Source organism: Nonomuraea sp. NPDC003709 (assembly GCF_040610775.1).
In the GTDB taxonomy this organism is placed as follows: domain Bacteria; phylum Actinomycetota; class Actinomycetes; order Streptosporangiales; family Streptosporangiaceae; genus Nonomuraea; species Nonomuraea angiospora_A.
The window spans coordinates 1-55,051 of sequence record NZ_JBEXMW010000042.1 but is presented as its reverse complement, the minus strand read 5'-3'; the positions used below and the strand labels follow the sequence as shown (position 1 = coordinate 55,051).

Genomic DNA, 55,051 nt, shown 5'->3' with positions numbered 1-55,051 from the left:
CGCGACCACCGGCTTGGCCAGCGGCAGCGCCACCCGCAGGAACGTCGCGCTCTCCCCGCACCCGTCCAGCCGCGCCGCGTCGAGCAGCTCGCCGGGGACGCTGGTGGAGAAGTAGATGTACGTCAGGTAGACGCCGAACGGGAAGAACGACATCGGCAGCACGACCGAGGCCGCCTGGTTGACCAGGCCGACGTAGCTGAGCTCCAGGAAGATCGGCAGCACCAGCGCGGTCCCCGGCATGAGCATCACGACCAGCGTGACGATCAGCAGCAGCCGCCGGCCGGTGAAGCTCATGAGCGCCATCGCGTAGCCGGCGGGGATGCTGACCAGCAGGGTCAGCGCCACGGAGAACGCCGCGTACGTGACGGAGTTGCCCATCCAGGTCAGCACGGCGCCGTCCTGGAAGGACATGAGGTGCTGCCAGTTGGTGACGAGCGAGCCGAGCGAGCCCGGCGACAGCGGGTTCCCGTGGATCAGGTCGGCCGGGCTCTTGGTCGAGGCGAGCACCAGCCACAGCATGGGGAGGACGAAGAACACCGCGAAGACCAGCAGGAACGCGATGACGAGCACTTTCGCGACAGCCCGCGCGGGGTCAGTCCGTGTCAAAGAGACCTCCCCGCGCGACGAACAGCCCGGCGCAGCACAGCGCCACGATGAGCAGGTCGACGGCGATCGCCGCGGAGCCGTTGAAGTCGTTCTGGTTGAAGGCGTACAGGTACGCGAGCTGGTTGATCGAGTAGTCGTTGCCCACCACGCCGAAGCTGGCCTGGGAGATGAGCTGCGGCTCGACGAAGAGCTGCGTGCCCGCCGCCAGGGACAGGATCAGCATGTAGACGATCCACTTGCGCAGCATCGGCAGCTGCACCCGCAGCGCGATCTTCACCGGCCCGGCGCCGTCCACCCGGGCGGCCTCCATGATCTGGTGGGGGATCGTGTTCAGCGCGCCGTACATGACCACGATCCAGCCGCCCGCGCCGGTCCAGAACGCGATCAGGGTGAAGATCCACGGCAGGTGACCCGGCGAGATCACCTGCACGAAGGTCTCGCCCCAGAGCGCGCGGACGAGGTCGTCCACCGGGCTCACGGACGGGTCCAGCATGAACAGCCAGAGCAGCACGCTCGACGCGCCCGCCAGCGCGCCGGGGACGTAGTAGACGAACCGCAGCGCGGCCCGCGACCAGCCCGCGGTGAGCCGGTGGACCAGCAGCGCGAGCAGGAGGACCAGCACGGTCAGGGTGACCAGCCAGAGCACGAGGTAGGTGGCCACGTGCTCGACGGCGGCCAGGAACCGGAAGTCCTGCGCGGTCCTGACGAAGTTGGCGAAACCGGTGAAGACGCCGCGGGCATCGGTGAAGGCCAGATTGAGCGCGTACACCGTGGGCACGATGCCGAACGCGACCAGCAGCACCACGTACCCGGAGACGAAGACGTGCCCGGCGGAGAGCCGCAGTCTCGATCCGGTCACTTGGTGACCTGGTAGCCGAAGACCTGGGCCTGCTGCTCGATGGCCGTCTGCCACTCCGGCAGCAGCGACTCGACCGTCTTGCCCGCGGTCTGCCCGGGGATGACCGTCTTGGCCCAGACCGCCTCCTGGCTGAACTCGGGGGAGCCCCAGCCGGGCCACACCTGCCCGGCCGCGGCCGAGATCGGGCCGGCGAGGTCGCCGGCGTAGTAGCCGCTGTCCTGCTGCTTCTTGATCCACTTGGTCGCGGCGGGCGCGTACGCGGGATAGCCGGGGGAGAGCTCGACCTGGTACGCGTCGGCCGTCGCGACCCAGCCGATGAAGTCCTTGGCCGCGTCGAGGCGCGCGCTGTGCCGCGACAGCCACCAGGTGCCGCCGCCGACGTTGCCGGTCACCGGCGTGCTCTGGTCGGACCAGCGCAGGGCGTCACCCACGGCCAGCTCACCCTTCGGGGTCTTGAGCGTGCCCTGGAAGACCGCGCCGCCGTACCACGCCGGGCCGGGCAGCATGAGCACCTTGTCGCCCTGGCTCTTGGCGAACTCGGGGCCGAACAGGGACAGCATCGACATGGCCTTGTTCGCGACGAGCTTGTCCATCATCTTCGCGGTGCGCACGCACTTGGGGTCGGTCGCCTTGACGGTGATGGCCTTGGGCCCGGTGACCTGGTTGGCCGGGCACTCGCCGCCCCACATGTAGATCTCCGGCGCCCACGCGTCACCGGCCGTGCCGATGATGTAACCGGGGTGCTCGGCGGCCACCTTCTCGCCCAGCGCCTGGTACTCCTCCCAGGTGGTGGGCAACGTGTAGCCGAACTTGTCGAGCAGCTTCTTGTTGTACCAGAGCACCACCTGGGCCAGGTCGTTGCGCAGGCAGTAGACCGTGCCGTCCACGGTGCACACGTCGAGCGCGCCCTTGGCGAAGCCGCTCAGCGTGGCGTCGTCGAGCAGGCCCTTGTTGAGCGGGGCGACGAACGCGTTGTCGCCCTGCGAGGCCCAGGACGCGGTGTTGTTGTCCGTGGTGAACACGACGTCCGGCCAGCCCTCGCCGGCCCGGTCGAACAGCTGCACCTTGGTCTTGAGCGTGTTGGAGCCGTTGGCGTTGCCGTCGTAGGTGACGATGTCCAGCTGTACGTCGGGGTGTGCCTTCTGGTACGCCTTCGCGGCGTCGAGCCGGGTGGAGTCCACCCACACCAGGAGCTTGCCGGCCTTCTGCTCGGCGGGGGCGAAGCCGTACTGCGATCCGGCGGAGCCGGTCGGCTTCGCCTGGGTCGGGGCGTTGGGGGGAGCGCAGGCCGCGACGGCGAGCAGGGCCGCTGCCGCGGTGACCGCCAGGTGGGTGCGTCGTCTCATGGGGGCTTCCTTCGGACAAGGCGGCTTGAGGTACGTAAACGCCGTGTTTCGGGATATGACATCATACGTGTGACGTATTCACAATGCCCTACACTGAAGGGCGTTCAGGCGGACGGGAGGATGCGTTGACTCAGCACGCGACTACGGGGCCGTGGGATTCGACGCGGGATCCGCAGCCGCCCGAGCGGGCCGGCAAGCGGCCACCGCGCCGGGTCCGCGGGGCCAAGCTGGGCACCACCGTGGTCGAGCAGCTGGTCGACGACATCGTGCGCGGGGCGCTGCCGCCCGGCACGGCGCTCCCGCCGGAGGCCGACCTCTGCGAGGAGTTCGGGGTCAGCCGGACGGTGATCCGCGAGTCGGTCAAGGTGATCCAGGAGAAGGGCCTGGTCAGGATCGAGCACGGCCGCGGCACCCAGGTCACCGACCCCCGGCAGTGGAACCTGCTCGACGACGTCGTGCTCACCGCCGTCATCGCGCACGACGAGAACGTGACGTTCCTGGACGAGCTGGTGTCCGTGCGCACCGCGCTGGAGGCCGAGATGGCCGCGGCCGCCGCCCTGGCCCGCACCCCCGACGACGAGGAGCGCATCGGGGCCGAGCTGGCCGTCATGCGCGCCAACCTCGCCTCCACGCCCGACTTCGCCGCCGCCGACGTGCGCTTCCACGACATGATCATGGCCGCGTCACGCAACCGGCTGGGGCGGGCCATCGTCAACAGCATCCACGACAAGGCCCGTACGAGCATGCTCTACCACGGCGAGTACAACGAGGCCGTGATGCGCCAGACGCTGGCCGAGCACCAGGCCATCAAGGACGCGATCGCGGCCGGCGACCAGGAGGGGGCGGCGGCCGCGATGCGCAGGCACATCACCGATTCCTGGAACCGCCGCCGCCCGTAATAAGCCCCGTAATAAGCCCTGACGCCATAGATCCGCGGGTCCGGCTCCATCTGGACGGGTGAGACCAGAGGAGAGCCCTTTTGCACCCCGACCAGCAGCGAGATTTCACCGAGTTCGTCGCCACGCGCTCGGACAGCCTGATCAGGCTCGCGTACGTGCTGACCAACGACCAGCACGCGGCCGAGGACCTGCTGCAGACGGCCCTGGCGAAGACCGCCGGACACTGGCGGCGGATCCGGGACAACCCGGAGGCGTACGTGCGCCGCGTCATGTACCACGAACAGGTCGGGCGATGGCGAAGTCCGCGCTGGGGCCGCGAACGCGTGGTCGAGGCGCCTCCCGACCGGGCCACGGGCGACCGGACCGGCGAGGTCGACACCCGCCTCAGCCTGGATCAGGCGCTGCGCGCCCTGCCGCCGCGCAAGAGGGCCGTCCTGGTGCTGCGCTACTACGAGGACCTGCCGGAGTCCGAGGTCGCCAAGATCATGCGCTGCTCGGTGGGGACCGTGCGCAGCCAGACCCACCAAGCCGTCGCCCGGCTGCGCGAGCTGGTCGGCGAGAACGTCACCCTGGAGGCCTGAGATGACCATCGACGAACAGCGGATCGCCGCGGAGTTCCGGCGGATGGCCGCCGAGGCCAGGCCCGTCGACGCCCTCGCGCACGCCCGGCGGGCGCGGACCGGCGCGCTGCGGCGCCGGCGCGCGGCGTGGTCGCTCGCCGGGCTCGCGGCGGCCGCCTCCCTGGTCACGGCGGTGCTCGTCGTGCTTCCCTCCGGCGGCTCCGGCCCGGACACCGCGGCGGAGGTCGCCCGGCTGCCGGAGAACACCCCCGAGCAGTTGCAGGTCGTACGCGAGTGCATGCCCAACGGCGGCCCCGTCCACAACATGGACGGCAACCTGCGCCTCCCCGAGCAGGGCTCGGTGGAGGACTTCCGGGTGCTGGCCGAATACCGGGACAAGAAGGGCATGACCGCCCTGGTCGGCAGCATCGCCGGCTTCGTTCTGTGCACCCCGACCACCCAGAAGGACATGGCGGAGCGGGCGGTCTTCACGTACTGGGGGTTCAAGCCGCCCGGGGACCTGACCGGCTTCCAGGGGGATCTCCAGGTGGACGCGTACACCTCGCACACGCATTCGTACGCGACGGGGCCGCAGCGGGTCCAGCACGACGACATGTACCGGGTCGTCGTCGGCCGGGTCACCTCGGGCGTGCGCCGGGTGGAGATCGACTGGGCGGACGGGCGGCGCACCGACGCGCGGCTGGCCGGCGGCTTCTTCATCGCCCGGGTGCCGGGGAAGCCGGTGCCGGATCCCGAGGACAAGTCGGCCGAGATCCTGGACTCCCCGCCGGTCACGGTCACCGCGTACGGCTCGCAGGACCAGGTGCTGGGGCGGCAGAAGGACGTGGCGTTCGGCCCCCTGGGCTAGGGGAGCGGCTACTGAGATCGTCGGCGGTCGTCGGCAAAAAGTTCGTGCGGACGTCCGCGACACGCCGTAGCGAACCGCTCTTTGCTGGCATTAGTGGGCACTTTTCGACGTAACTCGACATAAGAGGTCCGTGTCGGGTTCGGGGGACAAGAAGGGCCGGGCCGGAGGATCACTCATGTACCGTCTGCTGGGTGCCGTCGTCATCACCGCACTGGCCGTCATGGCGAGGCCCGCCGCTGCCGCGCCGTGGGAGGTCGACAACATCGCGCATCGGGGCGGATCCGGGTACGCGCCCGAGAACACCATCGTGGCCTGCGAGGTGGCCCGGACCCAGCGGGCCACCATGTGCGAGTACGACGTCCAGCAGACGAAGGACCAGCGGCTCATCCTGATGCACGACGAGTCGCTGGCCCGCACCACCAACGTCGAGCAGGTCTTCCCCGGCCGCTCCCCGTGGAAGGTCGCCGACTTCACGCTCGCGGAGATCCAGCGCCTGGACGCCGGCTCGTGGTTCTCCTCCCAGTTCCAGGGCGAGAAGGTGCCCACCCTGGAGCAGGGACTGCGGGAGATGAGCAGGAGTGGGGTCGGGATGCTGCTGGAGATCAAGCACGATCCGGCCAGCACGGACATCGACGAACGGGTGGCCGCCGAGCTGAGGAAGTACCGATCCCTGTGGAAGGGCAGGCGGCTGGCCGTGCAGGCGTACAACTGGGAGTCGATGCGGAACCTGCACGACATGATGCCCGACCTCCCCGTCGCGCTGATGGGCAAGCCGGACGCCTCCCGGCTGGAGGACCTGGCCGGGTTCGCCGCCGCGGTCACGGTGCCGCACAGCGGCCTCACCGCGACCTACGTCAGGCAGGTCCACGAGCACGGCATGCGGGTCTACACGTGGACGACGGACCGGCGGGCCGTCATCCGCCGCCTCATGACGTACGGCGTGGACGGCATCATGACCGGGCGGCCCGACCAGATCGACGCCGTCAAGCGCCGGGCCATGCGCGTGGTCATGAGGGCTGGCGGAGGTCGGCTATGAGGTCGTCGCCGGACGCCGCGAGCCGGTGCTCGATGACGTCGGCGAGGTCGGTGTCCATGTCGGGCCCGTAGAAGTCCTCGGCGAGGTCGAGGTGGCGGCGCATCGCCTCGCGGGCCCCGTCGGGGTCGCGGTCGAGGATGGCCTCCAGGATCACGGTGTGCAGGGGCTCGCCGGCCTCCCGGACCTCGCGGTCGCTGAGGCTGCGCAGCATCAGCCCGTACGTGAGGTCCTGGATCGCGGTGAACATCATGTGGATGACCGGATTGCCCGAGGCCCTGGCGATGGTCTCGTGGAAGGCGAGATCGACCCGCGCCCTGGCGTGCACGTCGCCCGGCCGGGCGAAGAGCTGGTGGACCCGCAGCAGGTCGGTACGGTCGCGCTTGCTCGCGTTGGCCGCGGCCAGGCTCGCCGCCTCGGTCTCCAGCATCACCCGCGCCCGCATGAGCTGGCGGGCGGTCACCCCGGCGGCGCGGGCCGCGAGGTTCATCGGCCGCATCAGGTTCTCGGCCGTGTAGTGGCGGACGAAGCTGCCCCGCTGCGGTGAGACCTCGATCAGCCCGCGCTCCTGCAGGGCCTTGAGGACCTCCCGGATGACCGGGCGGCTGACCGCGAACTCGGTCGCCAGGTCCCGCTCGGAGGGCAGGCGCACGCCGGGGGCCCAGTGTCCGGTCAGGATCCGGTCTTCGAGAACGGCGATCAGCGCACCCGGACTGGTCGGCGGCTTTCCCCCGATGTTGGGTTCGGCGGGGCTCTCGAGTGACGGTTTCCTCCCGCGCTCAGCGGTCATGCCGACCACGGTAGCGGCTCGCCGCCGGTGCCGAGCCGCGCTCCGTGCCAGCACGCCCGCCCATCCGGGCCGAACAGGTGAAGATCGGTCAGCGGCACATAAAAGGTCGCGCGTTCCCCGTCGCGCGGCCCGGTGCGGGGCGGCACGCGGGCGACGATCGCCCGGCCCGTGTCGTCGCGCAGGTGCAGGATGCTCTCGTTGCCGAGGTTCTCCCGGTACGACAGCGTCGCCTCGATGGGCAGGGCGGCCCCGTCGTCGGCCCGTACGCGTACGGACTCGGGCCTGAACCCGACGCGCACCGACTCCGGCAGGTCGTCCGGCAACCGGGGCAGCCGCCAGCGCAGGTCACCGCTGATCAGCTCCACCCCGTCCGCGCCGGCCCGCGCGGTGGCCTCGATCAGGTTCATCTGCGGGCTGCCGAGGAACGTGGCGACGAACACGGTGGCCGGCTGCTCGTAGATCTCGGTCGGGGTGCCGATCTGCGCGAACTCGCCCTCGTTGAGCACCGCGACCCTGTCACCCATGGTCATGGCCTCGACCTGGTCGTGGGTCACGTACAGGACGGTCCCCTTGGTGCGGCGGTGGAACTCGATCAGCTCGGCCCGCATCTGCACGCGCAGCGCGGCGTCCAGGTTCGACAGCGGCTCGTCCATGAGGTATGCGGCCGGCTCCCGGATCATGGCGCGCCCCAGCGCGACCCGCTGCCGCTGGCCGCCGGAGAGCTGGCCCGGCTTCTTCCTGAGCTGGTCGGCGAGCCCGAGCACGCGGCTGGTGTCCTCGATCCGCTGCCGGATGACGTCCTTCGGCACGTGATGGGCGCGCAGCCCGAACGCCAGGTTGCCCTCGACGCTCAGATGCGGGTAGAGGGCGTAGTCCTGGAAGACCATGCCGATCCCGCGGTCGCCGGGGTGGGCGTGGGTGACGTCCTTGCCGCCGACCGTGACCCGGCCGGCGCTGACCGGCTCGATCCCGGCGACGATGCGCATCAGCGTGGACTTCCCGCACCCCGACGGGCCGACGATCACCAGGAACTCCCCGTCGCGGACGTGCAGGTCGACGTCGGCGAACAGCACCTGGCCGCCGTACCGCTTGGTGACCCGCTCGATGCGGATGCCGTCGGTCATCGCTTGACTCCTCCGAGGGTGAGGCCCGAGACGTAGTAGCGCTGCAGCAGGGCGAACAGGACGAGCGGCGGCAGGATGGACAGCAGCGCCGCCGCGGTCTGCAGGTGGTAGACGATCCCGTGCTCCCCCTCGAAGGACGACAGCGCGAGCGGCAGGGTCCACAGCTCCTGCTCGCTGGCCGCGATCAGCGGCCAGATGAGGTTGTCCCACTGGGCCAGGAACTGCAGCAGCAGCACCGTGAGCAGGGCCGGGCGCAGCAGCGGGACGGCGATGAGGAAGAAGATGCGCAGCTCGCCGGCGCCGTCCACCCGCGCGGCGTGCAGCATCTGCGCGGGGATGCCCAGCGCGAACTGCCGGACCAGGAAGACGCCGAGCGCGCTGGCCACGAACGGCGCGATCAGGCCCTGGTAGCTGTTGAGCCAGCCGATCTCGCTGAGCGCCACGAACACCGGGATCATGACGACCGCCGGGGTCAGCGACAGCGCGATGATCACGAGGTTGAGCAGCGCGGCCCGGCCCGGGAAGCGCAGCCGGGCCAGCGCGTACCCGGCCGCCGCCGAGATCGCCACGTCCAGCACGGAGACCGCCGAGGCGATGACGAGGCTGTTCAGCAGGTAGCGCGGGAAGCGGCCGTCGGTCATGATCTCGCCGAGGTTGTCGAACAGCGCGAACCCGTGGAAGCGCAGCCCGGACAGGTCGCTGTCGTCGGGCGCCGAGGCGAGCACGACCATGGAGTAGAGCGGCAGCAGCATCAGCGCCACGAAGCCGACGAGGGCCACGACGGTGAGCGAGCGGCGGATTCTCATTCCTCGTCACTCCTGATCAGCTTGAACTGGGTGAAGGCGAAGATCAGCAGCACCACGAGCAGCACGATCGCGATCGCCGACGCGTAGCCGAACCGGGAGAAGGAGAACGCGTTGTTGTACAGGTAGAGCGGCAGCACCTGGGTGGCGTTGACGGGCCCGCCCTTGGTGAGCAGGTAGGCCGGCACGAACGACTGCATGGCCCCGGTGACGGCCACCACGATCACGAAGGTGAAGGTGCGGCGCAGCAGCGGCACGGTGATCAGGAAGAACGTCCGCAGCGTGCGGGCGCCGTCGATGGCCGCGGCCTCGAAGACGTTGGCCGGCAGGGCCTGCAGCCCGGCCACGAAGATGATCACGTAGAGGCCGACGTACTTCCAGATGACCATCACGAGCAGCGCCCAGATGGCGTAGTCGGAGTCGGTGAGCCACGGGCGGGCGCCGACGAGGGTGTCGGCGAGCCCGCCGGTGGAGTAGATGACCTGCCACAGCACGGTGGCGCCGACCAGCGGCATCACCGCGGGGACGAAGATCAGGCCGCGCAGCCAGGCCCGCAGCCGGCCGGGCTTGGCCAGCGGCACGGCCACGACCAGCGCGATCACGATGGTCGGGCCCACCGCGAAGACCGTGTAGAGCACGGTCACCCACACGCTGCTCCAGAACTCCGCGCTGGTCGCCATCTCGCGGTAGTTGTCCAGGCCCACCCACTGCGGGGTGCCCGACAGGTCGTACGAGGTGAAGCTCAGGTAGAGGGCCGCGAGCGCGGGCAGCGCCCAGAACAGGACGAAGTACACGATCGCCGGGGCGGCGAGGCCCGCGCCCGCGCGGGCCTCGACCCCGGCCATGGTGGCCCGCCGCGCAGCGGTCATTTGAGAATCCGCCCCACCGCGGCGTCGAAGGCGGCCGCGGCCTCCTGAGCGGACCGCTGCTTGTGGATCACCGACTCCAGTGCGTCGAGCAGCGCCTTCATCGTCTCGGTCCACTGGGGCAGGACCGGGCCGAAGTCGGTGTACGGGAGCTGCTCCTCCAACTGCTGGCTGGCCTTGTCGCGGGCGCTCGGCAGCTTCTGCCAGCCGGCCGCCGGGGTGACCAGGCCGGTGGCGGCCAGCTGCTGGTCGACATGCTCGGACGTGGACAGCCAGTTAACGAAATGCCAAGCCGTATACGGATTTTTCGCCTTTTTGGCGACCATCCACCCCCATGAGTAGCCAGAGGCCACCTTCTCCTTGCCCGCCCAGTTCGGCACGACGGTGCTGTCGAAGGTCTTGCCCAGCTCGGCCTTGGCATTGAGCGCCGGGATGAGGCTGGAGGTGAACCGGCCGGACACCAGCATGGCCGCCGTGCCCTTGGCGAACAGGCCGAACGCGCCGACCGGGTCGTTCAGCTTGGGGTTGCCCTGGCGGCCGTAGTATTCGAGCGCCTGCAGGCCCGCCGGGGTGTTCAGCCCGCCGCGTCCCGTGTTCTCGTCCACGATCTTCCCGCCGAGGCCGTTGATCAGCGGGATGAAGTTCAGCATTGCCCAGATGTTGTCGGCGAGCTGCCACTGGAGCCCGACCTGGGAGCCCGTGGTGAGCTTGGCGTTGAACTCCTCGACCTCCTCCCAGGTCGTCGGAGGCTTGTCGGGGTCGAGCCCGGCCTGCTCGAAGCGGTCGCGGCGGTACCAGAGGTGGACCGAGTTGAAGTCGATCGGGACGCCGTAGACCTGGTCCTTGTAGGTGAGGGCGGCGAAGGCGTTCGTGTCGAACCTGGTCTTGAGCTCGTCGATGGAGCCGGCTCCGAACTCCGCCGGCGGCAGCGGCGCGACCTGCCCCTTGGACGCCCGCTCGGCGAGGGTCCAGGCGCCGACCTTGATCAGGTCCGGTGGCGAGCCCGTGGTGAACGCGGTGGAGAGCTTGGTGTCGAGGTTGGCGATGGGGATGTACAGCGGTTTGACGGTGACCTTCGGGAACTGGCGCTGATACTCAGTGATCTTGGCGTTGAAGTATTTGGTGTTCGCCTGCTCCTCGTGCATCCAGACGTTGACCGTGCCCTGGGGCCCGGACTCCTTGGAGCCGGCCGGGGCGCCGCTCGACCCGCAGGCGGCCAGCGGGGTCGCCAGGCTCAGCAGGGCGGCGCCGCGCAGGAGGTCTCGACGGGGGATATCACTCATGTGTCCGGTTCCTCTCAGGGGACGGTCGTGAATTCGGTGACCCCCGCGTGGATGGCGTCGGTCATGCGCCGGTGCCAGGCGATGTCGCGCCACATGCCGTCGAACTGGGGGCCGCAGAAGTTGCTGGTCGCCAGCGCCTCCCAGCGCCCGGTGGCCAGCGCGGCCCGTACCCCGATCTCGCACAGCTCCTTGACCCAGCCCCAGTCGCGGCCGGGGCCGTCCTTGTAGTTCACGATCCCCCAGCATTCGGTGGTCACCAGCGGCTTGCCGGCCGCCCGCGACCACGCCGCGACCTCCCCGATGTGCTCGGTCAGGCGGCCGGCCCACCGCCGCGGGTCGGACCGGTACAGGCGCTCGGCCGGGCCGGACAGCGGCTCGTAGGCCCGCGGGTCGAACTGGGAGTGGTGCAGGTCGTAGCCGATCTCCGCGTAGAAGTCGGTGGTGGCCTGCGGTGTCATCCACACGTGCGGTTCGAGCAGGTCCAGCTCGGACAGGTCCTCGCCCGGGGCGCCGGTGGTCTCGGTGCAGCCGGACAGCGTGTAGCGGTAGCGGGGGTGGGCGGCGCGCAGGGTGGAGATCGCCTCTTTGGCCCAGGTCTGTACGGCCGCGTCGCCCCGGGACAGGGTCTCGGCGCTCGCGTCGTTGCCGTACAGGAAGGGCGCCCACATCGCGAGCGGCCACTCGTTCACCAGGTCGACGAAGTAGACGGCGTCGGCGAGGCCGGCGTCCTCGATCGCCGAGAGGGTGACGTCCCAGATCCTGGCCAGGTCGGCCGGGGTCCTGATCCGCGAGCGGACGTCGTGCTCGTCCTTCCTGAACCACGAGGACAGCGCGACCCGCAGCCCGCGGTCCGCGCATGCCCGGATGAAGTCGAGCAGGCCGGGCAGCACGCGTACGGAGACCGGCTCGGTGGCGCCCCAGGACTCGAAGTGCCACACGGGGAGCAGGCGCCAGGTCCGCTCCGGATCGGCCGCCACCAGGTGGGGGAAGGCGTCGATGCGTACCGCGTCGTAGCCCCGTTCGGCCAGTTCGTCGAGTGCGCGGTCCCAGTCCTGGTAGCCGGCGCCGTCCCAGCGCCGTTCGAGCCAGGAGAAGTCCCACATGGTGATCGCTAGGGGACTGGTGGTCAACGTCATAGTCTCAACATCCGTTCGATGTTGGTCTTACCAGATTGGTAGATCGTGGCTGGCCGAAGCGTGACTGTCAAGGCTCCTCTTGGTCCTTGCGGGTTACTGGTCTAACCAGCTAGCGTTCTTGGACCATGAGCACCCGAGCCGTCGCCGGCCTGGAGACCATCCGATGCCCGATTCAGCCCAACGTGCTCCTGATGCGGCTGCACGCCGACGACGGCCTGACCGGCCTCGGCGAGTCGTTCTTCGGGGCGGAGGCGGTCGAGGCCTACCTGCACGAGACCGTCGCACCACTCCTCGTGGGAGCGCCGCTGCCCAGCCCCGAGCGGCTGCGCCGGCTGCTCACCGGCCATGTGGGCTTCCAGGGCAGCGGGGTCGAGACCCGGGGCAACGGGGCCGTCGACATCGCCGTGTGGGACCTGCTCGGCAAGGCCACCGGGCAGCCCGTCGCCACCCTGCTCGGCGGCCCCTACCAGGACAGCCTCCCCGTCTACAACACCTGCGCGGGCCCCTCCTACGTCAAGAACGAGCCGCGCCAGGCCGTCTCCAACTGGGGCCTGGCCGACACGTCGCGGTACGAGGACCTGCGCGGCTTCCTCGAACGGCCCGGCGAACTGGCCAAGGAGCTGTGGGACGAGGGACTGCGCGCCATGAAGGTGTGGCCGTTCGACCAGGCGGCCGAGCGCACCGGCGGCATGCGGCTGGAGCGGGCCGACCTGCTGGCCGGCCTGAAGGTGCTCGACGACATCAAGAACGCCGTCCCCGAGATGGACGTCATGGTCGAGCTGCACGGCCTGTGGAGCCTGCATGCCGCGCTCGGGCTGGTCAAGGAGCTCGAACGCGTCAGCCCGTACTGGGTCGAGGACCCGCTGCGGTCCGACAGCCAGGCCTCCTACGCCACGCTGCAGGCCGCGACGCCGGTGCCGCTGGCCACCGGCGAGACGCTGACCGGGCAGCGCGCGTTCCGGGGGCTGCTGGAACGCGCGGGGATCCGGGTGGCCATCGTGGACATCGGCTGGACGGGCGGGCTGACCGAGGCCCGCAAGATCGCCGCGCTCGCGGACTCGTATGACCTGCCGTTCGCGCCGCACGACTGCACCGGGCCGATCTCGTTCGCGGCGTGCGTACACCTGGCCCTGAGCCAGCCCAACGCGCTGGTGCAGGAGAGCGTGCGCGCCTTCCGCCACACCTGGTACGGGGAGCTGGCCACCGGCCTGCCGCTCGTGGAGGACGGCCGGGTGCGCCTGGAGGACCGGCCCGGCCTGGGTGTGGAGCTCACCGACGGCCTCACCAGCCGCCCGGGCGTCACCACCCGCCTGACCGGCACCCGCCCATGAGCCGCGCCCGGCGGAGCGGGGTGCGGAGATGACGCGGATGGCGGCGTTGCGCTGGTACGGGCGCGGCGACGTGCGACTGGTCGAGACCGAGATCCCCAGCCCCGGTCCCGGCGAGGTCCTGATCGCGGTGACGCTCTGCGGCATCTGCGGCAGCGACGTCGAGGAGTACCGGGCGGGACCGATCGTCGTGCCGGTCACGCCGCACCCGCTGACCGGCCGGACGGCCCCGCTCACCCTGGGGCACGAGGTCGTCGGCGTGGTCGCCCGCCCCGGCCCCGGCGTCGACCTGGCCCCGGGCACCCCGGTCGTCCCGGACGTCGTGCTGGGCTGCGGCCGGTGCTGGTGGTGCGCCCGCGGGGACTACCCGCTGTGCGAACGCGGAGCGGCGCTCGGACTGCAGGACGATGGAGGGCTGGCCGAGTACCTGGTGGCGCCGGCCGACCGTTGCGTCCCGCTGCCCGAGGGCATGCCCGCCGCGGTCGCCGTCTTCGCCGAGCCCGCGGCGGTCGCCGTACGGGCGCTCGACAAGGCCGGTGACGTGTCGGGGGCCGTGGTCGCGGTCGTCGGGTCCGGCGCCATCGGGCTGCTGGTCGCCCAGGTGGCCGCCTGTCGCGGGGCGGCGGCCGTCGTCGCGGTCGACCCGGACCCGGGCCGCCGCGCGCTGGCCGATTCGTGCGGCTTCACCGGCGCGGCGCCCGGCGAGGCGGCGGACGCCGTCCGCGAGCTGACCGGCGGCCGTGGGGCCGACGTGGCCGTGGAGAGCGCGGGAACGCCCGCCGCGGTGACGGACGCGCTGTCGCTGTGCCGCCGCGGCGGCACCACGGTCCTGCTCGGCGTCACCCCGGAGCCCGCCGTCCTGTCCACGCTGGACGTGGTGCTGGGGGAGAAGCGCATCGTGGGGTCGGCCTCGCACCGATGGGACACCGACGTACGCGCCGCCGTCGCCCTGCTGCACGCCGGTCACCTCCGGGTCGATCGGCTCCCCGTCCAGACCGTCCCGCTCCAGGACGCCGTACGACGCGGCCTGGCCGACCCGCCCCGCGACGTCCTGAAGACCATCGTCACCGTCACAAGCGCCTGAGCGGACGGCACTCCGCCCCGCGTGCCGCCGTCAGTGTTCGATGCTGGCGTTGAAGTGGGCCAGGCCCCGGGCGAACGCGGCCAGCTCCTCCGGGGTCCAGTCCTTCAGGACCGTGGCGAGCCCATGGATCCGGTACTCGCGCTCCCCAGCGACCCGCCGCAGCCCCTCCTCGGTGATGCGGAGCTTGCGGGCCATCCCGCCCTCGGGGTCGGGGATGCGCTCGGCGAGCCCGTCGCGGAGCAGGACGGCGGTCTGCCGGTTGACGGTGGAGGTGTCCAAGCTGAACGCCTGCGCGAGCTGGCCGATCGACATCGGCCCCTCGGCCTCCAGCCGGCTGAGCAGGATGTAGCTGCTGCCACGCTCCAGCCGTCGTTCCGAAGCAGGCGCGGCCGACGACGCCAGCTCCTTATATCGGCCGATGAGCATGAGCTCACGCTCGATGTCAACGATCTCCTCGCGCATGATTACCTCCCCACGGCGGTCAGAATATCCCTCTATATGGTGATGTGTAGGATACATACCATATGCATCGTGCATATAATTCTGCGAGATACGGGAGAACTCATGAGTTCAACGCGTGCCGCACCGTCCAGTGGAGCGATCATCAGCGTCCTGGCGGCGGCGGGCATCACGGTCTCGCTGATGCAGACCCTGATGGTGCCGCTGATCGCGACCCTGCCGACCCTCCTGCACACCACGGCCGCCAACGCCTTCTGGGCCATCACCGCGACCCTCCTGGCCGGCGCGGTCGCCATGCCCGTCTCGGGGCGGCTCGGCGACCTGTACGGCAAGCGCCGCGTCATGATCGTCAGCGCGGTCCTGCTGGCCGTCGGCTCCCTGGTGTGCGCCCCCGCCAACTCGCTGGCCCCCATGGTGATCGGCCGCGCGCTGCAGGGACTCGGGATGGGCGTGATCCCGCTGGGCATCGCCATCATGCGGGACGTGCTGCCGCCGCAGCGGCTCGGCTCGGCCATCGGCCTGATGAGCTCCTCGCTCGGCGTGGGCGGAGCGCTCGGCCTGCCCGCCGCCGCGTTCGTCGCCCAGTACGTGAGCTGGCACGCGCTGTTCTGGGGAGCCGCCGCGCTCGGCGTGCTGATGAGCGTGCTGATCTTCATGATCGTGCCGGAGTCGCCGGTCAAGTCGCCGGGACGCTTCGACTTCGTGGGGGCGGCGGGGCTGGCGGCCGGTCTGGCCCTGTTCCTGCTGCCGGTCTCCAAGGGCAGCGACTGGGGCTGGACGAGCGGCACCACGCTCGGCATGTTCGCCGCCTCGGCGGTGATCCTGCTGCTGTGGGGCTGGTGGGAGCTGCGCGTGTCCGCGCCCCTGATCGACCTGCGCACCAGCGCGCGCCGTCAGGTGCTGCTGACCAACCTGGCCTCCATCGTCATCGGCTTCGGCATGTACGCGATGTCGCTGATCACGCCGCAGCTCCTGCAACTGCCCGAGGCCACCGGGTACGGCCTGGGCCGGTCGATGGTCGAGGCCGGGCTGTGGATGGCCCCGGCCGGGCTGGTCATGATGGCGATCTCGCCGGTGGCCGCCCGCCTGTCGGGGGCTCGCGGGCCCAAGACGTCCCTGCTGCTCGGGACGCTCATCATCGCCTCCGGCTACCTCCTGGCCCTCGTCCTGATGGGGCACGCGTGGGGTGTCCTCGTCTTCTCGTCCGTGGTCAGCGCCGGGATCGGCTTCGCGTACGCGGCCATGCCGTCCATCATCATGAGCGCCGTGCCGCGTACCGAGACGGCCGCCGCCAACGGGCTCAACAGCCTGATGCGCTCGATCGGCACGTCCTGTGCCAGTGCCGTGCTCGGGGCGGTGCTGGCCAACCTGACGGTCACGTTCGGGTCCGTGACGCTGCCGTCCGAGGCCGGGTTCCGCACCGGCTTCCTCATCGGCGGCGGGGTCGCCATGGTGGCGGCGCTCATCGTCCTGACCATCCCCGGTCGCCGCGCCGCGCAGCCGCAGCCGGCCGGCCTGCCCGCCGACACCGACCAGCAGGTCCGCACCCGCTGATCCACGTGGGGTGGCAGGCCGCCACCCCACGCGGGTTACGTCGTGCCCAGCCGGCCGCGGCGCAGGCGGGCGGCCTTGGCCATGTTCCAGCCCAGCACCGCCGTGACCACGCCGTCGAGCCGGTAGAGGGCGACGAAGCGGTTCTGCTCGGGGTCGCCCTCGACCACGCTCACCTCCGCCTCGGGCGACGGCAGCCCGTGGACCTGGAGCTTGACGTCGTACTGGTCGGTCCAGAAGTACGGGACGGGCGTGTAGGCCAGGTTCTCGCCGAGGATGTTGGCGGCCACGACCTGGGCCTGCTCGACGGCGTTGGTCCGGTTCTCCAGCCGCAGCCGCCGGCCGAGCCCCTCGTGCTGCCAGGAGGCCACGTCGCCCACCGCGTAGACGCCGTCGCCGGCGCGGCAGCGGGAGTCGCACTCCACGCCGTCGCGCAGAGTCAGCCCGCTGTCGCCGAGCCACCCGGTCGCGGGGCGGGAGCCGATCGCCACCACCACCGCGTCGGCGGGCAGCAGCTCGCCGGACGCCAGGCGTACCCCGGTCACCCGGCCGCTCTCGGAGGCCAGGCCCTGGACCCCGACGCCGAGCCGCAGCCGGACGCCGTGCTCGGCGTGCTTCCTGGTGAGCAGCGCGGCGGCCGGGTCGCCGAGCTGGTCGGCCAGGACCGCGCGGCCGAGGCCGACGAGGGTGACGTCCAGGCCGAGGCCGCGTGCGGTGGCGGCCACCTCCGCCCCCAGCACCCCTTCGCCCACGACGACGAGGCGCGGTCCTTCGAGCAGGTGGGCGCGGAGCGCGAGCGCGTCGTCCAGGGTGCGCAGCACGTGCACGCCTGCCAGCCCGTCCTGGCCCGGCAGCCGGGACGGGGTCAGCCCGGTGGCCAGCACGACGGCCTGCGCGCGCAGGGTCCGCCCGGAGGCGGCGGACACCTCCCGCGCCTCGGGGTCCAGCCGCACCGCGGGGTCGCCGAGGATGAACGTCGCGCCCAGCTTGTCCAGCTCGGTCTCGGCCCGCAGGTGCGCCCGCTGGCTCTCCCACGTGCCGGCCAGCACCTGCTTGGACAGCGGCGGGCGATCGTAGGGCGGGTGCGGCTCGGCGCCCAGGACGGTCAGGCCGCCCTGGTGGCCCTTGCGGCGCAGCGCCTCCGCGACGGCCAGGCCGCCGGCGGAGGCGCCCACGATCAGGACGTCCGTCAAGACTGCCCGTCCAGGGTGATCGCGGCGGCCGGGCAGACGGCGGCCGCCTCGCGTACGGCGGCGTGCAGGGGCTCGGCCGGCGACGGGTCCAGCAGGATCACGATGCCGTCGTCCTCACCCTGGTCGAACACCTCGGGGGCGATCAGCACGCAGCTGCCTGCCCCGCAACATTTGTCCGTGTCGACGGTGACGTTCATCAGAGGGTTCCTTTCGGTTCTACCAGCGCCGCAGGTCGCCGACGACGAGCCCTTCGCGGCGCTTCAGCTCCTCGGCGGTCAGGCCGCCGACCAGCCGCCGTCAACCGGGACGATCGCGCCGTTGACGAACGAGGCGGCGTCCGAGGCGAGGAAGAGCGCGGCGTCGGCCATCTGCTCCGGCTGGGCCAGCCGCTCGCCGAGGGCGAGCACGGGGCTGAGCCGGGCGGCGCCGGTGGGGTCGAAGGAGGCGTTCGTGGCGATGTTGGTCATGGTGGGGCCGGGCAGGATGGCGTTGCAGCGGATGCCGTCCTTGGCGTGCGCCCAGGCCACGCTGCGAGTGAGGCCGACCACGCCGTGCTTGGACGCGGTGTAGGCGGCGCCGGCCGCCCCGCCCCGGATGCCGGCCTCCGAGGCGGTGTTGACGATCGCGCCGGAGCCCTGGCGCAGCATGTGCGGCAGCACCGCGTGGGTGACCAGGAACGTGCCGGTCAGGTTCACCCGCAGGACCCGCTCCCAGAGCTCGACCGGGATGTCGGCGGGCAGCGCCATCGTGTCCATGATCCCGGCGTTGTTGCACAGCACGTCGATGCGGCCGTACGCGCCGATCGCCGCCTCGGTCAGCGCGGCCACCGACGCCTCGTCGGAGATGTCGGCGGAGACCGCGACGGCCGCCTCGCCGATCTCCTCGGCGGTCCGCCCGGCCGACTCCTTGTCGATGTCGCAGGCCACGACGCGGGCGCCCGCCTTGGCGAACGCCACGGCCATCGCCCGGCCGATTCCGGACCCCGCACCTGTGATCAGGGCGACGCGATCGTCGAATGTGCTCAAGAGCCCGTCCTTTCGCCAGCCGTCCTCCGGCCCGCCATGCTTGCGGCACGGTAACCGGACGATGTTGTCCGGTTGCTACGATACCCGCTGTGCCGGAGTCACGTCGACCGAACAGAGGACCGAGCGCCGCAGCCGAGAACCGGGCGGCGCTGGTCGCGGCCGCCCGTGAGGTGTTCGCCAGCGCCGGATTCAACGCGCCGCTGAGCACGGTCGCCCGCGCCGCCGGGGTCGGGCAGGGCAGCCTCTACCGGCACTTCCCCGACCGGATCAGCCTCGCGATGGCCGTCTTCGAGGACGGCGTCACGGAGTTGGAGGCGCTGGCGGCCCGGCCCGGCACCACGCTCGACGACCTGCTGGCGCTGCTGACCGAGCAGGCCATCGCCTCGACCGCGTTCATCGAGCTGGTCAGCACGCGGCCGAGCGAGCCCGATCCCCGCATCATCGACGTACGCGATCGCGTGGCGGGAGTCCTGGCGGGTGTGCTCGGCGACGCCCGGCGCGCGGGAGACGTCCGTGACGGCGTCTCGGCCGACGACCTGGTGCTGGCCATCGGCATGCTCGCCGGGGTCCTGGCCAAGACCCCGGCACCCGACCGGCGCGCCACCGCCGACCGGGTGTGGGCGCTGCTGCGCGAGGGCATCGCGCCCTGAGCGAGCCCGCGCCCGTCGCCGGGAGGGGTCACCGGCTGACCGCCCGCTTGTACAGGCGCGTGGCCAGCGGCACGAACACCACCAGGATCAGCACCGACCAGGACAGCGACACCGCCACCGCGTGCTGCAGCGGCCAGGCCTGCGGGCGGGTCGCGGCCGCGTTGCCGAACAGCTCGCGGGCGGCCTGGATCACGGTGGAGACGGGGTTCCACTCGGCGACGGCCCTGAGCGGCCCCGGCAGGCGGCCGGTGTCGACGAAGGCGTTGGACAGGAAGACCAGCGGCATCGACACGATGGTGGCGATGTTGTTGAACACCTCGGGCGTGCGCAGGGCCAGCGCCACCGCCGCCGTCACCCAGGAGAAGGCGTACGCGAAGAACAGCAGCAGCAGGAGGCCCAGCGCGGCCTCCAGCGGCGAGGTGTGGATGCGCCAGCCGACGGCCAGGCCCACCAGCGCCATCACGACGATGCTGGTCACGTTCATGAGCGCGTCGCAGACGGTCTGGCCGACCAGCACCGCCGAGGGCGCCATCGGCAGCGTGCGGAACCGGTCGAAGATGCCCTTCTGCAGGTCCTGGGTGAGGGTGTAGCCGGTGATCTGCGCGCTGGTGACGATGGTCTGGACGAAGATGCCCGGGATCATGTACTCGCGATAGGACATGCCCGGCAGCTCGATCATGCTGCCGAAGACGTACGCGAACAGCAGCACGAACACGATCGGCAGGATGACCGCGCCGCCGAGCAGGTCCGGGGCCCGTCTGATCTTGAGCGCGTTGCGCTTGGTGATCGTCACGCCGTCGGCGAGCGCGATCTGCAGGGCGTTCATCGGGCGGACTCCTTCTCGGCGGTGACCTCGTGGCCGGTGAGGGTGAGGAAGACGTCGTCCAGGGTCGGGCGGCGCAGCCCGGCGTCGCGGACCGTGACGCGTTCGGCGGCCAGCAGGCCGAGCGCGGTGGTGAGCGCGGCGGTGCCGCCGGTGACCGGGACTGTCACGTGCAGCGCGGTGGGGTCGATCCGCACCTCGCCGAAGGAGGCCAGGGCGTGCCGCGCGGCCGCCAGATCGCCGGCGCCGGCCACGGTCAGCTCGATCCGGTCGCCGCCGACCTGGTCCTTCAGCTCGTCGGCGGTGCCGAGCGCGATCACGTGACCGTGGTCGACCACCGCGATCCGATCGGCGAGGCGGTCGGCCTCCTCCAGGTACTGGGTGGTGAGCAGCACGGTCGTGCCGCCCGCGACGAGCTCGGAGATGACGTCCCACAGGCCCGCGCGGGCCCGGGGGTCCAGGCCGGTGGTGGGCTCGTCGAGGAAGAGCACGGGCGGGTCGGCCACCAGCGCGCCGGCCAGGTCGAGCCGGCGCCGCATGCCACCGGAGTAGCCCCGCACCGGGCGGTCGGCCGCGCCGGTCAGGTCGAAGCGTTCCAGCAGTTCCCGGGCGCGCTGCCTGCTGCGCCCGGCGCCCAGGTGGTAGAGGCGGCCGACCATCTCCAGGTTCTCGGCGCCGGTCATGTGGTCGTCGACCGCCGCGTACTGGCCGGACGCGCCGATGCGCGAGCGCAGCCGGTCGGCCTGCGTGACGACGTCCAGGCCGGCGACGGTGGCGTGTCCGGCGTCCGGTCTCACCAGGGTGGTCAGGATCCGTACCGTCGTGGTCTTTCCTGCGCCGTTGGGGCCGAGCAGGCCGAGCACCATGCCCTCGGGGACGGACAGGTCCATCCCGTCGAGGGCGACGACGTCGCCGTACTTCTTGACCAGGCCCTCGGCGTGAATGGCGGGGGGCATCGCGGGATTTCTCCTTTTATTGGGAGGTTAACCATGATTTATGGGCATGACGGGATGGCGGACGGTCGCCCGCCCGCTTCGATCAGCGGGTGCTAGATGTCCAGGTCCTCGACGGCGGGCCGCTCGGCCAGGTCGGCGATCAGGTCGTAGAACTCGTCAGGGATCTTGCCGCGCAGCTCCTCGACCGTGTCGAAGACGTCCAGCGTGGCCGCGCCCTGCACGAAGCCCCATCTCGTCTCGCCCAGGCCGAGGTAGCCGCGCCAGGTGCTCACCCAGTCGTCGGACTCCGAGCCGCTCACCCAGTCGGGCGAGCGGTCGACGTGCAGGACGAACTTGCCCTTGCGCGAGCGGTACACCCGGAACATCTCCACCCGCCCGCTGCGGCTGGTGCGGCCCCACTCGCCGAGCAGCACGCCGGAGAAGCGCTGCTTGCGCCCGGCGCCCTGGCCGACCTGCACGATGATCTCTTCGTAGCCCTCCTGGCGGCCCTCCTCCATCTCGACGTAGCGCCGCAGCGCCACGCTGATGGCGGTCGACAGCTTGCCGCCGGCGAGCTCCTGCGCCCGCTGGAAGATCGGCAGATCCTCGTCCGACACGTAGATCGTTTTGTTCGGCATCGTCTCACCCTCATCCCGTATACGTATGAGTCTACGTATACGGGACGAGGATGGCAACGGGGCTCTCAGTCGCGGTCGTCGACGGTGCCGTAGGAGGAGGCCCTGAAGAGGAAGGAGGCCCAGGACCGGTAGGGCCGCCACGCCTCGGCCAGCTTCCGGTACGCGCTCGGCGGCGCGTCCTCCGGCAGGCCGTACGCCTCGCGAAGGATCGCGAACAGGCGCGGCTCGTCGCCGGGGAACGCGTCCGGCGCGCCCGCGCCGCGGATAAGGATCAGCCCCGCGGAGAACGGCCCCACGCCGGGCAGCGCGCGCAGCTCGGCCAGGGCATCCTGCGGGTCGAGCGCGCGCAGGTGCTCGGTGGTGAGCACGCCGTCGAGCGCCGCCCGCGCCAGGCCGCGCAGCCACTCCTCCTTCTGCGCCGGCAGCCCCAGGCCACCGGCCTCCAGCAGCGACACGGGCGGGGGGAAGGCCGGGTGCTCCTGCCCGTCGACGGTGACCTTCGCGCCGTACCGCTCCGCGATGCGCTGCTTGATCCGCGAGGCGATGAGCATCGACGAACGCTGCACGATCACCGCCCAGCACGCGGCCTCCCACGGGCTCCAGAAGCACACCGGCCGCAGGCCGGGGCTGCGCCGCTGCAGGTCGCCGAGCACCGGGTCGGCCTCGCCGAGCTTGGCGAAGCCGGTGCCGTCGACGTCGAGGGACAGGATCCGCGCCACCTCGCCCCGGATCCCCGGCCCGGCGGGCCGCGTCGTGGCCACGGCGACCCCGCCCGGCGCGCCCGTCACGGTGACGCCGATCGGCAGCCAGTCGGATTCCGCGCTGTAGGCGAAGCGCATCGCCCGCCCGTCGGAGGGCAGCGCGCTGGTGGCCGGCCAGTCCTCGATGAAGCGCAGCGAGGCGTCGAAGTCGAACGGGCCCTCGGCGGCGAGCGTGAATCCGTGCGTGGTCATGCGCGAATAGTAGGCGCCGGCAAGGACGGTCACGCGCCGGAGCGGCCGCATGACAAGCGTCCGCGCCAGGCGGCCGGCCGTCGGGCCAAGCGGGACGGCCGGCCGCGGTGCTCAGCCGATCGGGCGGGGGAGGCGGATCGTCAGGATGCGGCTGGGGATGCCGGTGTCCACCAGGCGGCCGTTCGCGTCGAAGGTGCCGACGCCGAAGTCGTTGTCGTTGGCGATGGCGATGGTCCTCGGGTCGAGCACCGCGACACCCTCGATCTTGCCGGGCAGCCCGTCGATCGCCGCCAGGTCCACGGTCAGCGACTTGGCCGCCACGGTGACGTCCGCGGGAAGGGAAGCCTCCAGCGACGGCGTGGTCGCCGGGTCGTCGTGGCGGCCGCCGAGGAGGTCGGTCGCCTTGCGGAGGTCGACGGTGTAGAGGCGGGCCACGGCATCGGTGCGCTCCTGGAGCAGCAGGCGGCCGGGCTTCAGCACGCTGAGCGCGGAGATCTTCATGTCGCCCTGCTCGGCGGCCGGGTCGAAGGTGGCGACGTCCTCCATCTTGTGGGCCCACTCGCCGGTGGGCCGCCCGGTCCGCAGGTCCACCCGCAGGATGCGGGCGATGCTGGAGGCCTTGCCGGTCTTCTTGTCGGGGTTGGCCAGCGGGCTCTGCACGGCCAGGTAGAGGGCGCGCTCGGAGGGCGAGACGCCGAGCGCCTCGATGCCGCGGTTCTGCTGGCGACTGGCGAAGATGGCGGGCAGCGTCTCGCGTACGGGGTAGCCGGCTCCGGTCAGGCCGAGCCCCTTGGGCACGTACCGGGTCAGGATCCGCCCGTCGCCGGCCACGTGCAGGAGCGAGGGGGAGTACTCGTCCACCAGCCAGAAGCCGCCGCGCCCGTCCGTGACGATGTCCTCGGTGTCCAGCCCGTTCGGGTCGTAGGGGAGCGTGGTCAGGCCGTCCCAGGTGTAGGGGGCCTCGTCGTGGCCGGACTGGTTGGACAGGCCGGTGATCGGCGTGCCGTCGGACTTCTTCAGCGGGATGCTGCGCACGATGCGCGCCGTGCCGTGCCGGACGGCCACGCGCACGATCGCGGGCGCGAACTCCGGCACCGGGAACGTGCGCCGCTTCTCGCCGTTGACCTTCGGCTCGCCGTTCGGGCCGCGGTCGGTCACCATCCAGTACTCGCCGTCGCGCCCGGCGGGGTACAGGCCGCTGCCGACACCGCCCAGCTTGACCCCTCGGGAGTCCTGGACGATTCCGGGCTCGAACGCGGCCAGGTCCGGCGCGGGCAGCGTCACGTCGGACAGGATCCGCGGCTCCTTCACGGGGGAGGCGGCGGCGGGCGCGGCGAGTGAGCCGGCAAGCGCCGTGCCGATGGCGAGTGCGGCGACAAGGTGACGAGACATGGCGCTTCCCTTAGGGGCAAATGTGCTGATTCGGGGTGGAACCTACAGAGGTTCGATGTCCAGCCGCCGAAGCGCACATGAACGCGCGTTGACGTCACCGCACGGCAATCTCAGGCGCCGTCGCGTGACGGCGCCTGGGCGCGCGGTGGGTCAGACCCGGACCAGGGAGGCGCAGGCGGCCGCCGCCGCGTCCGCGTCACCGATCACGACGGCTCGGGCGAGAGCCGTCAGGCGCTCGCCCGAGACCCGGGCGTCGTCCAGCGGCGCGGCCTCCGAGAGCAGGTCGTCGAGATCGGCCAGCAGGCTCGCCCCCGCGAGCCTGCGCACGCAGGGCCAGGTGTCGGAGAAGCGCACCGGCCGGCCGTCGGCGTCGAGCAGGGCGAGCCGGAGGCTGCGGTCGGGATGCGCCGCCGCGCTGCGCGCCAGCCCCGCCATGATCGCCTCCCGTGCCCGCGCGAGCTCCATCGGGTCGCGCTCGGCCAGCGATAACGCCGGATCCAGCGGTGACTCCTGCCGGGTCTCCTGCAGCGCCGGCGCGAGCACCACGGCGCCGTTGCCGTGCTGGACCTCGACCATGCCCTGGACCTCGAGCGCCACCAGGGCGCGGCTCAGGGTCGCCCGGCTGACGCCGAGCTCGGCCGCCAGGCGACGCTCGGGCGGCAGGCGGTCGCCGGGGGAGAGCCCCTGAGCCTCGATGAAGCGCGCGATGTGGTCGGCCAGCTGCACGTAGAGGCGGGGACGCTCCATCCGCTCGGGAACCGCGGCGGTCTGCGGGCGCTTCTTGGTCACGGGGGACAGTCTATTGACATCCGGCGCAGTGGCGCAGAGGCTAGGCCAATCCGGAAATACGCACGTAACCGGAGAGTCACCTGACCCGAGGAGTCGCCGATGTCAGCGGAAGTCGTTGCGTTGGTTGTGTTGGTGTTGGTGTTCCTGATAGCCACCGTCCGGTCCATCAACATGGGGGCGCTGGCGCTCGTGGCGGCTTTCGTCGTGGGCACCGCGGTGTTCGGCGTGGAGGTGTCGGACGTCCTCGGCGGCTTCCCGGCCAACCTGTTCGTCATCCTGGTCGGCGTCACGTACCTGTTCGCGCTGGCCAGGAACAACGGCACCGTCGACTGGATCGTGCACCGGGCCGTGGTCGCGGTACGCGGGCGCGTCGCGCTGATGCCGTGGGTGATGTTCGTGGTGTGCGCCGCGATCACGGCGATCGGCGCCGCCAGCCCGGCCGCGGTGGCCATCGTGGCCCCGGTGGCCATGGGCTTCGCCGCCCGCTACCGGATCAACCCGGTCATGATGGGCCTGATGGTGGTGCAGGGCGCCACCGGCGGAAGCTTCTCGCCGATCGGCATCTTCGGCGCGATCACCAACGGCGTCGTGGACAAGAGCCACCTTGCGGGCAACCCGGCCGTGCTGTTCTTCAGCGCGATGGGCGCCTGCGCGCTGATCAGCCTGGTCGGCTTCCTCACCCTGGGCGGCACGAAGCTGCTGCAGCGCGACCGCGAGACGCCGAAGCAGCAGGTCGCGACCCTCGCGCGCGCAGGCGCCGCCACCGGATCCGCGGGTGACCCCGCCGCTGCCCCCGACCCCGCCGACGACGCCCTGCCCCGCCTCGACGCGCAGCGCTCCCTCACGCTGGTCGGCCTGCTCGTGCTCGCCGTGGGCGCGCTCGTCTTCGACCTCGACATCGGCTTCCTCGCCCTGGCGGTGGCGGTCGCGCTCACGCTGATCTTCCCCTCCGCGGCCCGCGGCACCGTCGACAAGATCAGCTGGGGTACGGTGCTCCTCGTCGGCGGCATCGTCACCTACGTCTCCCTGCTGGAGGACCAGGGCACGGTGAAGTGGCTCGGCGACGGGGTCGCCCACGTCGGCGCCCCGCTCGTGGCCGCGTTCCTGATCTGCCTCATCGGCGCCGTGGTCTCCGCCTTCGCCTCGACGACCGGCATCCTCGGGGCACTCATCCCGCTCGCCGTGCCGTTCCTGCAGACCGGTCAGGTCGGCGCCGTCGGGCTGGTCACGGCGCTGGCGATCTCCTCCTCGGTGGTCGACTGCAGCCCGTTCTCGACCAACGGGGCCCTGGTCGTCGCGAACGCGGACGTGTCCGAACGCGACAACGTCTTCAAGCGCCTGATGACCTGGGGCATGACCATCATGGTGGTCGCGCCGGTGCTGTGCTGGGTGATCCTCGTCGTGCCGGGGAGCCTGTCATGAGCGGCCCGCTCGCGGGTTACGTCGTCGTCGACCTGACCAGGGCGCTGGCCGGGCCGCACGCCGCGATGATGCTCGGCGACCTGGGCGCGCGGGTGATCAAGGTGGAGCAGCCCGGGAGCGGCGACGACACCCGGGGCTGGGGCCCGCCCTTCGCCGGCTCCGAGTCCACGTACTTCCTGTCGTGCAACCGCAACAAGCAGTCGATCGCCCTGGACCTGAAGGACGAGGACGGCCGGGCCACCCTCGAGGCCCTGATCCGCAAGGCGGACGTGCTGCTGGAGAACTTCCGCGCCGGCGTGCTCGACCGGCTCGGCTTCACCACCGCGCGCCTGCTCGAACTCAACCCGCGGCTGGTCGTGCTGTCCATCACCGGGTTCGGCCACGACGGGCCGGAGGCCGGGCGGGCCGGCTACGACCAGATCGCGCAGGGCGAGGCCGGGCTGATGTCGCTCACCGGGTCCGGACCCGACGACCCGCAGCGGGTCGGCGTGCCGATCGGCGACCTGCTGGCCGGCATGTACGGCGCGTACGGCGTGGTCTCCGCGCTGCTCGAACGCGAGCGGACCGGCCGTGGCCAGGTCGTGCGCACCTCGCTGCTGGCCGGGATCGTCGGGGTGCACGCCTTCCAGGGCACCCGCTGGACCGTGGCCGGCGAGGTCGGGCGCGCCCAGGGCAACCACCACCCCTCCATCGCCCCGTACGGGCTGTTCCGGTGCGGGGACGGCCACGTGCAGATCGCGGTGGGCAGCGAGGGACTGTGGCAGCGCTTCTGCGCCGAGTTCGGCCTGGACCCGCGGGAGCCCGGCCTGGCGACGAACGCGGAGCGGGTGGCCGCGGGCCGGCGGCTGGTCGAGCTGATCGAGGCCGCCTTCACCCCCTTCGGCGCGGACGAACTGCTGCGCCGGCTGGCCGCCGCGGGCGTGCCCGCCGGCCGGGTGCGCAGCCTGGACGAGGTGTACGACTGGCCGCAGACCAGGTCGCAGGGCCTGCTCATCGACGTCGAGCACGCGGGCATCGGCGGGATCACGCTGCCCGGCCCGCCTCTGCGGTTCTTCGACCCGGCCGGGCCGGAAGGCGAGGTCGAGATCACCCGGACCGACCACGCCGCGCCTCCCGTGCTGAATGCCGACGAGGAGGAGATCCGCTCGTGGCTGGCCGGATGACCGCGCTCGAACTCGTCGAACTCGCGCTCGACGACGGCTCCTTCCGCAGCTGGGACCGGCCGCTCGGGCCGGTGGAGGACGCCGACGTGACCGCCGCCAGGCAGCGGACGGGCCTGGACGAGGCGGTGATCACGGGGGAGGGGCTGCTGCACGGCCGCCGGGTGGCCGTCGTCGCCTGCGAGTTCGGGTTCCTCGCCGGGTCCATCGGGGTCGCCGCCGCCGAACGCCTGGTGTCGGCCGTGGAGCGGGCGACCGCCGAGCGGCTGCCGCTGCTCGCCGCGCCCGCCTCGGGCGGCACGAGGATGCAGGAGGGCACGGTGGCGTTCCTGCAGATGGTGAAGATCTCGGCCGCGGTCACGCAGCACAAGGCCGCGGGCCTGCCGTACCTGGTCTACCTGCGCGATCCCACCCTCGGCGGTGTGCTCGCCTCGTGGGGCTCGCTCGGCCACGTCACGGCCGCCGAACCCGGCGCGATGATCGGCTTCCTCGGCCCGCGCGTCTACCGGTCCCTGTACGGCGAGCCGTTCCCGGAGGGCGTCCAGGTCGCCGAGAACCTGTACCGGCACGGCCTGGTCGACGCCGTGCTGCCGCCGCAGGCGCTGGCCGCGATCGCCGACCGCGCGCTGCGCATCCTGCTCGCGCCACCGGTGGAGCCGCCCCTGGGTGAGATGCCGCCGTCCGAGCCGCTGCCGGACGTGCCCGCGTGGGAGTCGATCATCCGCTCCAGGCGGGCCGACCGGCCCGGCGTCCGGCAGTTGCTCCGCTACGCCGCCTCGGACGTCCTGCCGCTGAACGGGACCGGCGAGGGAGAGCAGGACCCGGGGCTGTACCTGGCGCTGGCCCGCTTCGGCGGCGTCTCGTGCGTGCTGCTCGGCCAGGACCGCCGCACCCAGACCGACGTGGGGCCGATGGGCCCGGCGGCCCTGCGCGCGGCCCGGCGCGGCTTCCGCCTGGCGCACGAGCTGAACCTGCCGCTCGTCACCGTCATCGACACCCCCGGCGCGGCGCTCAGCCCCGAGGCGGAGGAGGGCGGGCTGGCCGGCGAGATCGCCCGATGCCTGTCCGAGCTCGTCACCCTTGAGGCGCCGACGCTGTCGATCCTGCTCGGCCAGGGCTGCGGCGGCGGCGCGCTCGCGCTGATCCCGTGCGACCGGGTGCTCGTCGCCCAGCACGGCTGGCTGTCCCCGCTGCCGCCCGAGGGCGCCAGCGCCATCGTGCACCGCGACGTCGAGCACGCCCCGGAGCTGGCGGCCGCGCAGGGTGTGCGCTCCGCCGACCTGGTCGCCGACGGCATCGCCGACCGGGTCGTCCCCGAGCGCCCGGACGCGGCCGACGAACCGGAGGCGTTCTGCCGCCGCGTCGGGCGCGAACTGGAGCGGGAGCTTGCCGCGATGCTGCCCCGCCGCCGCCCCGACCTGCTCACCGAACGGCTCCGGCGCTACCGCGCCCTCGGCACCACCCGCGACCGGGCCCAGGCGGCCGGCTAGAAGCCTCGGCTGCCTGTTTAGGCGTCTCTGCGCAGTGCCCATTCGACGCCCGGACAGCGGTCCATGACGACGTCGAGGCCGGCGCTCAGCGCGCGTTCGGCGGCCGCCTCGTCGATGACGCCGAGCGGGAGCCAGATCGCCTTGGCCCCTGCCGCGATCGCCTCGTCCACCGACTCCCCCGCCAGCTCGGCGCGCCGGTAAACGGCGACCACGTCCAGCGGGTCCGGCACCTCGGCCAGCGACGCGTACCCGGGCTCGCCCAGCACGGTCTCGGCGGCCGGATGGACGGGAATGACCCGTCTGCCCCGAGCCTGGAGCAGCCGGGCCTGGTCATAGGCCGTGCGCTCCGGATTGTCGCTCAGGCCCACGAAGGCCCAGTGCCGCGCCCCGTGAAGCAGGCGCTTGATGACGTCGCCGTCGGCGAAGCGGTCTCCCATGCTCGGCACCAACACGGCACGCCCGCCGGAACTTCCCGCATTCATCTTCCGCTCAGCGGTTGCCGCGCTTTCGACACCGTCGACCGCCGCATATGGTCCAGAGCGTTGAAGAGCGCTCTCGCGACCGGCCTTTCTGTCCGCGTGCTGGCGAAAGCCACGCCCGTTCCACAGAGGTAGAGCATGAGATCTTCTCTCGTTTTCGTCGCGCTGGCCCTCGCCGCCGCGCTGGTCGGCGGCGCGGGTAGCGCCCAGGCGGTCGCCGACCCGCTGCTGTCCCAGGGCAAGCCCGTCACCGCGTCGTCCGCCGAGAACGCCGGCACGCCCGCCTCGGCGGCCGTGGACGGCAACGCCGCCACCCGCTGGTCGAGCGCCTTCGGCGACCCGCAGTGGCTGCGGGTCGACCTCGGCGGCACCGCCGCCATCAGCCAGGTGGTGCTCAGCTGGGAGTCCGCGTACGGCAGGGCGTTCCAGATCCAGACCTCCGCCGACGGCCTGACCTGGACCACCGTCTACGCGACCGGCACCGGCACCGGCGGGACGCAGACCCTCGCCGTGACCGGGAACGGGCGGTACGTACGGATGTACGGCACCGCCCGCGGCACGGCCTACGGCTACTCGCTGTTCGAGTTCCAGGTCTACGGCACGATGGGCGGCACCACGCCGCCTCCAGGGGGCACCATCCCCGACCCGACCACCCAGTCGCTGGAGGCGACCACCGGCCCGCTGGCCACCGCGACCTACACCGTCCCCAACCCCAGCGGCTACAAGGCGGGCACGATCACGTACCCGACGGCCGGCGGCTCGTATCCGGGCATCGTGCTCATGCCGGGCTACCAGGGCACCCAGCAGAACCTGAGCTGGCTCGGCCCGCGCCTGGCGTCCTGGGGCTTCGTCGTCCTCAACGTCGACACCAACACGCTGTCCGACAGCCCCGACCAGCGGGGCACCCAGATCAGGGCGGCCGGTACCCAGTTGCTCAACCTCGGCAACGCCACCGGCAACCCCATCTCGGGCAAGCTGAACGGCGTGCTCGGCGCCGCGGGCCACTCCATGGGCGGCGGCGGCACGATGGTGGCGCTGCGCGACGACGCCCGGTTCAGGGCGGGCGTGCCGTTGGCGCCCTACCACCAGAGCGGGAGCTTCGCCGGGGTCGCCAAGCCGACCTTCTTCCTGACCTGCGCGAGCGACGTCGCCGCGCCCGGCGGCACGTACGCCAGGCCCTGGTACAACAGCATGACGCAGGCCGAGAAGCTGTACATCGAGGTCCCCGGCGACCACCTCTGCCCGATGACCGGCTACGGCAACAAGGCCAAGCAGGGCAAGTGGATCGTGTCGTTCTTCAGCCGCTGGCTGCGCGACGACGCCCGCTTCACCCCGTTCCTGTGCGGCAGCGTGCGTGACGCCGACCGGAACAACACCTCGCTGGTGACCCAGTGGACGGACACCTGCCCGTTCTGAACGACGTGACCCGGGCACGGCTCCCGAGAGGGGGCCGTGCCCGGCCCGGGCTAATTGAGCGCCGAGTGGCGCCGGCTGTAGGCGAAGTAGACGACCAGCCCGATCAGGAACCAGACGGCGAAGCGCAGCCACGTCACCGGGCTCAGGAACGTGATCAGCCAGATCGAGAAGAGCGCCCCGACGCCCGGCACCACCGGCATCCCCGGCAGGCGGAACTGGCGCGGCAGGTCGGGCTGCCGGTAGCGGAGCACGATCACCGCCACGCACACGACCACGAACGCCAGCAGGATCCCGATGTTCGTCAGCTCGGCCGCCTCCCGGATGGGCAGGAACCCGGCGATCAACGCCGACGCGACGCCCACGATCCAGGTGACCCGCGTGGGCACCCGGCGCACCGGGTGCAGCTTGGCGAACCAGTGCGGCAGCAGCCCGTCCCGGCTCATCGAGAACCAGACCCGGGTGACGCCGAGCATGAACGTGAACATGACCGTGAGGATGCCCACCACGGCGCCCGCCGCGATCAGGGACGCGAGCCCGGGCAGCCCGACGGAGGCGAACGCCGAGGAGAAGCCGCTCTCGGGATCGATCTCCCGGTAGTTCTGCATGCCGGTGAGCACGAGCGTGGCCAGCACGTACAGGACCATGGAGATGGCCAGCGAGTAGATGATCGCCTTCGGCATGTGCCGCTGCGCGTCCCGTGACTCCTCGGCCGCGGTGCTCATCGCGTCGTAGCCGAACACCGCGAAGAACACGGTGGCGGCACCGGTGATCGCCCCGCTGACCCCGAACGGGAAGAACGGCGTGTAGTTGTACGGGTTGATATAGAAGAAGCCGACCACGATCACCAGCAGCACGACGGCGACCTTGATGCCCACCACGGACGTCTCGAACCTGGCCGCGGCGCGGATCCCGAGATTCAGCAGGAAGGCGATGAACAGGCACAGGATGGCCGCGAACAGGTCCACCACGTGCCCCGTGCCGGTGCCGGGCGCGCCGAGCATCCACGCGGGCAGCGTGAAGCCGAGCTGCTCCACGAGGAAGCCGAAGTAGCCGGAGATGCCGATGGCCACGACCGCGACGATGGCGGTGTACTCCAGCAGCAAATCCCAGCCGATGCACCAGCCGACGATCTCCCCGAGGACCGCGTACCCGTAGGTGTAGGCGGACCCGGCCTTCGGGATCAGGCCTGCGAACTCGGCGTACGAGAACGCGGCGGCGGCGCTGGCGATCCCCGCGATGAGGAACGAGACGAGCACGGCCGGCCCCGCGGTCTGGTTGGCGACCGCGCCGGCCAGGGCGAAGATGCCCGCGCCGATGATGCCGCCCACGCCGATGGCGGTGAGCTGCCACAACCCGAGCGACCTGGCCAGCTCGCCCTCGTGCTCGGTGGCGATGAGCTCCACCGGTTTGCGTCTGAAGACGCCTCCTGAAGTTGTCATGACGCCCCCGATGCGACTATGTGCGTCCGTCCGGCCCACCAGGGCCGTCCCTATGCGAATGAGCCCTGGTGGGCGGGGTCACGGGCGCCACGTGCCGCCCGTCCGCGAGGTGCTGCTGCAGCTCGACATGCCGGAACTGGTAGTACGGCCCTTCCGTGCGCAGCAGGCCCAGCCGGTGGGCGTCGTCCAGGAAGTCCATCGCCCGCAGCGGCAGGCTCCCCCGGGTGGCCAGGCGGGGGATCGTCAGCTTGTAGGCCAGCCAGGCGTGGTGGCGGCCCAGGACGAGCCCGAACAGCAGCCCCAGCACCAGGCCGACCAGGATCGACATGTCCGGGGGGATCCCCGAGTACAGCAGGACGCCCGCGGTGGCGAGCCCGACCACGAGCCCGCCGATGATCCGGATGGCGGTCAGGTTCCGGTCGGCCTGCCAGGTCGAGCGCGGGGATCTGGCCGTCAGGTCGGCGGTGGGGCTCTCGACCCAGCGGATCAGGCTGAGCAGGGCGACGAACCCGACGAAGGACAGCAGCCCGATCTGCACCGAGGATCTCAGGGCGAAGACCGGCTTCCCGCTCGCGTAGGCCATGAGCCAGCCGACGATGGCCCCCAGGGCTCCGACGATCAGCCCGTCCCGGAGGGCGGGAAGGAGCTCGGCGAGCCTGCCGCGCAGGTGGAAGTCGGCGTGGCCCGGCGACTCGGTGAACCAGGAGCCGATCAGGGTCTCGGCCACGAGCGCGGAGAACAGGCCGGCCATCGCGCTGAAGAAGAGCGACTTCGTCAGCAGCCCGAAGGCCAGCCCGACCACGACCCCGATCACGGCGGCGGCCCCGAACCGGACCGTGCGGCTGGAGGTGTAGCGGGCCAGGTGCCACCACGCGACGTCGCGCGGGTCCTCCTCGTTGCGTTCGAGCTGGCGGGACAGGTACGTGAGCCAGCGGTCGACCTGCTCCGGTGTCCAGGCATGCTGGGGCCGGAAGGGCTGCGGCGGGCCCTCGGCGGGCGTACGCGTGCTCACCAGCGCCGGGATGAGCTGGTCGCACAGATGGTCGTGCAACGTCGCCGCGCTGCCGCGCCCGAGCGCCAGCAGCGGCATCGGATCCATCCGCGGCGCGATGTAGGTGGCGCGGACCAGCCAGAGCCCCAGAGACGTCGAGGTGACCTCGGCCAATGCGGGGACGGTGCTTTTGCGCAGCTCCTCCAGGACCTGGGGCCAGACGGAGTGGGGCACCGGCGGCAGGCACGCCTCCAGGTAGTCGGCCGACGCGGCGGGGGACATGGGCTGTGGCTCGATGACCGCCGCCGCCGTGAGGGCGTCGCCGATCTCCTCGACGGACTCGGCGAACTGATCGGTACGGCAGGTGAGGATGAGCTGGTCGGTCTCGTACATCGACCGGTTCAGCGCGGTCAGCATGTCCGCGCGGGCGGTGTCGGGCAGCTCGTCCAGGCCGTCGATGACGGGCAGCACCTCGCCCCGGGCCACGAGCGTCTCCGGCATGTCCGTGCCGAGGCCCTCCGCGCGCAGCGCCGGATAGTCCAGCGCCAGGCTCGCGGCCAGCCAGTCCTGCAGCCGCCCATAGAGGCGGTCGTCCCAGCGCGCGGCCGACAGCAGCACCGGGACGGGCTCCTCCGGCTCCCGCGTGCGCAGCAGTTCGAGGACGAGCTGCACGGCCAGGGTGGTCTTGCCGGTGCCCGGGCCGCCCAGAATGACCAGCCGGCGGCAGCGCAGGGCGCGGAAGTTACGTGCCATGTCCGCGATGTGCACGTCCAGGCCGGGGAAGGCCACGGTGCCCTTGGCGATGATCTCGGGACGGTCGGCGAGCTCGCGGCGCTCGGTCGAGTGCCACGGCAGCGGCATGGGCTCGGGATCGCACAGCGAGCGCAGGACCGTCTCGTCGCGCCACTGCTGGGTCACCAGCCCGGAGAGGACGTCCTTCGCGGTGGCGACGTCGGCCGAGGTGGGGGCGGCGGTGGCCGCGCCGCGCTTGCGCCACCAGGTCAGGAACTGCACCAGGCCGTTGCCCAGCCCTATCGCGCCCGTCACCGCCGCGATGATCTGAGCGGATCCGGCCGTGATCCCCCAGTCCTTCGGCAATCGGGTGGCCACGGTCAGGATCATGGTGGCCAGGGCCAGGAGCAGAACGCCGAGCACCACCGACATCTTGGCCTGGCGATTCTGCCAATATCGTGCGCCCATAAATCCAGTATGTGCGGATAAAGAGGCTGGTAATTCTCCACGCAAGGTCGATAAAGCGGAAAAACCATTCACCTCATTGATGGGGGCCGCCAATCCTGTGGCAGCGTTTCGGAAACCCGTCCGGCCGCGACGGCCAGCCCCCTGCGGCCGGGCAGGACGAGGTTGCCGTCGGTGACCAGCATGAACCGCTCCAGCTCCGGCACGATCACGTGCACGGCGGTGATCCCGCAGGGGAGGACGCGCACCATGCGGTGGTAGGCCGGGTGGCCCCGCGCGGCCAGCGTCGCGGCCACCTTCCGCAGCTGGGCGCCGGGAGTCCCGGCCGCCGCGGCGGCCTGCGGAAAGGGGACCACCTGAGCCTCTCGCAGGGCGTCGGTGAGGTCGAAGCGCCCGCACGCGTGCAGCGCGGGGTGCGCCGCCAGCCCGGCCAGATCGCCGCGTATGGCTCCGGAGTGCGGCAGACCCTCGCCGAGCGTGGCCTGGACGAGTTCCGTGAGCGCCCGCCAGGCGGCGTACGCCGGGTCCAGCGAGGTGCCGCCGCCGCGCCGGTGCGGACGGCGGTCGGCCGGAGCCGTGTACGCCAGCATCGTCGGCACGCCGAGGTCGCTGGTGATGTCCAGCAGGTGCACCGGTGACCCGGTCAGCTCCTCCGCCGTCGCGTAGGCCCGCGCGAGGCCGTGCGGAAGCGTCCCCGGGTCGATCAGCCTGAGCCGGAAGCCGTCCCCGCCCAGGAAGGCGCGTACGAGGAGCAGCGAAAGGGCGTCCCGCTCCACGGCCTCGTTGAGGGCGTGCAGCAGCGCCTCGGCGGCGGTGATGCCGACGGCCGAGCCGCTGTTGCAGCTGTAGCGCATCAGGTCGGCGTAGTCGCAGTCGTCCCCGGCCAGCTCGCGCAGCGGCGCGGCGCCGGTCTCGGCGTACCAGGGGGCCGACAGGAACAGCGGCACCAGCGCGTCGGCGCGCCTGTGGGGGAGGGGTGGCCCGTCGAGGAGGCGATAGCGCAGGCAGGCCATCCGCCGGCCGGGCGTCCCGGTCAGCAGCAGCGCGCAGGCGTCCCCGCGCAGCGGGCCCGTGGCGAGGGCGGCGGGCGCGACGGGCCGTACGGCGGCGGGGTCGAACCCGGCCGGGCCGGTGAGGTAGTGCTCGACGGCCTCGAACAGAGCGCCCACGCGGGCCTCGTCCGGGCGTCCTTTGCCCATCCCGCACGCGACCGGCGAGAGGTCCCCCGCGCCGCCGAGCAGGCGGCACCACCAGGCGGTCGGGTCGCGGCCGTCGCCCGCGTCCACGAGCTCCGCCCGCAGGCCGAGCGCGGTCAGTGCCGCGGACGCCCGCCTCCCGGCCTCGTCCAGCGGCACCGCTCGTTCCGCCGCGCAGAACGGCCGCCCCGCCCGTCGCGGGGATTTCGGAAATCGACGCGGCCTACCTTCTGCCATCGCCGGTCGTGGCGGACAGCAGCTCGCCCAGCCGGTCGAGTTCGGCCTGGGTCAGGTGCTGGGTCGCGCGATCCAGCGACTCGGTCACGATATAGTCCACGACATTTCCCATGAGCCTCCCCCTTCCTTTCCGCCTTAATTGTAGCGCCGCCTCTGCAAAAGCCTAGAAAGGCTATTTGCGGACTTATTTACATTTTCTGGGGGATGGCCGCGGCCGGGGTGGGTACCCACCCCTGTCATCCGGAGTCCCAAGATCGTCACTCTGAGTGAGATGACGGCCGTTACGGTCACGAACCGTGTGCTGACAAAGAGTCAACCCGCCATTCGTGATGTTTCTTCGCATCTGTACCTTGAAGTACATCTGGCCCATCGGCATAGTGGACGCACCACAGGCGTGCCAGTCGTGGCGGACATTCTCGGGGTAGTGCCGGTTCGCGACTGCCCGGCGGCGCATCATCCGGTGCGCGGAATTGGACATGATGGATGAGTTCGCCCCCGCCGATCCGTACCAAGCTGCTCAGGATTCTCCTGCTTCCGCTGGTCTCCATGGTCGCTCTGTGGGGGTTCATCGCCTACTCCAGCGTTGAGGAGATCGTCACCGTCTCCCAGGCGCAGGACCGCTGGGAGGGCATCGGGTCGCCGGTGCTGCAGCTGATCGTCGAGTTACAGCGGGAGCGCCAGCTCTCGGCGGAGGCGGTGCGCGGCACCGGCTCGTACGACCCGCTGGCCGAGCAGCGCCGGATCACCGACGGCAAGGCCAAGCGCCTGCGCGAGGTGATCAGCGCCCTCGACGTCGGGGCGGCGGACGGGGAGACCCCGGCCCAGGTGCAGGCGCTGCTGCAGGCGCTCGACGGGCTGCAGTCGCTGCGCGATTCGGCCGACGGCGGCGTGCTGGCCCCGCCGCTGACCATCATCGAGGCGTACAACAACCTGATCAGCGTCGCCAACGGGCAGTTCAGCGACCGCGACGCGCTCAGCGACGTCTCGTCCTACCAGGCGGTGCGCGGCATGGCGGCCTACAGCGCCGCGGCCGAGTATCTGGGCCGTGAGCACGCCGTGCTCACCACCACGATCGTGCACCACAAGATGACCCCCAGGGACCGGGCGTCGTTCGTCTCCGCGATGACCAGCCGCCGGCTCGTCTTCGCCAACGCCGAGCGCGACGTCGGCCCCGAACTGCGGGCGAACTACGACCGGCTGATCGCCAGCGCGTCGTTCAAGCGGCTGGTGGACGCGGAGGACCTGCTGTTCGGCTGGGACACCAGCGGCGGCGCGCCGCCCGTGGACCCCACCGTGTGGAAGCGGGACGCCGACGCCATCTTCGGCGCGATCAGCCGCGACACGCAGACGGAGCTGGCCCGCACCGCGGAGGAGGCGCAGTCCCAGAAGTCCGGTGCGTACTGGCGGATCGGCCTGGTCCTGCTCCTGGGGCTGTTCGCGGTGGTGGCGTCGGTGGCGCTGTCGTACCGGTTCGGCCGCTCGCTGATCATCGAGCTCAGCCGGCTGCAGGAGTCGGCCGTGGAGCTGGCCGAGCGGCGGCTGCCCCGGCTGGTCGAGCGGCTGCGCCGCGGCGACGACGTGGACCCGGCCACCGAGGCGCCCGGCCTCGACCGCGCCGACACCGCCGAGGTCGACCGGGTGGTGCACGCCTTCTCCGCCGTACGCCGTACGGCGGTCGAGGCGGCGGTGGGCCAGGCGACCCTGCGCAAGGGCGTCGGCCTGGTCTTCCTCAACCTGGCCCGGCGCAACCAGGCGCTGCTCCACCGCCAGCTCACGCTGCTCGACACCATGGAACGCCGGGTCGAGGAGCCGGAGGTCCTGGAGGACCTGTTCAAGCTCGACCACCTGACCACCCGCATGCGGCGGCACGCCGAGAACCTGATCATCCTGTCCGACTCCGCCCCCGCGCGGCGCTGGCGCGACCCGGTGCCGCTGTTCGACGTCGTACGCGCGGCGGGGCTGGAGGTCGAGGACTACACCCGCGTCACCGTCGTACCGATGCCGAACGCCCCGCTGCTGGTCGGCCCCGCCGTCACCGACGTGATCCACCTGGTCGCCGAGCTGGTGGAGAACGCCACCGTCTTCTCCCCGCCCGACACGACCGTGCACATCCGCAGCATGACCGCGGCCAACGGCTTCGCGCTGGAGGTGGAGGACCGGGGCCTGGGGCTGAACCAGTCCACCCTCGACGAGCTCAACTCCCGGCTGGCCGACCCGCCGGAGTTCGACCTGGCCGACAGCGACCGGCTCGGCCTGTTCGTGGTGTCCAGGCTCGCGGGCCGGCACGGGATCAAGGTCTCGCTGCGCCGCTCGCCGTACGACGGGACCACCGCGATCGTGCTGCTGCCGGCCTCCCTGCTCGTCAACCTCCAGCCCCCGGTCGTCGTCGCGCCCGCCACGGACCGCGTCGCCGCGCACATAGCCAGGCCCATGCGCGCGCTCGGCACCGGGCCCGCCGAGCCCCGGCCCCGCGGGGTGGCCGTCACCCCTGAGCCCTTCCCGCCCCTCGGGCCGGACGCGCCCGCCCGCGCCCCGGAGCGCGGGACCTGGTTCGAGGCCGGGCCCGCGCCGACTCCGATCATCCAGGCCGGGCCAGTGAGTGGGCCTGTGAACGGCTCCGCGAACGGGCTCACGGACGCCTCTCCCAACGGGTCGACGAACGGACTCGCGGGCGGACCTGCGGACGGGCTCGCGAACGGGCTCGCGAACGGGCTCGCGGGCGGACTCGCGGACGGGCTCGTGGACGGGCTCGCGGAGGAACCGGACAGCGGGCCCGCCACTGGACCGATCCGGATTCCGACGCCGGTCCCCGGCCCCGCCACCCCGCCCGGCCCGCCCGCCGACTGGAGCGTCACGGTGCCGGCCGAGGACGCGGACGAAGACCTCGACGGGCTGCCGATGCGGGTACCGCAGGCCAGCCTGGCTCCCCAGCTCCGTTCCGCAAGACGCGCGGACCGGCGCAGCACCTCGGCGCGCTCGCCGGAGGAGCTCGCACAACTCATGTCGTCCATGCAACGCGGCTGGCAGCAAGGCCGTCGCCAGGCGGAGCAGGGACCAGACGTGTGGAACCGAAAGGACGACCATCCCGATGCCCGACCCCAGAAGTGAACTGAGCTGGCTGCTGGACGACCTCACCCAGCGCGTCCCCGGCATCCGGCACGCCATCGTGCTGTCCGCCGACGGGCTGGCCATGGGCGGCTCCCGGAACCTGACCCGCGAGGACGCCGAGCACCTGTCCGCCATCTCCGCCGGCAGCCACAGCCTGGCCATGGGCGCCGGGCGGCACTTCGGCATGGGCGGCGTACGGCAGACGATCATCGAGATGGAGGACGGCTTCCTGTTCGTCACCGCGGCCGGCCAGGGCGCCCGGCTGGCCGTGCTCGCCACGGGCGACGCCGAGCTGGGCATGGTCACGTACGAGATGGCGCTCATGGTCAAGCGGGTCGGCGAGCACCTCTCCGCGCAGCCGAGGGGAGCGGCACCGGCACCCGCCTGGAACGGCGCGAGACAGTGACCGGGGAGGATCCCGGGCCGCTGCTCCGGCTCTTCGGGCTGACCGGGGGCCGGGCGCGCCCGCAGGGCGAGGCGTTCGACCTGGTGGCCATCGTCACGACGGTCGCCGGCACCTACGAGCCAACGGAACTGCTCCCGGAGCATCGCGCCGTGCTGTCGCTGTGCCAGAAGCCCACGCCGGTGGCCGACGTCGCGGCGCACCTCAGGCTGCCGCTCAACATCACCCGGGTGATCCTGAGCGATGTGCGGCGAGAGGGCCTTGTCACCATCGAGCGCCCGCGCCCCGCGGCGCAGACGATCGACGAACGCATCTACAGGGAAGTGCTGCATGGACTACGCAGCCTCTGAGCCGGGGACGACCGCCGTCGCCTCGGCCTTGGCCATCAAGATCCTCATCGCGGGCGGCTTCGGCGTCGGCAAGACCACCTTGGTCGGCACCATCAGCGAGATCCGGCCGCTGCACACCGAGGAACTGCTGAGCGAGCGGGGCATCGGGGTGGACGACACCTCGGGCGTGGAGTCCAAGACCACCACCACGGTCGCGCTCGACTTCGGCCGCATCACCATCCGCGACGGGCTGTGGCTGTACCTGTTCGGCACTCCCGGGCAGGACCGCTTCTGGTTCATGTGGGACGAACTGGCCCTCGGCGCGCTCGGCGCCGTGGTGCTCGCCGACACGCGCCGCCTGGGCGACTGCTTCCCCGCGGTGGACTACTTCGAGCAGCGCGGCGTCCCGTTCGTGGTCGGCGTGAACTGCTTCGAGGGGGCCCGCCGCCACGACCCGGCCAAGGTGCGGCGGGCGCTCGCGCTGAACGAGCGCATCCCGATCGTGCTGTGCGACGTCCGCGACCGCGCGTCGGTCAAGGAGGTGCTCACCACATTGGTGAAGTACGCGGTGGAAGGCGGATGAGCCGGGTTCAGGGGGCCGGCGTGAGTGGCGGGACGGCGTTGCGCGCCCGTTCGAGGGCCTGATCGGGCCACCACTGGCCGGAGGCCGGGGTGACGACGCCGTACACCGGGTCGGCCGGTCCCGGGGTGCCCCGGGTGCACTGGCCGTTGGAGAATCCCGGGCTGTTGAGCCAGAGGAACGCGTCGGCCAGCGGCTTCCCGGTGCCGGCGGACGGCCGGGCGCCCGCACCTCTGCCGGGGGGATTGCACCATTCGTCCGGAACCGGGAAGCGCCCGGCGGGCGGTTGCCACTCGCCGGCCCCGTTCCGGCTCGTGTCGACGACGAAGTGCGGCAGGCCGGGCGCGTCGTCCGGTACGGCGGCCAGGGCCGCGTCGGCGCACGAGGCGCTCCGCGACGCCGCCCTCAGGTAGACGCACCTGGACAGCTTCGCGGCGTACGTGAGCGATCGCGCCGTCGGCCGGTAGCCGACGGCGTTGACGTAGAAGCCGTCGGCGCGCACCGCCCCCGCGTTGACCAGCCGGTCGGCGATCTGCGTGAACGCGGGCCAGCCCGCCAGCCCGCCGTCGAGGTAGACGGCGGTGCGGGCCAGGCCGGTCAGGGTCTCCACGGCGTAGGTGAGATCGGCGTACCGCTGGACGGCGGCGGACTCCCCGCCCTGCGGGCACTCGGGGCTGCCGGGCATCCGCGCCAGGCCGCTGGGCTCCAGGGCGACGACCGCGGGCCGGTTCCCGATGCCCTCGGCCACCGCGTCGATCCACGCCCGGTAGCCCGCGGTGTCGGGAGCGCCGCCGTTCCAGCAGTCACGTCCCGGGATGTTGTTGGTGACGAACACCGGGACGGTCTGCCGGCGTTCGGCCTGGGCGACCGCCTCGCGCGCGGTGCGGGAGACGTCGGCGGGGGAGCCGCCGGCGAGCCAGATCGCCTGGGGGACCTGCGACAGCGCCCGCATGAGAGCGGCGTCGGCCGTCCTGCCCTGCGCCGACCAGGTCCTGGACTGCCGAGCCGCGTCGGTGTCCGGCTGCACGTAGAACCGCACGCCGTCCGCGCGCAGCGGGTTCTCGCCGGGGAGCTTCCGCCACAGCGTGCCCGCCTCTTTCGCGACGGCGGGGTTCACCGCCGGGTTCACCACCGGGGTCACGGCGGGCAGGCCGGGAAACAGGCTGGGGAGCAGGTACGCGCCCGCCGTCGCCACGGCGAGCGCGGCCACCGTGCCGCCGGTCCACGCCCAGCGCCTGGACGTCCCCCGTCGCCGCCCCCTGTGCGCCGGGGCCCCGTGGCTCCGGTCCGGTGTGGTGCGGCCCTTCTCCGCGGCGGGGTGGCCCTGCTCGGGGACGGCGTGGCTCCGGCCCGAGGCGGCGGCGGCCGGGCTCGGCACCCTGGGTTCGTACGGGAACCGGCCGCTCGCCCGGCGTCGTGGAGGGGGCCCGACCGGGACGAGGTCGGGCGAGAGGCGGATCGTCGCGCCCCCGCCGAGCGCGTCCACGAGCTCGGCGGCCGTCGGGCGGGCCGCCGGGTCCTTGCTCAGCGCCCGCGCCACCAGCCGGCCGACCACGCCGCCCAGCTCGGGGAGCACGGGCTCCTCGTGGACCACGCGGTAGAGCACGTCGTGACCCGCCCCCGAGCCGAACGGCGGCCGCCCGCTCGCGGCGAAGGCCATGACACCGCCCCAGGCGAAGACGTCGGAGGCCGGCGACGCCAGCCCGCGCACCTGCTCGGGCGACATGTACGCCGGAGTGCCCATCCTGGTGACGGAGAGGGTCGTGGAGTCGGCGACGAAGGCGAGGCCGAAGTCGATGACCCTCGGGCCCATGGGGGACAGCAGCACGTTCGACGGCTTGAGGTCACGGTGGACGACGCCGGCCGCGTGGATGGCCCACAGCGCCACCGCCGTGCTCATGGCCAGTTCTTCGAGCTCCGAGCCCGACATCGGGCCCCGCTCCACGACCGCGCGGAACAGCGTCGGTCCCGGGACGTACTCGGTGACGACGTACGCCGTCTCGCCGTCCAGGTCGGCCGTGAGCACGGGAGCCGTCGAGAAGGGGGCGACCCGCTGCATGGTCGCGACCTCGCGGCGGAAGCGCCGCCGGAACTCCGGGTCGCCGGCGAGGTGCCGGTGGATGACCTTGATCGCCACGAGCCGCCGCGAACGGCTCTTCGCGAGGTAGACGACGCCCATCCCGCCGGAGCCGAGCCGGCGCACGATGCGGTGGCCGCCGATCCGCCGCGGGTCGTCGCCGGTCCGCCCGTCCACCGCCTCGCCGTGTTTGGTGCCGTTCGCCATCGCCCGCCCATCCCGACCCGACAGTCGACAGGAGGTACGGCCGGGGCGGCACCGGGGTTCAGCTGAACGCGAGCAGGACCTTGCTCGACCGCCGGGCGTCGGCCGCCTCCTCGAACGCCGCCACCGCCGCGCCGAGCCCGAAGACGGACGTGACAATGGGTGCGAACCGCCCGGCGTCCCCGCTCATGATCGACAACGCGGCCGGCATCTCGTGGTAGAAGCGGCTCGACCCCATCAGGGTCAGCTCGCGGGTGACCGCGAGGTGCAGCGGCGCGGTGACCCCGCCCGGGGGCAGGTGCCCCACGTTGACGAGGGTTCCGCCGGGGCGCAGCGCCTCCAGGGCGGAGACGAGCCCGGCCTGGGAGCCGGAGGACTCGATCGCGACGTCGGCGGCGGGGATCGGCTCGCCGAGGTCCGCGCGGACGACGTGGGTCGCGCCCACCTGGAGCGCCAGCCGGAGGGGTTCGCCGAACACGTCGGTCGCCGTGACCGTGGCCGCCCCCGCGCAGGCGGCCAGGGCGGCGCAGAGCAGGCCGATGGGTCCCGCGCCGATCACCAGCACGTCGCGGCCCTCGACGCCGGAGCCCGGCCGGCGCAGGCCGTGGAGCGCCACCGAGGCGGGCTCGGCCAGCGCCGCCGTCCGCAGGTCGAGCCCGTCGGGGATCGGCACGAGGCGGGTCGTGGGTACGACGAGGCGCTCGGCGAACCCGCCGTCCGTGTGCGGCATCCGGGCGGCGCTGCCGAGATAGCGCAGCTCCGCGCAGAGGTTCTGCTCGTCGCGCAGGCAGTGGCCGCAGCGGCCGCACACCTGGGCGGGGTGCACGGCGACGCGGCCGCCCGCCGGCGGACCCGAGCCGTCGGCGGCGGGCTCGGCGACGACCCCGACCACCTCGTGCCCGAGGACCATCGGGGAGCGCAGGACGGACTCGCCCACCCGCCCGCTCCTGTAGTAGTGCAGGTCGGAGCCGCAGATGCCGCCGTAGACGACCGTGACGACGGCTTCGTGCGGTCGCGGCGCCGGGGTGATCCGGGTCTCGATCGTCAGGTGCCCGGGGCCGGTGACGACGAGGGCCTTCGCGTCCATTCAGATCACCGCCGTCATTCCGCCGTCGACGTAGATGACCTGGCCGTTGACGAAGTCGGACGCCGGTGAGGCGAGCCAGATCGCGGGGCCGACGACGTCCTCGACGCGGCCCCAGCGCGCCGCGGGGGTGCGCCGCGTGATCCAGCGGCTGAAGTCGGGGTCGGCGACCAGGGACGCGTTCAGGTCGGTGCCGATGTAGCCGGGGGCCAGGCCGTTGACCTGGATGCCGGCGGACGCCCATTCGGCGCACATCGCCCGGGTGAGCCCGCCGAGCCCGCTCTTCGCGGCCGCGTAGGGGGCGGTGGTGGCGCGCACCAGGTGGTTCTGGACCGAGCAGATGTTGATGATCTTCCCGCTGCCCCGGGGGAGCATGTGGCGCGCGAAGGCGCGGCCGACGAGGAAGCCGCTGGTGAGGTTGACGTCGACCACGCGTTTCCAGTCGTCGACCGGGATCTCGGTCAGGGGGCCGCGGATCTGCACGCCGGCGTTGTTGACGAGGATGTCCGGGCAGCCGTACGCGGTGACGACGGCCTCGCAGGCCTGCTCGACCTGCGCCGGGTCGGCGACGTCGAACGCGTGGACCTGCACGTCGCCGGGCGGCCGGACGGGCGCGAGCTCCTCGCGCAGGGCCGCGGCCGCCGCCTCGAGACGCGCCGGGTCGCGGCCGTTCAGCACGACGCGCGCCCCCGACAGCGCGTAGCCGCGCGCGATGGCATGCCCGATGCCGCGACCCGAGCCGGTGACCAGGGCGAGCCTGCCTGTCAGGTCGAACGCCGGAACGCCTGGAGCGGTCTGGAGGGGCACGTCATCTCTCCCATGCTGGTGCGGATCCGAGAACCTCGACGCGTGACGCGCGGACGAGCGACGCGGCCGCGGCCTCCGCCGCCGCCGGGTCCCCGGCCGCGATGGCCTCGACGACCTGCCCGTGCCGGTCCAGCGAGGCGGCGGTGTCGGCGGTGAAGAACCGGTGGCGGTCGGAGTAGCGGGCGTGCAGGGTGGCGATGAGGGTCTGCACGAGCTGGCTCAGGACCGCGTTGTCCGCGCCCCGCAGGACCGTGCGGTGGAAGCCGGTGTCGGCCGACACGAACGCGGAGCGGCTGCGGCTTTCGTAGGCGTCCCGCATGTCCCGGAGGTGCTCGCGGAGCGTGTCCACGAGGGCTTGCCGGGCGCCCAGCGCCGCGATCCTGGCGGCGGCGGGCTCCAGGGCCTCCCGCAGCGTCAGCAGCTCGCCGAGCTGGGTGTCGGCGTCGGGGCCGTCCGCCCGCCAGGCGATGACCTGCGGGTTGAGCAGCGCCCAGCTCTCCTGGGGCTGGACGGTGGTGCCGACCTTGTGGCGCGGGCGGACCATGCCGAGCACCTCCAGCGAGCGCAGCGCCTCGCGTACGACCGTCCGGGACACCTCGTACTCGGACTCGACGCGCTCGGGGGAGACGATGCCGCCCACGGGGAAGTCACCGTGGGCGATCCGGCGTCCGAGCGCGTCAACGAGCTGCGCGTGCAGGCCACCCGGCCGGGCGCCGGGCCCTCCGAGGCTCGTCATCGGCGGCTCCTTCCACCATCGACAACCCCTCAAAAGTATGATTAAACACATCATATAACGACCTGCCGGGAAGCGATCGTTCGAGGCCGGTGACGGGTACGCGATGTCGCTGGGCAGCGCGAACACCAAGCTCGCCGGCCTCGACGGCTCGCGGCTGGACCTGTACGACGACGACCGGCTCGTCCTGTCCGTCGTCGATCCCACCCTGATCCCCGCCTCCAGCTTCATCGACCTGCAGACCAGCACGGGCCGGGGTCACCGGAGCTGAACAGCGGGTTCGTTACGAGAAATGCTCGCAAATATCAGAACTATGTGTATGGGTATTGGTTTTCTCTGCCTTGGCCACATAAAAGCGTAACCGCAGGTCTATGGGCCACTTCAGTGCTATTCATAACCCCCCTACGCTGTCCCCGTTCCACTTACGGCGAGGGGGATCACGTGCTCGGAATCGACACCTGCCTGGCGGAGGTCATGTCCATACCGGGGGCGCTGGACGCCATGCTGCTCGACCACACCAGCGGCATGGCGGTGGCCTTCAGCAGTGCCTCGGGCGTGGACGCCGACCGGTCGGCCGCCGCGTTGACCGAGGCGCTGCGGGCCACGACCGACGGTCTCGCCCGCGCGTGCCCGGGCGAGGTCGTCCGCATCGACGACATGCTCGTCACGACGGACAAGGGGCACCATCTGCTCAGGCCGCTGGAGACGGTCTTCGAGGGGCCGCTGGTCATCTACGTACGCCTTGACCTGGAACGATCCAACCTGGCCCTGGCGCGCCACCGCCTGCGGTCGGTCTCCAGCCAGCTGACGACGTGAGTCATGACCAGGCTCGACGCACTCCTGGCCGGGCTGGCGCACGAGCGTTCGACGGGCGCGCTCCGGCTCGGGAGGAACGGCACGATCTTCCTCCACGACGGGCGCGTGACGTACATGGAGTGCGCCCAGACCCCGGGCGTCGAGCGCCTGCTCACGGCCCGGGGCCGGATGACGGAGGCGGCGCTGCGCGGGCTCCAGGCGGACGGCGGCTGCGCGCGGCTCCTGGAGGAGGGGCCGCTCACGCCCGGCGAGCTGCAGTTCGCGGTGCTGGGCGCGGTCCTGGACGCGGCCTTCTTCCTGCTGCCGATCAGCGGGACGCGGCCCAAGTTCCGGCCGGGGGAGCGGCACTGGCTGGGCGGGCAGTGGTTCTTCGAGGTGGCGGGGCTGGTGCGGGAGTGCGCGCGGCGGCGGGCGCACCTCGCCGACATCTGGCCGTCCGCGGAGGTGGACACGCTGCCGGTACGGCCGGTGCCGTGGTTGCCCGGGCACGGGGTGACGCTGACCCGGGTCCAGTGGGAGGTGATCGTCGGCGCCGACCACAAGGCCACGCCGCTGGAGCTGGCCAAGCAGCTCGGGCGATCGGGCTACGCGGTGCTGCTGGCGGTCAGGAGGCTGGCGGCCGCGGGCCTGCTCACCCCACCCGACCCGGGCCGGGCCGCTCCCGCCGACAAGCGGCCCAGGCATGCCGAGCCCGCCGGGACCGCCGGGGCCACCGAGCCCGATGAGGTCGCCGACGGTGGTGAAGCGCCTGGAGCCTGGCTGCCGAAGCGAGCGCGGCACCCCTACGAGCGGCCGCCCCACGATCCCGGGGCGGTGGCCCAGCCGCTCGGCCCGCCCGTGACGGGAGACCCGACCGATCTGGCGCTGCTGATGCGGCTCAAGAAGGCGCTCGAGGAGCTGGCGTGAGGTTCCCCGTACTCAGGAGGAGGCCACCGGTGGAGCTGCGGAAAGAGGTTCTGGAGGAAATGACGCTCCTGCGCGAGCGCACACCGGACGTGAGCGGAAGCGTCGCCTGCACCGTGGACGGCATACAGATCGCCTGCGACCTCGAAGGAGACCGCGGCGAGCAGACCGCGGCGCTGTCGGCGGCGCTGCTCGCGATGAGCAGGCGGATGCTGACCATGACCGGCCACGGCGCTCTTGAGGAAACGCTCATCTCGGGCACCGCCGGCTTCGTGGCCTTCTACGCCGCCGGCCCCACCATCGTCCTCACAGTCCTGGCCAAGCCCGGCGCGAACGTCGGGCTGCTGCGGCTGGAGGGCAGGAAGACGGCCGCCGGAGTGGCCGCCGTCGCAGCACGTAGGCACTGAACCGTCCCCTGTCAGAAAGGGAGAGAACAATGGCCAGCATGGACGTCTCGCTCAAGGAGATGATGACGATCGACGGCGCCATCGGTGCGGCGATCGTCGATCACGGGAGCGGCATGGCGCTGGGCACCCTCGGCGGCTCCAAGGACCTGGACCTGCAGGTCGCCGCCGCGGGCAACACAGAGGTGGTCAAGGCCAAGCTCCGCACGATGGACTCGCTCGGTCTCAAGGACAGCATCGAGGACATCCTCATCACGCTCGGCGGCCAGTACCACATCATCCGGCCGATCACGGGGCGCGGAGGGAAGGGGCTGTTCCTCTACCTGGCGCTCGACCGTGGACGCGCCAACCTGGCCATGTCCCGGCACCAGCTCCGGGGCATCGAGGAGAAACTGGAGGTCTGACCCCGGCCCTCGGGTGGCCCGCCCCCGCTCAACCGCGGGCCACCCACCCTTCCTCTCCACCGCGCCGCCCCACCGCGCCGCGGCCGGCCGGTGAGGGGGAGGTCGGTCGTACGGACCGAGACGAGGGTGGCGGCGGCGGTCGCGAGCCGCAGCCGGATGCCGTATTGAAACGGGTTGCAGTTGGTCTTTAGGCTGAGCGCATGATCCTGGACCGCTTCCAGATCGGCGGCGCCGCGGCCGTGGTCACCGGCGCGGGCCGGGGCATCGGCGCGGCCACCGCCGTCGCCCTCGCCCAGGCCGGCGCCGACGTCGCGATCTGCGCCCGCACCGAGGACCAGCTCCACGCCATCGCCGAGCAGGTGAAACAGGCTGGGAGGCGGGTCCTGGTCGTCCCCGCCGACCTGACGCTCCCGGGCACCGCGGAGGAGCTCGCGGAGCGGGCCGCGGCCGCGTTCGGCCGCCTGGACGTCGTCGTCAACAACGTGGGCGGTGCGATGCCCCGCGCCTTCCTCGACACGAAACGGAAGCATCTCGAGAACGCGTTCCAGTTCAACGTCGGCGTGGCGCACGAGCTGACCAGGGCCGCCGTCCCGCACCTGCTGAAGGCGGGCGGTGGCGCGGTCGTGAACGTCTCCTCCGCCGTGGGCCGCGTGGCGGGCCGCGGCTACCTGGCCTACGGCACCGCCAAGGCGGCCCTGGCGCACTACACCCGGCTGGCCGCGCTCGACCTGGCCCCCGCCGTCCGGGTCAACGCGGTCGCCGTCGGCGCGGTCGCCACCTCCGCGCTCGACATCGTCATGAACGACGAGGGCCTGCGCGCCCAGATGGAGCAGGCCACGCCGCTGCGGCGGATCGGCGAGCCGGAGGACGTGGCGGCCGCCGTGCTCTACCTGGTCTCCCCGGCCGCCCGTTACGTGACGGGCAAGGTGCTCGAAGTGGACGGCGGGATCGACCGGCCCAACCTCGACCTGGGGCTGCCCGACCTGTCATGACTTGGTGAGGACGTGGGCGCGGCCGGGGTCGATCGCGACGGTCACGTTCGTGCCCTCGGCCGGCAGGCCCTGCGGATCCGGCCCCGGCACGGTCACCAGCAGGGTGCCCGAGGCGGTCTCCACCTCGTAGTCCACGCTGTGCCCGTGGAAGGCGGCCCGCGGCACCGAGCCGGTCCCGCCCTCGGCGGCCGGCCGGAGCGACAGCGTCTCCGGCCGGACCATCGACTACTACACGCGCCTGGAGCGCGGCAAGGAGACCCGGCCCAGCCCGTCCGTGGTCGACGCGCTCGCCCGGCCCTCCTGCTGGACGAGCGCGAGCACCTGCGGGACCTTGCCGCGTGCGCCGCCCGCCCCGCGCCCGAACCGTCGTCCCCGCCCAGCAGGTCGGTGCCGTCCGGGATCAAGCTGCTGCTGGAGAGCCTGCGGCCCAACCCCGCGAACGTGGTCAGCCGCACCATGGACGTGCTCGCCTGCAACCCGAGCGGGATGCGGCTGTTCGCCGGGATGGAGAAGTGGCCGATCACGCAGCGCAACGTGGTCCGCTACGTCTTCCTCCACCCCGACGCCCCGGACCTGTTCGACGACTGGGACGAGCAGATCCGGGCCTGCGTCGGCCGCCTGCGCGCGCTGGCCGGCACCGAGCCGGACGCCCCCGACCTGGCCGAACTGGTGGACGAACTGCTGTCCAAGAGCCCGGAGTTCGCCCGCCTGTGGGAGCGTTACGACGTGCGGGCGCACACTCAGGGCCGCAAGACCTTCCACCACCCGGACGTCGGCGATCTCACCCTCGGCTGCCAGTCCATGCAGCTGGAGGGCACCCCGGCCACCGCCTGGTCGCCTACTACGCCGAGCCCGGCACGTCCGAGTACGACGCGATGGTCCTGCTGGACCTGGCCGCCTCCGAGCACGCCTCGAAGCCCGCCGCGGACCACCGCCACCCGTGACGGACGGCATCAGTTCGTGACCCCGGATTCGTAGAACCGGGTCGTGACCCGGCGGAGCTTCCTGGGCGCGCCGGGCGGGTACGGCTCACGGGTGTGCAGCAGGGTCTGGTTGTCGGCGATCACGACGTCGCCGGCCTGCCAGCGGTGGGCGTACATGTGCCGGGGGTCGTAGAGCGCCCGGCGGATCCCCTCGATGATCCGCGCGGCGTCGTGGCCCGCCGGCGGGCGCGGCAGCGTGGTGGTGGTCGGGTTGATGATGACGACGTCCTCGGGAACGGGCTCGGAGAACCTCAGGGTCGGATGGCCGAGACGCGGATGGGGCACGACGAGCGGCACCTCGCGCGTCACCACCCCGCCGCCGGCGGTGGGCCGTTCATAGCGGAACGTCAGGCCCTCCCACAGCGCCCGCGTCTCCGGGTCGGCGCCGGCCAGGACCAGCGTCGTGTCGCAGAACAGCGTCGCCCCGCCCACGGCCGGGTCGGTGGCCCGCAGGCACTGGAAGATCTGCAGGTCGGGCGCGCTCCCGGCGTTCATGTAGAGGCCGTCCCAGTGGATCGGCATGAACCCCGTCTCGAAGAGGTGATCCTCCGGCTCGGCGTGCGCCTCCACGTAGAACGTCCGGCTGCCGTTCCACGCCACCGGCTCGCCCAGCCCACCGGCGAACTCCTCGAACTCCTCGTCGGTCGCGGCCCCCGTGAAGCCCCGCAGGACGACCAGGTGATGCTCGGCGACCAGGTCCAGCAGCCGCTCCGGCGGCAGGCCGGCGAGCCGGGCGTCCCCGCCGCCCAGCAGCCGCGCGCCGAACGGCTCCTGCCGGCGGACGTCGAAGGTCGCATCGGACGGGGGTGAGACGGACATCGACGCGCCTGCCTTCGGTGGTCTCCGGTAGTACGTTCGCCGGATCAATACCCCCGCACGCAGGCTCTCATTTACGGAGAGTGATATACCGTTACGTTCGGCAATCTTTCGTGGTCGGTGAGGAGTGCGATGAGTTCCGCGCCCGAGGTCGTCCCGCCGTCGGCCGTGGTGGTCTTCTCCGGCGGGCTGGACTCCACGGTGCTGGCCGCCCACTACCGCGCGACCCACCGTCTGCTGCTGATCTCCTTCGACTACGGCCAGCGCAACGGCCCGCGGGAGCTGGCGGCCGCCCGGGAGGTGGCGGCCCACCTGGAGGCCGAGCACCACACGATCACGATCACCGGTCTCGGCCCCCTGCTGACCGGCTGCTCGCTCACCGACCGGGCCCAGGACGTGCCGACCCTCGTGCCCACCGGCGCCGCCCTGCGCTCCGTCACCATCCCCAACCGCAACGCCTTCATAGCCGACATGGCCGTGGCCGTCGCGACGGCCCGCCGCGCCGACGTGGTGGCGCTCGGCATCCACCGCACCCCGGAGGGCCATCCGATGCCCGACGGCAGGCCCGACTTCTTCGACGCCTACCGCGAGATGATCCGCCTCGGCGGCCGCGGGTTCCACCTTCCCCGTGTCGAGACGCCTTTCCTCGGCATGCTCAAGGAGGACGTCGTCGCCTACGGCCTGCGCCTGGACGCGCCGATGGGCAGGAGCTGGACCTGCTACCTCGACGGCCCGGTTCACTGCGGCGTGTGCCTGGCGTGCGTGTCACGCAGGGACGCCTTCTCGCTGAGCGGAGCGCCCGACCCGACCGTCTACGAAGGCGAGGCCCGTGATGACGCATCAGATCTGCGTACGGCATAACTTCGAGACCGCGCACCGGCTCCCGCACCTGGCGGGCAAGTGCGTGAACCTGCACGGCCACTCCTGGTGGGCCGAGGTCACGGTGCGGGCGGCCTGCTTGAGTGACGAGCAGACCGTGGTGGAGTTCGGCGCGTTCAAGAAGGCTCTGCGGGCTTTCGTCGACGAGCACCTCGACCATGGCGCCATGCTGGGGATCGACGACCCGCTGGCCTCGCTCCTGGTGGCCCATGGCAGCAAGGTCTACCTGTTCGGCGAGCACCCGTACGCCAGGGATCTGCCGTATCCCACGGTCGAGGCGGTGGCGGTGATGCTCGGCAGGGCCGCGCAGAGCCTGCTGGCCGGCCTGCCGCACGCCGCGGGCGCCGCCGTGGCCAGGGTGAAGGTGACCGAGACGCACGTCAACGCCGCGGAGTTCCGGCCGCAGGCCGGCGCGACGCCCGCCACCCGGCCGCCGGTCGCCGACACGGTCAGCCGCCGTCCTCGTCCGGGCGGCCACGGCTGAGCCCAGCGTGGCCCACCGGCACTGTCCCTTCGACTGGGTCCACCGCGATGCGCACGTCCCTCTCCATGACACAGCGCCGAGGGCGTGGGCCTGCGCGCTTGGGTGAAGATCGCCGGCTCGGCTCGGTCATCGTGGTCAGGGGCCGGAGTGGAGGCCTGCGCTTCGGGCAGCCCGCCCGTCGCCGGGTGATAGCGCGGTGGCTCGGTCGTCGCGGTCAGGGGTCGGGGACGGACTGCGCCCGCGTCCCGTGGTGGGGCGTGCGGTGGGCTCCCGACGCCGGGTCCGGCCTGGTCATCGTGGGTCGGAGCCGGGTGGCGGCTTGTCGTCGAGGCATGCCCCCGTCAGTCGGAGCGGCGGGGCCGTGTGGGTGGAGTCGTGGTGTTGAAGTTGACGACGACTAGGAGGGTGTGCGATCCTAAGGCGGGAGAGAGGTTGACATCAACATTAAATGTTGCCATCCATGTCCCTCTCGGTTTATGCTGCCATTCCGCGCTGCCTTTCGACGCCTCATGTCCCGGTGACTGCCGGGCGCTCGGCATGCGCGCATTCAGTCCCGCCGTCAGCTCCCGGAAGGACATCTGTTGGCAGCCTCGCGCAACGCCTCCGCCGTACCCGCTGGTCCCCGTCGCGTGTCTTTCGCGCGCATCCAGGAGCCCCTCGAAGTTCCTGACCTTCTCGCTCTGCAGACCGAGTCGTTCGACTGGCTGCTCGGAAACGAGAGGTGGAAGGCCCGGGTAGAGGCGGCTCGCCAGGCCGGGCGCAAGGACGTCCCGGCTCAGTCGGGCCTCGAAGAGATCTTCGAAGAGATCAGTCCGATCGAGGACTTCTCGGGGACCATGTCCTTGTCGTTCCGCGACCACCGATTCGAGCCGCCGAAGTACTCAGTGGATGAGTGCAAAGACAAGGACATGACCTTCTCCGCCCCGATGTTCGTGACGGCGGAGTTCATCAATAACACCACCGGTGAGATCAAGAGCCAGACGGTGTTCATGGGCGATTTCCCGCTCATGACGCCGAAGGGCACGTTCATCATCAACGGCACCGAGCGTGTCGTGGTCTCGCAGCTGGTCCGTTCGCCCGGTGTCTACTTCGAACGCAATGTGGACAAGACGTCCGACAAGGACCTGTTCGGCTGCAGGGTCATCCCGTCGCGGGGTGCCTGGCTGGAGTTCGAGATCGACAAGCGCGACAGCGTCGGTGTGCGCATCGACCGCAAGCGCAAGCAGGCCGTCACGGTGCTGCTCAAGGCGCTGGGCTGGACCAGCGAGCAGATCCTCGAGAAGTTCGGCCAGTACGAGTCGATGCGGGCCACCCTGGAGAAGGACCACACGGCCGGCCAGGATGACGCGCTGCTCGACATCTACCGCAAGCTGCGGCCGGGTGAGCCGCCGACCAAGGAGTCGGCGCAGACCCTGTTGCAGAACCTCTACTTCAACCCCAAGCGGTACGACCTGGCCAAGGTCGGTCGCTACAAGGTCAACAAGAAGCTCGGCTCGGACACCGACATCAACGTCACCGTCCTGACTGAGGAAGACATCGTGGCGATGGTCGAATACCTGGTGCGGCTGCACGCCGGTGCGGAGCCAGCGGACCGGCCGCTGGAGACCGACGACATCGACCACTTCGGCAACCGGCGGATCCGTAACGTCGGCGAGCTCATCCAGAACCAGGTCCGCCTGGGCCTGGCCCGCATGGAGCGCGTCGTTCGCGAGCGCATGACCACGCAGGACGTCGAGGCGATCACGCCGCAGACCCTGATCAACATCCGCCCGGTCGTGGCGTCCATGAAGGAGTTCTTCGGCACCTCGCAGCTGTCGCAGTTCATGGACCAGACCAACCCCCTGTCCGGCCTGACGCACAAGCGGCGGCTGAACGCCCTGGGCCCCGGTGGTCTGTCCCGTGAGCGGGCCGGCTTCGAGGTCCGCGACGTGCACCCGTCCCACTACGGCCGGATGTGCCCGATCGAGACCCCTGAAGGCCCCAACATCGGCCTCATCGGCTACCTCGCCTGTTTCGGCCGGCTCAACGCCTTCGGCTTCATCGAGACTCCCTACCGCAAGGTCGTCGACGGCAAGGTCACCGAGCAGATCGACTACCTCACGGCCGACGAGGAAGACCGCTACGTCAAGGCGCAGGCCAACACGGTGCTCCACCCCGACGGCTCGTTCGCCGAGCCTCGCGTCCTGGTCCGTACCAAGGGCGGCGAGACCGAGCTCATGCGGGCCGAGGAGGTCGACTACATCGACGTGTCGCCGCGCCAGATGGTGTCGGTGGCCACGGCCATGATCCCGTTCCTGGAGCACGACGACGCCAACCGGGCGCTCATGGGCGCGAACATGATGCGCCAGTCGGTGCCGCTGCTGAAGAGCGAGTCGCCGCTGGTCGGCACCGGCATGGAATACCGTGCCGCCACCGACGCCGGCGACGTCATCAGCGCCGGGAAGGCCGGCGTGGTCGAGGAGGTCTCCGCCGACTACATCACGATCTCGAACGACGACGGCACCAGCACGACACATCGGCTGGCGACCTTCGACCGCTCCAACCAGGGCACGAGCTTCAACCAGAAGCCCATCATCGCCGAGGGCGACCGGGTCGAGGTCAACCAGGTCATCGCCGACGGCCCCTGCACCGACCAGGGCGAGATGGCGCTGGGCAAGAACCTCCTGGTGGCGTTCATGCCGTGGGAGGGCCACAACTACGAAGACGCGATCATCATCTCGCAACGGCTGGTGCAGGACGACGTGCTGTCCTCGATCCACATCGAGGAGCACGAGGTCGACGCCCGTGACACCAAGCTGGGCCCCGAGGAGATCACCCGGGACATCCCGAACGTCTCCGAGGAGGTCCTGGCCGACCTGGACGAGCGCGGCGTCATCCGTATCGGCGCCGAGGTCACGCAGGGCGACATCCTCGTCGGCAAGGTCACCCCGAAGGGTGAGACCGAGCTGACGCCGGAGGAGCGGCTGCTGCGCGCGATCTTCGGTGAGAAGGCCCGCGAAGTCCGCGACACCTCGCTGAAGGTGCC

55 protein-coding genes (1 of these 55 cut by a window edge) are annotated in these 55,051 nt (G+C 71.7%); 26 read left to right on the top strand and 29 right to left on the bottom strand.

Annotated features, from left to right (window positions below; genetic code table 11):
- The 3 genes in view from ABZX61_RS60925 to ABZX61_RS60915 are tightly spaced (each overlapping or abutting the next) and all read right to left on the bottom strand, a layout consistent with a single transcriptional unit that may run on beyond the window.
- Positions 1-606: the 5' portion of a carbohydrate ABC transporter permease gene (locus tag ABZX61_RS60925; RefSeq protein WP_350740923.1), read on the bottom strand. Its footprint begins 276 nt before the window's first position; 606 of the gene's 882 nt are visible here — the first part of the coding sequence; it begins with the start codon at positions 604-606; the stop codon falls past the left edge of the window.
- Positions 593-1,465, bottom strand: a complete 873-nt coding sequence (locus ABZX61_RS60920) for a sugar ABC transporter permease (protein ID WP_355211177.1) — start codon at positions 1,463-1,465, stop codon at positions 593-595. The genes ABZX61_RS60925 and ABZX61_RS60920 overlap by 14 nt, the downstream gene beginning before the upstream one ends.
- Positions 1,462-2,811 carry an extracellular solute-binding protein gene (locus tag ABZX61_RS60915; RefSeq protein ID WP_355211174.1) on the bottom strand — a complete coding sequence of 450 codons (1,350 nt, stop codon included), beginning with the start codon at positions 2,809-2,811 and terminating at the stop codon, positions 1,462-1,464. The genes ABZX61_RS60920 and ABZX61_RS60915 overlap by 4 nt, the downstream gene beginning before the upstream one ends.
- A gap of 125 nt (positions 2,812-2,936) precedes the next feature.
- Here ABZX61_RS60915 and ABZX61_RS60910 point away from each other — a divergent pair, with 125 nt between their 5' ends.
- The 4 genes from ABZX61_RS60910 to ABZX61_RS60895 all read left to right on the top strand — a co-directional run bounded on the left by ABZX61_RS60910 (position 2,937) and on the right by ABZX61_RS60895 (position 6,174).
- Positions 2,937-3,710, top strand: coding sequence for a FadR/GntR family transcriptional regulator (locus ABZX61_RS60910; RefSeq protein ID WP_355211172.1), 774 nt, complete (start codon positions 2,937-2,939; stop codon positions 3,708-3,710).
- An 80-nt stretch (positions 3,711-3,790) separates the two neighbouring features.
- A complete protein-coding gene (locus ABZX61_RS60905) occupies positions 3,791-4,291 on the top strand; it encodes a SigE family RNA polymerase sigma factor (RefSeq protein WP_355211169.1) in 501 nt (166 codons plus the stop codon).
- Between the two features lies 1 nt (position 4,292).
- Complete coding sequence (locus tag ABZX61_RS60900; RefSeq protein WP_355211166.1) at positions 4,293-5,138, top strand: hypothetical protein; 846 nt, start codon at positions 4,293-4,295, stop codon at positions 5,136-5,138.
- A 175-nt stretch (positions 5,139-5,313) separates the two neighbouring features.
- On the top strand, positions 5,314-6,174 hold the full coding sequence (locus ABZX61_RS60895; RefSeq protein WP_355211164.1) for a glycerophosphodiester phosphodiesterase family protein: 861 nt from the start codon (positions 5,314-5,316) through the stop codon (positions 6,172-6,174).
- On the opposite strand, the gene ABZX61_RS60890 is transcribed toward ABZX61_RS60895, so the two are convergent.
- The 6 genes from ABZX61_RS60890 to ABZX61_RS60865 are packed head-to-tail and all read right to left on the bottom strand — an operon-like array spanning position 6,146 to position 12,167.
- Positions 6,146-6,961, bottom strand: a complete 816-nt coding sequence (locus ABZX61_RS60890) for an FCD domain-containing protein (RefSeq protein WP_350740937.1) — start codon at positions 6,959-6,961, stop codon at positions 6,146-6,148. The two genes, ABZX61_RS60895 and ABZX61_RS60890, sit on opposite strands and share 29 nt — an antisense overlap.
- On the bottom strand, positions 6,958-8,085 hold the full coding sequence (locus ABZX61_RS60885; RefSeq protein ID WP_355211161.1) for an ABC transporter ATP-binding protein: 1,128 nt from the start codon (positions 8,083-8,085) through the stop codon (positions 6,958-6,960). The genes ABZX61_RS60890 and ABZX61_RS60885 overlap by 4 nt, the downstream gene beginning before the upstream one ends.
- Complete coding sequence (locus tag ABZX61_RS60880) at positions 8,082-8,891, bottom strand: carbohydrate ABC transporter permease (RefSeq protein ID WP_350740941.1); 810 nt, start codon at positions 8,889-8,891, stop codon at positions 8,082-8,084. The genes ABZX61_RS60885 and ABZX61_RS60880 overlap by 4 nt, the downstream gene beginning before the upstream one ends.
- Positions 8,888-9,757 carry a sugar ABC transporter permease gene (locus tag ABZX61_RS60875; RefSeq protein ID WP_355211158.1) on the bottom strand — a complete coding sequence of 290 codons (870 nt, stop codon included), beginning with the start codon at positions 9,755-9,757 and terminating at the stop codon, positions 8,888-8,890. Before ABZX61_RS60875 ends, ABZX61_RS60880 begins: the two co-directional genes overlap by 4 nt.
- On the bottom strand, positions 9,754-11,037 hold the full coding sequence (locus ABZX61_RS60870) for an extracellular solute-binding protein (protein WP_355211155.1): 1,284 nt from the start codon (positions 11,035-11,037) through the stop codon (positions 9,754-9,756). Before ABZX61_RS60870 ends, ABZX61_RS60875 begins: the two co-directional genes overlap by 4 nt.
- 14 nt (positions 11,038-11,051) lie before the next feature.
- Entirely contained in the window at positions 11,052-12,167 is a 1,116-nt protein-coding gene (locus ABZX61_RS60865; RefSeq protein ID WP_355211152.1) for a cellulase-like family protein, read from the bottom strand.
- 131 nt (positions 12,168-12,298) lie between these two features.
- Here ABZX61_RS60865 and ABZX61_RS60860 point away from each other — a divergent pair, with 131 nt between their 5' ends.
- Both ABZX61_RS60860 and ABZX61_RS60855 read left to right on the top strand, forming a co-directional pair.
- Positions 12,299-13,504, top strand: coding sequence for a mandelate racemase/muconate lactonizing enzyme family protein (locus tag ABZX61_RS60860; RefSeq protein WP_350740949.1), 1,206 nt, complete (start codon positions 12,299-12,301; stop codon positions 13,502-13,504).
- A 28-nt stretch (positions 13,505-13,532) separates the two neighbouring features.
- Complete coding sequence (locus tag ABZX61_RS60855) at positions 13,533-14,585, top strand: alcohol dehydrogenase catalytic domain-containing protein (protein ID WP_355211149.1); 1,053 nt, start codon at positions 13,533-13,535, stop codon at positions 14,583-14,585.
- Between the two features lie 30 nt (positions 14,586-14,615).
- On the opposite strand, the gene ABZX61_RS60850 is transcribed toward ABZX61_RS60855, so the two are convergent.
- Positions 14,616-15,047, bottom strand: a complete 432-nt coding sequence (locus tag ABZX61_RS60850) for a MarR family transcriptional regulator (protein WP_350740953.1) — start codon at positions 15,045-15,047, stop codon at positions 14,616-14,618.
- A 102-nt stretch (positions 15,048-15,149) separates the two neighbouring features.
- Here ABZX61_RS60850 and ABZX61_RS60845 point away from each other — a divergent pair, with 102 nt between their 5' ends.
- Positions 15,150-16,598, top strand: a complete 1,449-nt coding sequence (locus ABZX61_RS60845; protein WP_355211145.1) for an MFS transporter — start codon at positions 15,150-15,152, stop codon at positions 16,596-16,598.
- A gap of 35 nt (positions 16,599-16,633) precedes the next feature.
- Here ABZX61_RS60845 and ABZX61_RS60840 read toward each other — a convergent pair whose 3' ends face one another.
- The 3 genes from ABZX61_RS60840 to ABZX61_RS60830 all read right to left on the bottom strand — a co-directional run bounded on the left by ABZX61_RS60840 (position 16,634) and on the right by ABZX61_RS60830 (position 18,813).
- The gene (locus ABZX61_RS60840; RefSeq protein ID WP_355211142.1) at positions 16,634-17,788 is read right to left on the bottom strand and encodes an FAD-dependent oxidoreductase; all 1,155 of its coding nucleotides are present in this window, start codon (positions 17,786-17,788) and stop codon (positions 16,634-16,636) included.
- Positions 17,785-17,985 (bottom strand): ferredoxin, encoded by a 201-nt coding sequence (locus tag ABZX61_RS60835; RefSeq protein WP_350740959.1) that lies wholly within the window; start codon positions 17,983-17,985, stop codon positions 17,785-17,787. The genes ABZX61_RS60840 and ABZX61_RS60835 overlap by 4 nt, the downstream gene beginning before the upstream one ends.
- A gap of 78 nt (positions 17,986-18,063) precedes the next feature.
- Positions 18,064-18,813: a glucose 1-dehydrogenase gene (locus tag ABZX61_RS60830; protein WP_355211140.1), complete on the bottom strand. Its 750-nt coding sequence runs from the start codon at positions 18,811-18,813 to the stop codon at positions 18,064-18,066.
- 89 nt (positions 18,814-18,902) lie between these two features.
- On the opposite strand from ABZX61_RS60830, the gene ABZX61_RS60825 reads away from it, so the two are divergent.
- Positions 18,903-19,463 (top strand): helix-turn-helix domain-containing protein, encoded by a 561-nt coding sequence (locus ABZX61_RS60825; protein ID WP_350740962.1) that lies wholly within the window; start codon positions 18,903-18,905, stop codon positions 19,461-19,463.
- Between the two features lie 28 nt (positions 19,464-19,491).
- On the opposite strand, the gene ABZX61_RS60820 is transcribed toward ABZX61_RS60825, so the two are convergent.
- The 6 genes from ABZX61_RS60820 to ABZX61_RS60795 all read right to left on the bottom strand — a co-directional run bounded on the left by ABZX61_RS60820 (position 19,492) and on the right by ABZX61_RS60795 (position 24,993).
- Entirely contained in the window at positions 19,492-20,289 is a 798-nt protein-coding gene (locus ABZX61_RS60820; protein ID WP_355211137.1) for an ABC transporter permease, read from the bottom strand.
- Complete coding sequence (locus ABZX61_RS60815) at positions 20,286-21,242, bottom strand: ATP-binding cassette domain-containing protein (RefSeq protein WP_355211134.1); 957 nt, start codon at positions 21,240-21,242, stop codon at positions 20,286-20,288. The genes ABZX61_RS60820 and ABZX61_RS60815 overlap by 4 nt, the downstream gene beginning before the upstream one ends.
- A gap of 92 nt (positions 21,243-21,334) precedes the next feature.
- Positions 21,335-21,859, bottom strand: a complete 525-nt coding sequence (locus ABZX61_RS60810; RefSeq protein ID WP_185072484.1) for an EXLDI protein — start codon at positions 21,857-21,859, stop codon at positions 21,335-21,337.
- 65 nt (positions 21,860-21,924) lie between these two features.
- On the bottom strand, positions 21,925-22,812 hold the full coding sequence (locus ABZX61_RS60805) for a hypothetical protein (RefSeq protein WP_355211131.1): 888 nt from the start codon (positions 22,810-22,812) through the stop codon (positions 21,925-21,927).
- A 111-nt stretch (positions 22,813-22,923) separates the two neighbouring features.
- Positions 22,924-24,204: an esterase-like activity of phytase family protein gene (locus ABZX61_RS60800; protein ID WP_355211129.1), complete on the bottom strand. Its 1,281-nt coding sequence runs from the start codon at positions 24,202-24,204 to the stop codon at positions 22,924-22,926.
- 150 nt (positions 24,205-24,354) lie between these two features.
- The gene (locus tag ABZX61_RS60795; RefSeq protein ID WP_355211126.1) at positions 24,355-24,993 is read right to left on the bottom strand and encodes a GntR family transcriptional regulator; all 639 of its coding nucleotides are present in this window, start codon (positions 24,991-24,993) and stop codon (positions 24,355-24,357) included.
- Between the two features lie 99 nt (positions 24,994-25,092).
- Between ABZX61_RS60795 and ABZX61_RS60790 the strand changes: the two genes are divergently transcribed.
- From ABZX61_RS60790 to ABZX61_RS60780, 3 genes are read left to right on the top strand one after another with little or no spacing between them, the layout of a single operon-like run.
- Positions 25,093-26,415 carry an SLC13 family permease gene (locus tag ABZX61_RS60790; protein WP_355211123.1) on the top strand — a complete coding sequence of 441 codons (1,323 nt, stop codon included), beginning with the start codon at positions 25,093-25,095 and terminating at the stop codon, positions 26,413-26,415.
- A complete protein-coding gene (locus ABZX61_RS60785; protein ID WP_355211120.1) occupies positions 26,412-27,578 on the top strand; it encodes a CoA transferase in 1,167 nt (388 codons plus the stop codon). The genes ABZX61_RS60790 and ABZX61_RS60785 overlap by 4 nt, the downstream gene beginning before the upstream one ends.
- Entirely contained in the window at positions 27,563-29,065 is a 1,503-nt protein-coding gene (locus ABZX61_RS60780) for a carboxyl transferase domain-containing protein (RefSeq protein WP_355211117.1), read from the top strand. Before ABZX61_RS60785 ends, ABZX61_RS60780 begins: the two co-directional genes overlap by 16 nt.
- Before the next feature lie 17 nt (positions 29,066-29,082).
- Here the strand turns inward: ABZX61_RS60780 and ABZX61_RS60775 are convergent, their stop codons facing one another.
- Positions 29,083-29,502 carry a CoA-binding protein gene (locus ABZX61_RS60775; protein ID WP_350740982.1) on the bottom strand — a complete coding sequence of 140 codons (420 nt, stop codon included), beginning with the start codon at positions 29,500-29,502 and terminating at the stop codon, positions 29,083-29,085.
- A 180-nt stretch (positions 29,503-29,682) separates the two neighbouring features.
- Between ABZX61_RS60775 and ABZX61_RS60770 the strand changes: the two genes are divergently transcribed.
- Entirely contained in the window at positions 29,683-30,960 is a 1,278-nt protein-coding gene (locus tag ABZX61_RS60770) for a discoidin domain-containing protein (RefSeq protein WP_355211114.1), read from the top strand.
- A gap of 50 nt (positions 30,961-31,010) precedes the next feature.
- Here the strand turns inward: ABZX61_RS60770 and ABZX61_RS60765 are convergent, their stop codons facing one another.
- From ABZX61_RS60765 to ABZX61_RS60755, 3 genes are all read right to left on the bottom strand, one after another.
- Positions 31,011-32,399 (bottom strand): amino acid permease, encoded by a 1,389-nt coding sequence (locus tag ABZX61_RS60765; protein WP_355211111.1) that lies wholly within the window; start codon positions 32,397-32,399, stop codon positions 31,011-31,013.
- A 16-nt stretch (positions 32,400-32,415) separates the two neighbouring features.
- Positions 32,416-34,590 carry an NACHT domain-containing protein gene (locus ABZX61_RS60760; RefSeq protein ID WP_355211109.1) on the bottom strand — a complete coding sequence of 725 codons (2,175 nt, stop codon included), beginning with the start codon at positions 34,588-34,590 and terminating at the stop codon, positions 32,416-32,418.
- Positions 34,591-34,658: 68 nt separating this feature from the next.
- Complete coding sequence (locus tag ABZX61_RS60755; RefSeq protein ID WP_355211106.1) at positions 34,659-35,942, bottom strand: YcaO-like family protein; 1,284 nt, start codon at positions 35,940-35,942, stop codon at positions 34,659-34,661.
- A 561-nt stretch (positions 35,943-36,503) separates the two neighbouring features.
- Here ABZX61_RS60755 and ABZX61_RS60750 point away from each other — a divergent pair.
- From ABZX61_RS60750 to ABZX61_RS60735, 4 genes are read left to right on the top strand one after another with little or no spacing between them, the layout of a single operon-like run.
- Entirely contained in the window at positions 36,504-39,128 is a 2,625-nt protein-coding gene (locus tag ABZX61_RS60750; RefSeq protein WP_355211104.1) for a nitrate- and nitrite sensing domain-containing protein, read from the top strand.
- A complete protein-coding gene (locus ABZX61_RS60745; protein WP_185072493.1) occupies positions 39,109-39,534 on the top strand; it encodes a roadblock/LC7 domain-containing protein in 426 nt (141 codons plus the stop codon). The genes ABZX61_RS60750 and ABZX61_RS60745 overlap by 20 nt, the downstream gene beginning before the upstream one ends.
- Positions 39,531-39,881 carry a DUF742 domain-containing protein gene (locus tag ABZX61_RS60740; protein ID WP_350740993.1) on the top strand — a complete coding sequence of 117 codons (351 nt, stop codon included), beginning with the start codon at positions 39,531-39,533 and terminating at the stop codon, positions 39,879-39,881. The genes ABZX61_RS60745 and ABZX61_RS60740 overlap by 4 nt, the downstream gene beginning before the upstream one ends.
- A complete protein-coding gene (locus ABZX61_RS60735; protein ID WP_350740995.1) occupies positions 39,862-40,443 on the top strand; it encodes an ATP/GTP-binding protein in 582 nt (193 codons plus the stop codon). Before ABZX61_RS60740 ends, ABZX61_RS60735 begins: the two co-directional genes overlap by 20 nt.
- Before the next feature lie 7 nt (positions 40,444-40,450).
- Here the strand turns inward: ABZX61_RS60735 and ABZX61_RS60730 are convergent, their stop codons facing one another.
- From ABZX61_RS60730 to ABZX61_RS60715, 4 genes are read right to left on the bottom strand one after another with little or no spacing between them, the layout of a single operon-like run.
- The gene (locus ABZX61_RS60730) at positions 40,451-42,724 is read right to left on the bottom strand and encodes a glycoside hydrolase family 6 protein (protein ID WP_355211100.1); all 2,274 of its coding nucleotides are present in this window, start codon (positions 42,722-42,724) and stop codon (positions 40,451-40,453) included.
- A 58-nt stretch (positions 42,725-42,782) separates the two neighbouring features.
- A complete protein-coding gene (locus ABZX61_RS60725) occupies positions 42,783-43,808 on the bottom strand; it encodes an alcohol dehydrogenase catalytic domain-containing protein (protein WP_355211097.1) in 1,026 nt (341 codons plus the stop codon).
- Complete coding sequence (locus ABZX61_RS60720) at positions 43,809-44,612, bottom strand: SDR family oxidoreductase (protein ID WP_355211094.1); 804 nt, start codon at positions 44,610-44,612, stop codon at positions 43,809-43,811.
- A 1-nt stretch (position 44,613) separates the two neighbouring features.
- Complete coding sequence (locus ABZX61_RS60715) at positions 44,614-45,348, bottom strand: FCD domain-containing protein (protein WP_355211091.1); 735 nt, start codon at positions 45,346-45,348, stop codon at positions 44,614-44,616.
- 103 nt (positions 45,349-45,451) lie between these two features.
- On the opposite strand from ABZX61_RS60715, the gene ABZX61_RS60710 reads away from it, so the two are divergent.
- The 6 genes from ABZX61_RS60710 (at position 45,452) to ABZX61_RS60685 (ending at position 48,864) form a co-directional block, all read left to right on the top strand.
- A complete protein-coding gene (locus ABZX61_RS60710) occupies positions 45,452-45,616 on the top strand; it encodes a hypothetical protein (RefSeq protein ID WP_355211089.1) in 165 nt (54 codons plus the stop codon).
- A gap of 170 nt (positions 45,617-45,786) precedes the next feature.
- Positions 45,787-46,161: a roadblock/LC7 domain-containing protein gene (locus tag ABZX61_RS60705; RefSeq protein WP_319719198.1), complete on the top strand. Its 375-nt coding sequence runs from the start codon at positions 45,787-45,789 to the stop codon at positions 46,159-46,161.
- A gap of 3 nt (positions 46,162-46,164) precedes the next feature.
- The gene (locus ABZX61_RS60700; RefSeq protein WP_355211086.1) at positions 46,165-47,067 is read left to right on the top strand and encodes a hypothetical protein; all 903 of its coding nucleotides are present in this window, start codon (positions 46,165-46,167) and stop codon (positions 47,065-47,067) included.
- A 29-nt stretch (positions 47,068-47,096) separates the two neighbouring features.
- Positions 47,097-47,471, top strand: coding sequence for a roadblock/LC7 domain-containing protein (locus tag ABZX61_RS60695; protein WP_350741003.1), 375 nt, complete (start codon positions 47,097-47,099; stop codon positions 47,469-47,471).
- Between the two features lie 29 nt (positions 47,472-47,500).
- Entirely contained in the window at positions 47,501-47,872 is a 372-nt protein-coding gene (locus ABZX61_RS60690) for a hypothetical protein (protein WP_350741005.1), read from the top strand.
- 200 nt (positions 47,873-48,072) lie between these two features.
- Positions 48,073-48,864: an SDR family oxidoreductase gene (locus tag ABZX61_RS60685; protein ID WP_355211081.1), complete on the top strand. Its 792-nt coding sequence runs from the start codon at positions 48,073-48,075 to the stop codon at positions 48,862-48,864.
- On the opposite strand, the gene ABZX61_RS60680 is transcribed toward ABZX61_RS60685, so the two are convergent.
- Complete coding sequence (locus tag ABZX61_RS60680) at positions 48,859-49,086, bottom strand: TOBE domain-containing protein (protein ID WP_355211078.1); 228 nt, start codon at positions 49,084-49,086, stop codon at positions 48,859-48,861. The genes ABZX61_RS60685 and ABZX61_RS60680 overlap by 6 nt on opposite strands.
- 165 nt (positions 49,087-49,251) lie before the next feature.
- On the opposite strand from ABZX61_RS60680, the gene ABZX61_RS60675 reads away from it, so the two are divergent.
- Positions 49,252-49,842, top strand: a complete 591-nt coding sequence (locus tag ABZX61_RS60675; protein WP_355211075.1) for a hypothetical protein — start codon at positions 49,252-49,254, stop codon at positions 49,840-49,842.
- On the opposite strand, the gene ABZX61_RS60670 is transcribed toward ABZX61_RS60675, so the two are convergent.
- On the bottom strand, positions 49,818-50,666 hold the full coding sequence (locus tag ABZX61_RS60670; RefSeq protein WP_355211072.1) for a TauD/TfdA family dioxygenase: 849 nt from the start codon (positions 50,664-50,666) through the stop codon (positions 49,818-49,820). The genes ABZX61_RS60675 and ABZX61_RS60670 overlap by 25 nt on opposite strands.
- A gap of 117 nt (positions 50,667-50,783) precedes the next feature.
- On the opposite strand from ABZX61_RS60670, the gene ABZX61_RS60665 reads away from it, so the two are divergent.
- From ABZX61_RS60665 to rpoB, 3 genes are all read left to right on the top strand, one after another.
- Positions 50,784-51,524: a 7-cyano-7-deazaguanine synthase gene (locus tag ABZX61_RS60665; RefSeq protein ID WP_355211069.1), complete on the top strand. Its 741-nt coding sequence runs from the start codon at positions 50,784-50,786 to the stop codon at positions 51,522-51,524.
- Complete coding sequence (locus ABZX61_RS60660; protein WP_355211228.1) at positions 51,496-52,026, top strand: 6-carboxytetrahydropterin synthase; 531 nt, start codon at positions 51,496-51,498, stop codon at positions 52,024-52,026. The genes ABZX61_RS60665 and ABZX61_RS60660 overlap by 29 nt, the downstream gene beginning before the upstream one ends.
- Before the next feature lie 581 nt (positions 52,027-52,607).
- A partial coding sequence (gene rpoB, locus ABZX61_RS60655) for a DNA-directed RNA polymerase subunit beta (protein ID WP_355211066.1) occupies positions 52,608-55,051 on the top strand: 2,444 nt, incomplete at its 3' end.

Bases quoted from the DNA above. Each gene is read 5' to 3' on its own strand.
- ABZX61_RS60870 (WP_355211155.1), bottom strand. From the start codon at position 11,037: ATGAGTGATATCCCCCGTCGAGACCTCCTGCGCGGCGCCGCCCTGCTG.
- ABZX61_RS60815 (WP_355211134.1), bottom strand. From the start codon at position 21,242: ATGCCCCCCGCCATTCACGCCGAGGGCCTGGTCAAGAAGTACGGCGAC.
- ABZX61_RS60890 (WP_350740937.1), bottom strand. From the start codon at position 6,961: ATGACCGCTGAGCGCGGGAGGAAACCGTCACTCGAGAGCCCCGCCGAA.
- ABZX61_RS60810 (WP_185072484.1), bottom strand. From the start codon at position 21,859: ATGCCGAACAAAACGATCTACGTGTCGGACGAGGATCTGCCGATCTTC.
- ABZX61_RS60765 (WP_355211111.1), bottom strand. From the start codon at position 32,399: ATGACAACTTCAGGAGGCGTCTTCAGACGCAAACCGGTGGAGCTCATC.
- ABZX61_RS60745 (WP_185072493.1), top strand. From the start codon at position 39,109: ATGCCCGACCCCAGAAGTGAACTGAGCTGGCTGCTGGACGACCTCACC.
- ABZX61_RS60915 (WP_355211174.1), bottom strand. From the start codon at position 2,811: ATGAGACGACGCACCCACCTGGCGGTCACCGCGGCAGCGGCCCTGCTC.
- ABZX61_RS60895 (WP_355211164.1), top strand. From the start codon at position 5,314: ATGTACCGTCTGCTGGGTGCCGTCGTCATCACCGCACTGGCCGTCATG.
- ABZX61_RS60785 (WP_355211120.1), top strand. From the start codon at position 26,412: ATGAGCGGCCCGCTCGCGGGTTACGTCGTCGTCGACCTGACCAGGGCG.
- ABZX61_RS60715 (WP_355211091.1), bottom strand. From the start codon at position 45,348: ATGACGAGCCTCGGAGGGCCCGGCGCCCGGCCGGGTGGCCTGCACGCG.
- ABZX61_RS60855 (WP_355211149.1), top strand. From the start codon at position 13,533: ATGACGCGGATGGCGGCGTTGCGCTGGTACGGGCGCGGCGACGTGCGA.
- ABZX61_RS60900 (WP_355211166.1), top strand. From the start codon at position 4,293: ATGACCATCGACGAACAGCGGATCGCCGCGGAGTTCCGGCGGATGGCC.
- ABZX61_RS60685 (WP_355211081.1), top strand. From the start codon at position 48,073: ATGATCCTGGACCGCTTCCAGATCGGCGGCGCCGCGGCCGTGGTCACC.
- ABZX61_RS60760 (WP_355211109.1), bottom strand. From the start codon at position 34,590: ATGGGCGCACGATATTGGCAGAATCGCCAGGCCAAGATGTCGGTGGTG.
- ABZX61_RS60775 (WP_350740982.1), bottom strand. From the start codon at position 29,502: ATGGGAGACCGCTTCGCCGACGGCGACGTCATCAAGCGCCTGCTTCAC.
- ABZX61_RS60725 (WP_355211097.1), bottom strand. From the start codon at position 43,808: ATGGACGCGAAGGCCCTCGTCGTCACCGGCCCCGGGCACCTGACGATC.
- ABZX61_RS60875 (WP_355211158.1), bottom strand. From the start codon at position 9,757: ATGACCGCTGCGCGGCGGGCCACCATGGCCGGGGTCGAGGCCCGCGCG.
- ABZX61_RS60770 (WP_355211114.1), top strand. From the start codon at position 29,683: ATGAGATCTTCTCTCGTTTTCGTCGCGCTGGCCCTCGCCGCCGCGCTG.
- ABZX61_RS60800 (WP_355211129.1), bottom strand. From the start codon at position 24,204: ATGTCTCGTCACCTTGTCGCCGCACTCGCCATCGGCACGGCGCTTGCC.
- ABZX61_RS60790 (WP_355211123.1), top strand. From the start codon at position 25,093: ATGTCAGCGGAAGTCGTTGCGTTGGTTGTGTTGGTGTTGGTGTTCCTG.
- ABZX61_RS60660 (WP_355211228.1), top strand. From the start codon at position 51,496: ATGACGCATCAGATCTGCGTACGGCATAACTTCGAGACCGCGCACCGG.
- ABZX61_RS60690 (WP_350741005.1), top strand. From the start codon at position 47,501: ATGGCCAGCATGGACGTCTCGCTCAAGGAGATGATGACGATCGACGGC.
- ABZX61_RS60845 (WP_355211145.1), top strand. From the start codon at position 15,150: ATGAGTTCAACGCGTGCCGCACCGTCCAGTGGAGCGATCATCAGCGTC.
- ABZX61_RS60880 (WP_350740941.1), bottom strand. From the start codon at position 8,891: ATGAGAATCCGCCGCTCGCTCACCGTCGTGGCCCTCGTCGGCTTCGTG.
- ABZX61_RS60750 (WP_355211104.1), top strand. From the start codon at position 36,504: ATGAGTTCGCCCCCGCCGATCCGTACCAAGCTGCTCAGGATTCTCCTG.
- ABZX61_RS60710 (WP_355211089.1), top strand. From the start codon at position 45,452: ATGTCGCTGGGCAGCGCGAACACCAAGCTCGCCGGCCTCGACGGCTCG.
- ABZX61_RS60860 (WP_350740949.1), top strand. From the start codon at position 12,299: ATGAGCACCCGAGCCGTCGCCGGCCTGGAGACCATCCGATGCCCGATT.
- ABZX61_RS60730 (WP_355211100.1), bottom strand. From the start codon at position 42,724: ATGGCGAACGGCACCAAACACGGCGAGGCGGTGGACGGGCGGACCGGC.
- ABZX61_RS60820 (WP_355211137.1), bottom strand. From the start codon at position 20,289: ATGAACGCCCTGCAGATCGCGCTCGCCGACGGCGTGACGATCACCAAG.
- ABZX61_RS60805 (WP_355211131.1), bottom strand. From the start codon at position 22,812: ATGACCACGCACGGATTCACGCTCGCCGCCGAGGGCCCGTTCGACTTC.
- ABZX61_RS60835 (WP_350740959.1), bottom strand. From the start codon at position 17,985: ATGAACGTCACCGTCGACACGGACAAATGTTGCGGGGCAGGCAGCTGC.
- ABZX61_RS60850 (WP_350740953.1), bottom strand. From the start codon at position 15,047: ATGCGCGAGGAGATCGTTGACATCGAGCGTGAGCTCATGCTCATCGGC.
- ABZX61_RS60680 (WP_355211078.1), bottom strand. From the start codon at position 49,086: ATGGTCCGGCCGGAGACGCTGTCGCTCCGGCCGGCCGCCGAGGGCGGG.
- ABZX61_RS60670 (WP_355211072.1), bottom strand. From the start codon at position 50,666: ATGTCCGTCTCACCCCCGTCCGATGCGACCTTCGACGTCCGCCGGCAG.
- ABZX61_RS60735 (WP_350740995.1), top strand. From the start codon at position 39,862: ATGGACTACGCAGCCTCTGAGCCGGGGACGACCGCCGTCGCCTCGGCC.
- ABZX61_RS60700 (WP_355211086.1), top strand. From the start codon at position 46,165: ATGACCAGGCTCGACGCACTCCTGGCCGGGCTGGCGCACGAGCGTTCG.
- ABZX61_RS60885 (WP_355211161.1), bottom strand. From the start codon at position 8,085: ATGACCGACGGCATCCGCATCGAGCGGGTCACCAAGCGGTACGGCGGC.